This window comes from Salinisphaera orenii subsp. halophila YIM 95161, from assembly GCF_003732545.1.
Lineage (GTDB): Bacteria > Pseudomonadota > Gammaproteobacteria > Nevskiales > Salinisphaeraceae > Salinisphaera > Salinisphaera orenii_A.
In genome coordinates, this window is sequence record NZ_AYKF01000121.1 from 56,122 (window position 1) to 109,986 (window position 53,865).

At 69.3% G+C, this 53,865-nt stretch carries 43 protein-coding genes (1 of these 43 only partly in view); 18 read left to right on the forward strand and 25 right to left on the reverse strand.

Features of this window, described 5'->3' with window-relative positions:
* From SAHL_RS15105 to SAHL_RS15125, 5 genes are all read right to left on the reverse strand, one after another.
* Positions 1 to 621, reverse strand: partial view of a sarcosine oxidase subunit beta family protein gene (locus SAHL_RS15105; RefSeq protein WP_123592246.1) — the 5' end (the start) only. It extends 630 nt beyond the left edge of the window; the window shows 621 of its 1,251 coding nt (coding positions 1–621); its start codon is at positions 619 to 621; the stop codon falls past the left edge of the window.
* Between the two features lie 111 nt (positions 622 to 732).
* Positions 733 to 2,106 carry an L-serine ammonia-lyase gene (locus SAHL_RS15110; RefSeq protein WP_123592247.1) on the reverse strand — a complete coding sequence of 458 codons (1,374 nt, stop codon included), beginning with the start codon at positions 2,104 to 2,106 and terminating at the stop codon, positions 733 to 735.
* Between the two features lie 153 nt (positions 2,107 to 2,259).
* Positions 2,260 to 3,207: a tetrahydrofolate dehydrogenase/cyclohydrolase catalytic domain-containing protein gene (locus SAHL_RS15115; RefSeq protein ID WP_123592248.1), complete on the reverse strand. Its 948-nt coding sequence runs from the start codon at positions 3,205 to 3,207 to the stop codon at positions 2,260 to 2,262.
* Positions 3,208 to 3,218: 11 nt separating this feature from the next.
* Positions 3,219 to 5,834, reverse strand: coding sequence for a GcvT family protein (locus tag SAHL_RS15120; protein WP_123592249.1), 2,616 nt, complete (start codon positions 5,832 to 5,834; stop codon positions 3,219 to 3,221).
* A gap of 47 nt (positions 5,835 to 5,881) precedes the next feature.
* Positions 5,882 to 6,862: a methylenetetrahydrofolate reductase gene (locus SAHL_RS15125; protein ID WP_123592250.1), complete on the reverse strand. Its 981-nt coding sequence runs from the start codon at positions 6,860 to 6,862 to the stop codon at positions 5,882 to 5,884.
* Positions 6,863 to 7,319: 457 nt separating this feature from the next.
* Between SAHL_RS15125 and SAHL_RS15130 the strand changes: the two genes are divergently transcribed.
* On the forward strand, positions 7,320 to 8,639 hold the full coding sequence (locus tag SAHL_RS15130; RefSeq protein ID WP_221177990.1) for a glycine cleavage T C-terminal barrel domain-containing protein: 1,320 nt from the start codon (positions 7,320 to 7,322) through the stop codon (positions 8,637 to 8,639).
* Between the two features lie 172 nt (positions 8,640 to 8,811).
* On the opposite strand, the gene SAHL_RS15135 is transcribed toward SAHL_RS15130, so the two are convergent.
* Entirely contained in the window at positions 8,812 to 10,056 is a 1,245-nt protein-coding gene (locus SAHL_RS15135) for a pyridoxal phosphate-dependent aminotransferase (RefSeq protein WP_123592251.1), read from the reverse strand.
* A 200-nt stretch (positions 10,057 to 10,256) separates the two neighbouring features.
* Between SAHL_RS15135 and SAHL_RS15140 the strand changes: the two genes are divergently transcribed.
* The 4 genes from SAHL_RS15140 to SAHL_RS15155 all read left to right on the forward strand — a co-directional run bounded on the left by SAHL_RS15140 (position 10,257) and on the right by SAHL_RS15155 (position 15,321).
* Complete coding sequence (locus SAHL_RS15140; RefSeq protein WP_123592288.1) at positions 10,257 to 11,258, forward strand: D-2-hydroxyacid dehydrogenase; 1,002 nt, start codon at positions 10,257 to 10,259, stop codon at positions 11,256 to 11,258.
* A 94-nt stretch (positions 11,259 to 11,352) separates the two neighbouring features.
* Positions 11,353 to 12,804: an NAD-dependent succinate-semialdehyde dehydrogenase gene (locus tag SAHL_RS15145; protein ID WP_123592252.1), complete on the forward strand. Its 1,452-nt coding sequence runs from the start codon at positions 11,353 to 11,355 to the stop codon at positions 12,802 to 12,804.
* Between the two features lie 203 nt (positions 12,805 to 13,007).
* Positions 13,008 to 14,027, forward strand: a complete 1,020-nt coding sequence (locus SAHL_RS15150; RefSeq protein ID WP_123592253.1) for a histone deacetylase family protein — start codon at positions 13,008 to 13,010, stop codon at positions 14,025 to 14,027.
* A gap of 535 nt (positions 14,028 to 14,562) precedes the next feature.
* Positions 14,563 to 15,321 (forward strand): SDR family NAD(P)-dependent oxidoreductase, encoded by a 759-nt coding sequence (locus SAHL_RS15155; protein ID WP_123592254.1) that lies wholly within the window; start codon positions 14,563 to 14,565, stop codon positions 15,319 to 15,321.
* Between the two features lie 114 nt (positions 15,322 to 15,435).
* Here the strand turns inward: SAHL_RS15155 and purU are convergent, their stop codons facing one another.
* Positions 15,436 to 16,293: a formyltetrahydrofolate deformylase gene (gene purU, locus SAHL_RS15160; protein ID WP_123592255.1), complete on the reverse strand. Its 858-nt coding sequence runs from the start codon at positions 16,291 to 16,293 to the stop codon at positions 15,436 to 15,438.
* Positions 16,294 to 16,408: 115 nt separating this feature from the next.
* On the opposite strand from purU, the gene dinB reads away from it, so the two are divergent.
* Positions 16,409 to 17,482, forward strand: a complete 1,074-nt coding sequence (dinB, locus tag SAHL_RS15165; RefSeq protein WP_123592256.1) for a DNA polymerase IV — start codon at positions 16,409 to 16,411, stop codon at positions 17,480 to 17,482.
* A 365-nt stretch (positions 17,483 to 17,847) separates the two neighbouring features.
* Here the strand turns inward: dinB and SAHL_RS17610 are convergent, their stop codons facing one another.
* Entirely contained in the window at positions 17,848 to 18,252 is a 405-nt protein-coding gene (locus SAHL_RS17610) for a hypothetical protein (protein ID WP_148045582.1), read from the reverse strand.
* Here SAHL_RS17610 and SAHL_RS15175 point away from each other — a divergent pair.
* On the forward strand, positions 18,251 to 18,991 hold the full coding sequence (locus tag SAHL_RS15175) for a glutathione S-transferase (RefSeq protein WP_123592258.1): 741 nt from the start codon (positions 18,251 to 18,253) through the stop codon (positions 18,989 to 18,991). The genes SAHL_RS17610 and SAHL_RS15175 overlap by 2 nt on opposite strands.
* A complete protein-coding gene (locus SAHL_RS15180) occupies positions 18,981 to 19,637 on the forward strand; it encodes a thiopurine S-methyltransferase (protein WP_123592259.1) in 657 nt (218 codons plus the stop codon). The genes SAHL_RS15175 and SAHL_RS15180 overlap by 11 nt, the downstream gene beginning before the upstream one ends.
* A gap of 100 nt (positions 19,638 to 19,737) precedes the next feature.
* Here the strand turns inward: SAHL_RS15180 and SAHL_RS15185 are convergent, their stop codons facing one another.
* Both SAHL_RS15185 and SAHL_RS15190 read right to left on the reverse strand, forming a co-directional pair.
* On the reverse strand, positions 19,738 to 20,496 hold the full coding sequence (locus SAHL_RS15185) for a TSUP family transporter (protein ID WP_123592260.1): 759 nt from the start codon (positions 20,494 to 20,496) through the stop codon (positions 19,738 to 19,740).
* A gap of 56 nt (positions 20,497 to 20,552) precedes the next feature.
* Positions 20,553 to 20,873, reverse strand: coding sequence for a hypothetical protein (locus SAHL_RS15190; protein ID WP_123592261.1), 321 nt, complete (start codon positions 20,871 to 20,873; stop codon positions 20,553 to 20,555).
* Between the two features lie 159 nt (positions 20,874 to 21,032).
* Here SAHL_RS15190 and SAHL_RS15195 point away from each other — a divergent pair, with 159 nt between their 5' ends.
* On the forward strand, positions 21,033 to 21,521 hold the full coding sequence (locus SAHL_RS15195) for a DUF4442 domain-containing protein (RefSeq protein ID WP_123592262.1): 489 nt from the start codon (positions 21,033 to 21,035) through the stop codon (positions 21,519 to 21,521).
* Positions 21,522 to 21,740: 219 nt separating this feature from the next.
* Here SAHL_RS15195 and SAHL_RS15200 read toward each other — a convergent pair whose 3' ends face one another.
* Positions 21,741 to 24,038 carry a putative bifunctional diguanylate cyclase/phosphodiesterase gene (locus SAHL_RS15200; RefSeq protein WP_221177992.1) on the reverse strand — a complete coding sequence of 766 codons (2,298 nt, stop codon included), beginning with the start codon at positions 24,036 to 24,038 and terminating at the stop codon, positions 21,741 to 21,743.
* Between the two features lie 360 nt (positions 24,039 to 24,398).
* On the opposite strand from SAHL_RS15200, the gene SAHL_RS15205 reads away from it, so the two are divergent.
* The gene (locus SAHL_RS15205) at positions 24,399 to 25,373 is read left to right on the forward strand and encodes a DnaJ C-terminal domain-containing protein (RefSeq protein ID WP_123592290.1); all 975 of its coding nucleotides are present in this window, start codon (positions 24,399 to 24,401) and stop codon (positions 25,371 to 25,373) included.
* Between the two features lie 2 nt (positions 25,374 to 25,375).
* Positions 25,376 to 25,696: a chaperone modulator CbpM gene (locus SAHL_RS15210; protein ID WP_123592263.1), complete on the forward strand. Its 321-nt coding sequence runs from the start codon at positions 25,376 to 25,378 to the stop codon at positions 25,694 to 25,696.
* Between the two features lie 578 nt (positions 25,697 to 26,274).
* Here the strand turns inward: SAHL_RS15210 and SAHL_RS15215 are convergent.
* Both SAHL_RS15215 and SAHL_RS15220 read right to left on the reverse strand, forming a co-directional pair.
* Positions 26,275 to 27,960 (reverse strand): AMP-binding protein, encoded by a 1,686-nt coding sequence (locus SAHL_RS15215; RefSeq protein WP_123592264.1) that lies wholly within the window; start codon positions 27,958 to 27,960, stop codon positions 26,275 to 26,277.
* A gap of 828 nt (positions 27,961 to 28,788) precedes the next feature.
* Positions 28,789 to 30,480 (reverse strand): NAD-dependent malic enzyme, encoded by a 1,692-nt coding sequence (locus SAHL_RS15220; RefSeq protein WP_123592265.1) that lies wholly within the window; start codon positions 30,478 to 30,480, stop codon positions 28,789 to 28,791.
* Between the two features lie 111 nt (positions 30,481 to 30,591).
* Between SAHL_RS15220 and SAHL_RS15225 the strand changes: the two genes are divergently transcribed.
* From SAHL_RS15225 to SAHL_RS15235, 3 genes are all read left to right on the forward strand, one after another.
* Positions 30,592 to 30,981: a rhodanese-like domain-containing protein gene (locus SAHL_RS15225; protein ID WP_123592266.1), complete on the forward strand. Its 390-nt coding sequence runs from the start codon at positions 30,592 to 30,594 to the stop codon at positions 30,979 to 30,981.
* A gap of 31 nt (positions 30,982 to 31,012) precedes the next feature.
* Entirely contained in the window at positions 31,013 to 32,029 is a 1,017-nt protein-coding gene (locus SAHL_RS15230) for a zinc-binding alcohol dehydrogenase family protein (RefSeq protein ID WP_123592267.1), read from the forward strand.
* Between the two features lie 75 nt (positions 32,030 to 32,104).
* A complete protein-coding gene (locus tag SAHL_RS15235) occupies positions 32,105 to 33,880 on the forward strand; it encodes an SLC13 family permease (RefSeq protein ID WP_123592268.1) in 1,776 nt (591 codons plus the stop codon).
* A gap of 317 nt (positions 33,881 to 34,197) precedes the next feature.
* On the opposite strand, the gene SAHL_RS15240 is transcribed toward SAHL_RS15235, so the two are convergent.
* Together SAHL_RS15240 and ybiO are read right to left on the reverse strand one after the other, a co-directional pair.
* Positions 34,198 to 34,641, reverse strand: a complete 444-nt coding sequence (locus SAHL_RS15240; RefSeq protein WP_221177993.1) for an NUDIX hydrolase — start codon at positions 34,639 to 34,641, stop codon at positions 34,198 to 34,200.
* 593 nt (positions 34,642 to 35,234) lie between these two features.
* A complete protein-coding gene (ybiO, locus tag SAHL_RS15245) occupies positions 35,235 to 37,640 on the reverse strand; it encodes a mechanosensitive channel protein (RefSeq protein ID WP_123592269.1) in 2,406 nt (801 codons plus the stop codon).
* A gap of 107 nt (positions 37,641 to 37,747) precedes the next feature.
* Between ybiO and SAHL_RS17615 the strand changes: the two genes are divergently transcribed.
* On the forward strand, positions 37,748 to 38,263 hold the full coding sequence (locus tag SAHL_RS17615; protein ID WP_148045583.1) for a hypothetical protein: 516 nt from the start codon (positions 37,748 to 37,750) through the stop codon (positions 38,261 to 38,263).
* 621 nt (positions 38,264 to 38,884) lie between these two features.
* Here SAHL_RS17615 and SAHL_RS15255 read toward each other — a convergent pair.
* The 5 genes from SAHL_RS15255 to SAHL_RS15275 form a co-directional block, all read right to left on the reverse strand.
* The gene (locus tag SAHL_RS15255) at positions 38,885 to 40,147 is read right to left on the reverse strand and encodes an aspartate aminotransferase family protein (RefSeq protein ID WP_123592271.1); all 1,263 of its coding nucleotides are present in this window, start codon (positions 40,145 to 40,147) and stop codon (positions 38,885 to 38,887) included.
* Positions 40,148 to 40,247: 100 nt separating this feature from the next.
* Positions 40,248 to 41,396, reverse strand: coding sequence for an isocitrate/isopropylmalate dehydrogenase family protein (locus tag SAHL_RS15260; protein WP_123592272.1), 1,149 nt, complete (start codon positions 41,394 to 41,396; stop codon positions 40,248 to 40,250).
* A 16-nt stretch (positions 41,397 to 41,412) separates the two neighbouring features.
* Positions 41,413 to 41,874 (reverse strand): tRNA adenosine(34) deaminase TadA, encoded by a 462-nt coding sequence (gene tadA, locus SAHL_RS15265; protein ID WP_123592292.1) that lies wholly within the window; start codon positions 41,872 to 41,874, stop codon positions 41,413 to 41,415.
* 127 nt (positions 41,875 to 42,001) lie between these two features.
* Positions 42,002 to 44,014 (reverse strand): TRAP transporter permease, encoded by a 2,013-nt coding sequence (locus tag SAHL_RS15270; RefSeq protein WP_123592273.1) that lies wholly within the window; start codon positions 44,012 to 44,014, stop codon positions 42,002 to 42,004.
* 97 nt (positions 44,015 to 44,111) lie between these two features.
* Entirely contained in the window at positions 44,112 to 45,110 is a 999-nt protein-coding gene (locus SAHL_RS15275) for a TAXI family TRAP transporter solute-binding subunit (RefSeq protein WP_123592274.1), read from the reverse strand.
* A gap of 268 nt (positions 45,111 to 45,378) precedes the next feature.
* Between SAHL_RS15275 and SAHL_RS15280 the strand changes: the two genes are divergently transcribed.
* A complete protein-coding gene (locus tag SAHL_RS15280; protein WP_123592275.1) occupies positions 45,379 to 46,173 on the forward strand; it encodes an SDR family NAD(P)-dependent oxidoreductase in 795 nt (264 codons plus the stop codon).
* A 400-nt stretch (positions 46,174 to 46,573) separates the two neighbouring features.
* Positions 46,574 to 47,890 (forward strand): DUF2252 domain-containing protein, encoded by a 1,317-nt coding sequence (locus SAHL_RS15285; RefSeq protein ID WP_123592276.1) that lies wholly within the window; start codon positions 46,574 to 46,576, stop codon positions 47,888 to 47,890.
* A gap of 380 nt (positions 47,891 to 48,270) precedes the next feature.
* Here SAHL_RS15285 and SAHL_RS15290 read toward each other — a convergent pair whose 3' ends face one another.
* Positions 48,271 to 49,329, reverse strand: a complete 1,059-nt coding sequence (locus SAHL_RS15290; protein ID WP_123592277.1) for an alpha/beta hydrolase — start codon at positions 49,327 to 49,329, stop codon at positions 48,271 to 48,273.
* A 395-nt stretch (positions 49,330 to 49,724) separates the two neighbouring features.
* Positions 49,725 to 50,909: a magnesium transporter gene (locus tag SAHL_RS15295; protein WP_123592293.1), complete on the reverse strand. Its 1,185-nt coding sequence runs from the start codon at positions 50,907 to 50,909 to the stop codon at positions 49,725 to 49,727.
* Between the two features lie 200 nt (positions 50,910 to 51,109).
* On the opposite strand from SAHL_RS15295, the gene bhcB reads away from it, so the two are divergent.
* A complete protein-coding gene (gene bhcB / locus SAHL_RS15300; RefSeq protein WP_123592294.1) occupies positions 51,110 to 52,054 on the forward strand; it encodes a beta-hydroxyaspartate dehydratase BhcB in 945 nt (314 codons plus the stop codon).
* Positions 52,055 to 52,090: 36 nt separating this feature from the next.
* Here the strand turns inward: bhcB and SAHL_RS15305 are convergent, their stop codons facing one another.
* From SAHL_RS15305 to SAHL_RS15315, 3 genes are all read right to left on the reverse strand, one after another.
* Entirely contained in the window at positions 52,091 to 52,336 is a 246-nt protein-coding gene (locus SAHL_RS15305) for a hypothetical protein (RefSeq protein ID WP_123592278.1), read from the reverse strand.
* Complete coding sequence (locus SAHL_RS15310) at positions 52,333 to 52,602, reverse strand: DksA/TraR family C4-type zinc finger protein (protein ID WP_123592279.1); 270 nt, start codon at positions 52,600 to 52,602, stop codon at positions 52,333 to 52,335. The genes SAHL_RS15305 and SAHL_RS15310 overlap by 4 nt, the downstream gene beginning before the upstream one ends.
* A gap of 313 nt (positions 52,603 to 52,915) precedes the next feature.
* Positions 52,916 to 53,422, reverse strand: coding sequence for a retropepsin-like aspartic protease family protein (locus SAHL_RS15315; RefSeq protein ID WP_123592280.1), 507 nt, complete (start codon positions 53,420 to 53,422; stop codon positions 52,916 to 52,918).
* Positions 53,423 to 53,865: the final 443 nt, after the last annotated feature.

A 53,865-nucleotide genomic window follows, 5' to 3' on the forward strand; every position in this document is an offset into this window, starting at 1 on the left:
CTCGCAGTTCTGGATGATGTCGACGCCGCGGGCATCCGCAGCCCGCGCCAGGCCCCAGGCCACGCCGTCGTGGCGGGCGACGCCCGCGCGGCGCTGCAGCGAGGCGCCCAGGATCGGATAGCGCGCGTCCGGCGAGGTATTGATCGCCGGCACCATGGCCTTGATCTGCTCCGGCGTGACGAACTCGGCGTCGATGCCGTTGAGACGGTTCGCGTTGACCCGCCGCCAGGTATCGCGCACGTCCTGGAGCGTATGCGCGAGGTTGAACACGCCGCGCTGCGAAAACATCACGTTGTAGTTGATGTCCCGGGTCAGCCCCTCCCACAGCCGGAGCGACTTGTCGTACAGCCAGGCGGCCTCGTCCCAGAGATAATTGGAGCGCACGATCGTCGTGTTGCGGCCGGTGTTGCCGCCGCCGAGCCAGCCCTTCTCCAGCACGGCGACGTTGGTGAGGCCGTGGTTCTTCGCCAGGTAATAGGCCGTGGCCAGACCGTGCCCGCCGCCGCCGACCACGATGGCGTCATAACGCGGTTTCGGCTCCGGCGATCGCCAGGCCTGCTGCCAGTTCTCGTGGTGCGAGAGCGCGTTGCGCACGAGACTGAGGATGGAATAGCGGTTCATGACGTTCTCCGTCTGCAACTGCGGGCCCGCGCGAGCCGACGCCGCGGCGTCTCGGCCGAACGCGCCCGAATCGCCGCTACAGTCGATGCGGTGGTGTGACGGCGGCGCATCTCAGCACTCGATCACGTTGACGGCGAGACCGCCGCGGGCGGTCTCCTTGTAGCGGCTGCTCATGTCCGCGCCGGTGTCGCGCATGGTCCGGATGACCTTGTCCAGCGACACGCAGTGGCGGCCGTCGCCGCGCAGGGCCATGCGGGCGGCGTTGATGGCCTTGATCGCGCCCATGGCGTTGCGTTCGATGCAGGGCACCTGCACCAGCCCGCCAACCGGGTCGCAGGTCAGCCCCAGGTTGTGCTCCATGCCGATCTCGGCGGCGTTCTCGACCTGCGCCGGGCTGCCGCCCAGCCGCTCGGCTAGCGCACCGGCGGCCATGGAGCAGGCCACGCCGACCTCGCCCTGACAGCCGACCTCGGCGCCCGAGATCGAGGCGTTCTGCTTGTAGAGCGCGCCGATGGCTCCGGCGGTCAGCAGAAAGCGCACGATGCCGTCGTCGTTCGCGCCGTCGATGAAGCGGACGTAGTAGTGCAGCACCGCCGGAACGATCCCCGCGGCCCCGTTGGTGGGCGCGGTCACCACCCGGCCGCCGGCGGCGTTTTCCTCGTTGACCGCCAGCGCGTACAGATTGACCCAGTCCAGCGTCGCGAGGCCGTCCACCGCCGCATCTTCAGCGCGCAGCGAGAGGTCCCGGTACAGTCCCGGCGCGCGGCGGCGCACCCGCAGCGGCCCGGGCAGCTCGCCCGGCGTGACCAGACCGTGGGCGACGCAGTCGGCCATGGCCCGCCAGATCGCCAGCAGCCCGGCGCGCACCTCGGTCTCGTCGCGCAGCGCGGATTCGTTGGCCAGCATCACATCGCTGATGTCCGCCGATTGCGCCGTGCACAGCGAGAGCAGGCCGTCGGCGCTGTCGAACGCATACGGCACGCCCCCGGCGGCGGCCGGCTCGGGCTCGGCGGCGCCGGCCTCGACCACGAAACCGCCGCCGACCGAATACCAGGTCCGCTCGCACAACAGCGCCCCGTCGCCGTCCCGGGCGGTCAGGCGCAGGCCGTTCGGATGCGCCGGCAGGCTTTCATCCGGGTTGAAGATCACATCGCACGCGGCGTCGAAGTCGATGCGGTGACCGCCGGCCAGCGTCAGGACGCGGTCCGCCCGGACGGCGGCGATGCGCGCGTCGACCGTGTCCGGATCGACGCTCTCGGGCCGCTCGCCGGCCAGACCCAGCATCACCGCTCGATCGCTGCCGTGACCCCGACCGGTCGCGCCCAGCGAGCCGAACAGCTCCGCGGTGACACGTGCCACATCGGCGCGCGGCGGCGCCGCACTCAGGCCCTCGGCAAAGGTGAGCGCCGCCCGCATCGGGCCGACCGTGTGCGAACTGGAGGGCCCGATGCCGATGCGGAAGAGCTCGAATACGCTGATGGACATGATCGGTGATTCCTTGAACGACCGGTGGCCCGACGGCACCCGAGCCGAACCCTGTGAATAGAGGCTAACGGCCCTGGCGGCCGCGACTTGTGCTGTAACGACACGGGCTTGCCCATGAACGACCCAGCCCCGGGCGCAGCCGCGAACAGCGGCCTACACCGCCAGCCCGGCCACCAGCGCGGCAGCCGGTGAGGACGGCGCGAGCGGGGCCCTGGCGGTCGGCCTCTCGGCCTGTCCCCGTGCCAGCGCGAACGCCGCCTCGAGAACGCGGACGTGGGCCAGCGGCGCGATGTCGCCGACAAGACTCGCCATGGCACCGGCACGGCGCGCGGCCGCGGGCTGCACGTCGCCGACGACACGCAGCCGCCCCGACAGGCCGTCGCCGCCGCGCGTCTGTCCCAGATCGATCACCACCGCCCCGCTCCGGATCCAGCGCTCGGGCACCATCTTCGGGCGATCGAGAGCGGCGATCACGATATCCGCGGCGCGACACAGCGCCGGCAGGCCACGCGTCAGCGGGTGCGCCAGGGTCGCGGTGCAGCCGTCGCGCAGCAGCGGCTCGGCGATGGCCGGCCCCGGCCCGTGCGTGGCACCGATCACTACAGCGCGCCTGCCGAAGGCGCCCGCGGGCAGAACCGCCCCGAGCCAGACCCGACAAGCCGCCGCCGCTCCGGGCGGCAGGCGGCTGTCGCCGTCGGCGGCGTACGCCGGCCCGTCGCCCGCGGCCCGGGCCAGATCCTTGTCCGGCGGCAACGCCGCGCGTACCGCCGCCGGGTCAATGTGATCGGGCAGCGCGGTGCCAATCAGAATGGCGTGCACATCGGCGTTCGCGCCCAGGGCCGCGATCCGCTCCAGCAGTTCGGGCTCGCCGATCTCGCCCGGCAGATCATCGACGCTGACCCGCAGGCCAACGCGCTGCGCCCGGTGCTGCAGCGCGGCGGTCCGCGCCCGATCGGCGGCGGTGCTGCCGATATCGAGTACGGCCAGACACGGCGTCTCCCCGGGATGATCGGCGAGCGCCCGCTGCAGACGGGCCGCGCGAGCTGCGGCCAGCACCCGACTCTCCTGGGGATGGGGCCGGCAATCGTTGACGAAGGACATGGCGATTCTCCTCAGGCGCTTTCCAGGGCGGGTTCCGCCGGCGCGGGATGCGCCGGCGCGGACGGGGATTTCAGGCGTTCGTTGTGCGGGTCGTAGAGCGCGCGGCAGCCGACCGCATCGACCCGGATCGGATACTGTTCGCCGAAGTACTCGAGCCGCAGCTCCTGGCCGATGCAGGCGTAGGCGGCGGGCAGATAGGCGAGCGCGATGTTGGCGCCGACCGAGGGCCCGTAGGCCAGACTGGCGGCATAGGAGCGCCGCCCCAGCGTATCCACCGGCACCTCGCCGCTCTCCGGATCGATGAGCGGCCACTGGCCGACCGGGTAACGGGCCACGCCCTCGGCGTCGACGTTGTCCAGCAGCGTCAGCGTGCACAGATAGGCGGGCTGGCACTCGCGCCCGCGCTGTTCCAGATAGGCGGCCCGGCCGTGGAAGTCCGCGCTCTTGACCTTCGGCCGGGCGAGACCGGCCTCGCACAGGTTGTAGTCGGTCAGCAGATCCACGTTCTGCAGCCGCAGGCTCTTCTCGAGCCGTCGCGAGTTGGCGTAGGTCTCGATGCCGACCGGGGTCACACCGGCCTCGAACAGCAGATCCCAGACCGCCAGCCCGTAGGAGAACGGCATGTACAGCTCCCAGCCGTACTCGCCGACATAGGAGATTCGAAACGCCCATACCGGCATGCCGCGCAGGCGGATCTCGCGCGCGCTCGCGAACGGCAGGCGGTCGTCGTCCAGCAGCCGCGGGTCGTCGACGAGCGCGGCGAGCGTGGCATGGGCGTTCGGCCCCCAGAGGCCGAGCGTGGCGAGCGTGTCGGTGCGGTCGTCGATGGCCACACGCGCCCCGCGATCCTCGCGCATCCGCTGTATCCAGACCCGGTCGCGATGGCCGGTGTCGCCGCCGCAGATCACGCGGTAGGCCTCAGTCGCCAATCGCACGACGGTGAGATCGGACCGCACGCCGCCGTGGGCGTCGAGAAAATGCGTATACACGCCCTTGCCGATCGGCGTGGAGCCGCCCACCCGGGCGACCGACAGATACTCGAGCAAGGCCTCCGCATCCGGCCCGGAGACATCGAAGATGGCGAAATGGGACAGGTTGATCATGCCCACGTCGTCGGCGAGCTTGAGGTGCTCGGCGTTGGACACGCGCCAGAAATGCCGGGCATCCCACTCGGCGGCGCGTTCGGGCACGCGATCGCCGTAGGTCTCGAGCAGATGCGCGTTGGCGGCATAGCCGTGCGCGCGCTCCCAGCCGGCGGCCTCCATGAAGTGTCCGCCGAGTTCGCGCTCGCGCGGCCAGAACGGACTGCGGCGCAGGTCGCGCCCGCTGGCGTAGGGCTCGCGCGGATGAACGGCCGGATCGTAGACTTTGCGGGCGGTCTCGCGGGCGCGGCCGAAGACATGGGCCGGCGTCTTCTGCACCGGATAGAAGCGGGCGATATCGATGCCGCAGGGATCGACCGCCGGCCGGCCGTGGGTCATCCAGTCCGCCAGGACCTTGCCCATGCCGGGCCCGTCCTTGACCCAGACGGCCTCTCCGAACCAGAGCCCGCGCGTCTCCGGCGACTCGCCCAGCAGCGAGCCGCCGTCGGCCGAGATCGACATGAGCCCGTTGAACGAGGCCTTCTCGTCCCAGCCGAGCTCGCCCAGGATCGGCGTCATCTCGATCGCGCGCTCGTAGCCGCTCATCACCTGTTCGATATCGAGATCGCGCATCGAGGGCGACATCCGCGCGGCATCCGGCTCGGCGATGTCGGCGGGCTGCACCAGCCGCGGCTCGGTGGGTTCGTAGTAGCCCCATTCCAGCTTGCCGCCCTCGGCGGTGGCCGGGTCGCCGGTATCGCGCATATAGGACGAGTTGCCCTGATCGCGGAACAGCGGATACCCGATCTCGCGGCCGGTCCCGGCGAAGGTGTCGAAGGGCCCGAAGAACATCAGCGGATGCTCGAACGGCATCAGCGGCAGCGCGGCACCGGCCATGGCGGCCAGCGGCGGCCCCCAGATGCCCGCCGACAGCACCACGACGTCGGTGCGGATATAGCCCCGGCGGGTCTCGACGCCGCAGACCCGGCCGTTGCGGACGTCGATATCCAGCGCCGGCGTGTGGCCGAAGGTCTGCAGCCGGCCGCTGGCCACGGCACGCTCGATCAGCACGCCGGCGACGCGCTGGGAGCGCGGCACCACCAGCCCCGCGTCCGGGTCCCACATCGCGCCCTGGATCAGGTCCTGCTCCAGCAGCGGGAACCGTCGCTTGGCTTCCGCCGGGCCGATCAGCGAGACGTTGGTACCGAAGGCCTTGCCCGAGCCGACCTTGCGCTCGAGCTCGGCCATCCGCGCGTCGTCGCCCACACGGGCGACCTCCAGGCCGCCGACCCGGCTGTAATGGCCGAGCGACTCGTAGAACTGCCGGCTGTAGACCGTGGTGTAGCACGACATGCGGTCGTGCGAGGTCATGTAGCAGAAGTCGGAGGCGTGCGAGGTGGAGCTGATGTCCGACGGCACCGCCGACTTGTCCAGCCCGACGATGTTCGACCAGCCCTGTTCGATCAGGTGATGGGCGACCGAGGCGCCGACGATGCCGCCCTGGCCGACGATCACCACATCCGCTTGTTCGGGTAACTTAGACATGCTCGATCTCCTGAGCCTGAAGATGCGGTCCGAATGATTCCGGCGCGCTAGGCGCGACCGTCGGGCGCGGCCGATGACGGCGAACCCGAGACACCGACGTCGCCGGCGGTGGAGGCGAGCGTCGACAGGCGCTTTCGGCGCCAGGCTTCGGTGCTGTCGACCTGATTGAACGTGTTGATATGCAAGCCGGCGACGTTCAGCTCCGGCGCCGCCAGCAGGGGCGCCAGGTCATCCAGCAGCGCGTCCGGCGTGAATTGCGAGGGGCCCGTCAACCGTCCCCACATGCGCTTGTTGCCGCGCAGAAAGCGTGTCGAGTCGCCCAGACCGATGCGCAGCGCGATGCCCAGCAGCCGGCGCCGCTCGATCACCCCGGGAATGCCGACATGCATCGGCAGACCGACCCCGCGGCCACGCGCGCCCTGCAGCCAGTCGCGGATCCGTGCCGCATCGAAACACAGCTGCGTGACCATGTGACCGGCGAGGAAGCACTTGGCGTCCAGCGCCTCGTCCAGCGTCTCGGCCGCGATGAGGGCGTGCCCCTCCGGATAGCAGGGCACCCCGACGCTGCGCAGGCCGGGCGCGATCTCGGCCAGTGCCTCGATCAGCCGGCATCCGTGATCGAACGGCCCGGCGACATGATCGCCGTCGCCGCCGACGACGAAGACGTCCCGTACCCCCGCCTCGGTCAGCCGGCTCATGCCGGTCTCGAGATGGCTGCGGCTGGAAAAACGCCGGGCCGCGAGATGCGGCACGGCCACATGCCCGAGGGCCGCGACCTGCGCCGCCAGTTCGACGGTCGCATCGATCCCGCGGGTCGGCGAGCAGGTCACGGTCACGACCGCATGGGCCGGCAGCGCCCGCGCGGCCTCGAGCGCGCCGCGCATGGGAATGATCTCGTATCGCGGTCGCCGTAGCGCCCGGCTCAGGGCCTGCTCGGCCGTCATGACCCGGCGCGCTTCGTCGGCGGTGCCACCGGGGGCTGACGCCCCCGCCGGTTCGCGGCGCTTTTCGTTGCAGAACGGTGTCACGGCGACGCGCCTCCTCGAGCGATTCCAAGCCGCCGCGAGCGGGCCCCGGATCGGGCTCGCTCACGGTTCGTACGCCAGCCAAATTACGCGGGCCTCGGGCGCGGCAAAGGCCTGATCGCGACCACCACGATCGAAAATGCGTCATCGCCGGATCGCGTCGACGGCGCCTCGCCCCCTTGCGGACGACGCTCGACGGCGGCCATGTCGGCCGCGCGGCGCCGCCGCCCGGAATCGGCCCGCATGTCGCGGTGAACTAATCCGATGTCGTGCCTGCAACGCTCGCGCCGGGCGGCCCCGGGTAGCTTGGATTCGCAATGGCATCGGCGAGGTCGTCTCGTCGGCCCGCTGTGGTCGGTGCGCCCGATCGATTCGCGCTAACGCGGCGATCCCGCCATGTCGCCCCGGTCCGCTTGCAAGAACGGCGGCCTGCGTCTCAGACCTTTCAGGAGAAAAATCCATGCACTCCGCGAACAACATGAATCATCAGCAGAACATCGATCAGCGTGACCGCCATGTGCCGGTCAACCTGCGTCAGAGCGGCGACCCGGGCATCCAGATGCTCATGTCGACGCGGGTGCGCAAGTCGCCCTACTGGCATCTGTCGGTCGAGGCCGGCTGCTGGCGCGCGACCGTCTACAACCGCATGTATCACCCGCGCGGCTATGTGCGCCCCGAGGACGGCGGCGCCATGATCGAGTACCGCGCGCTGATCAACGACGTCACCCTGTGGAACGTCGCGGTCGAGCGTCCGATCCGGGTCAAGGGGCCGGACGCCGAGGCGTTCTGTGACTACGTTTGCACACGCGACGTGACGCGCGTCGCCCCGATGCGCGGCCGCTACGTCGTGCTCTGCGACGCCGAGGGCCACGTGCTCAACGATCCGGTGATGCTGCGCCTGTCCTACGACGAATTCTGGTTCACGATCAGTGACTCCGATCTCGCCTACTGGTTCAAGGGTGTGAACATCGCCCGGGATTTCGACGTGACGATCGACGAGATCGACGTCTCGCCGCTGCAGATTCAGGGCCCGAAATCCGAGGCGCTGATGATCGACCTCGTCGGCGAAGGCGTGCGCGAGATTCCCTATTACGGCCTGATGGCCGGGATCATCGACGGCGTCGACGTGATCGTCTCGCAGACCGGCTTCACCGGGGAGAAGGGCTACGAGGTCTACGCCTACGATTCGACAGTCAATGCGGAGACGGTCTGGAACGCCATTCTGCGCGCCGGCGAGCCGCACGATCTGATGGTCATCGCCCCGGCGCATCACCGCCGGATCGCCGCCGGCATCCTGTCCTACGGCCAGGACATGGACCACGAAACCAACCCGTTCCAGTGCAACCTCGGCCACATGGTCCCGCGCAAGAAACAGGCGGACTACATCGGCAAGGCCGCACTGGAGCAGACCCGCGAGCAGATCAAAGCCGGCACACCGCCGTTCACGCATCAGCTTGTCGGCCTCAGACTCGGCGGCAAACCGGTCGAGGACTATGCCGCCGACTTCTGGCTTCTGGCCCGGGACGCCGACAGCGAACCGTGCGGTTACATCACCTCGCCGTGGTATTGCCCGGAACTCGACATCAATATCGCCATGGGCTACGTGCCGGTGGAGGATGCGGCGCTCGGCACCGACTTCGTCGCCTGGCTACCGGAGGTCTACCAGCCGATGCCGGGCTATCCGGTCGCAGCCGAAGTCGTCGACATGCCCTTTCGCGAGTCGGTGAACAAGAGCTCGCGCGAGCAGGCGAAGGCGCACGGACGCGACTACGCCTATTGAATCACCTGACCCGATCCGACCCGCCCGCGACATCGCGGGCGGGTTCGACCGCGACCGGGCGGCGTCTCGGCTGCCGTGCCGGGGTCACAGCGGCGGCGCCGGGTGCCCGAGACTCACTGAAACAAGCACGCCGCCGCCATGAATCCCAGCCCCGCCGGCGGCCTGCCCGGAATCAGCTGTAGCCGGCGAGCTCGGGCTGGCGTTCCATCCAGGGCTGCATGCGCGCGAAGGCTTCCTCGATCTTCTCCATGGAGGTGGAGTAGCTGATCCGCAGCAGATCCGAGGAGTGCTCGCCGAAGGCATCGCCCGGAATCACGCAGACGCCGGTCTCCTCCAGCATGCGCATGGCCAGCTTGCCGGCGTCCACACCGTGCGGCAGCGACGGCGCGATGTAGAACGCGCCCTGCGGCCAGTAACCGGTCAGCCCGGGCGTGTCGGCAACCAGATCCACGACCCGGTCACGCCGGCGCGAGTACTCGCGCACCATGCTGTCGACGCAGCTCTGGTCGCCCAGCAGCGCGGCCACGCCCGCCCACTGCGCCGGCGTGCTCGCCACCGTGGTGGTGAACATGTGATAGCGGCGCAGGGTGCGGATGGTGTTCTGGTCGGCCACGATCCAGCCCACCCGCAGGCCGGGCATGGCGTAGGTCTTGGAAAAACTCGAGACCACCGCCACGCCGTCCAGATCCGTGGCGCAGGAGAGCACGCTCGGGTAGTCGATGTCGTCGAGAATCAGCCGGTCGTAGACCTCGTCCGACAGGATCTCGACGCCGCGATAGGCCGCTTCCTGGCAGAGCCATTCGATGGTCTCGCGCGGATAGACCGTACCGGTCGGATTGCTCGGCGAATTGAGCACGATCGCGTGCGTGTTCGGCCCGATCATGTTGATGATGCGCTCGGGGTCGATCTGGTGGCCTTCGCTGGCCTTGGTCGGCACCGTGCGCACCTGGCCGCCGTTCATGCGGATCAGCGGCGCATAAAGCAGGAAGGTCGGGTCGGCGATGATGAACTCGCGCCCGGGCGCGGCCATCGCGGTGATCAGCAGATAGATGCCCTCGGTCGCCCCGGTGGTGACCAGGAAGTTGTCCTCCGAGAGCGTGCTGCGATACTGGTCGTTGTAGTAGTCCTTGAGCGCGGTCAGCAGTTCCGGCAGGCCCGCATCCATGGTGTAGCCGGTCTGGCCGGCCTCCAGCGCGTGAATATGCGCGTCGATGATATGGCGCGGGGTACCGAAGTCCGGCTGGCCGATCGACAGATGCACCACATCGTCGAGTTCGGCAGCGCGGTTGACCATGCGGCGGATGCCCGAGATCGGAATCGCGTGCATGGCCGGATTCCAGACCAGACGATCGCGGACGTAGCGATCCTCCGGATCCGAAGCCAGTACCTGCGTGTCGTTGTCCAGATTCGCGACCATGCCCACCTCTTGCGCGCCGACGGATGGCGGCCCCGCCAACCGGACCGCTAGCCGCGAGCGTAGGCTGGTCCTGCGAGCCCGGTCAAGACAAGTTTTGACGGGCCTCCCGCCGGTATTGACGCTTTGCGAAGGCTCTGGGTAACGTGCCGTATGAATCGATACCGCGCGCACCCCCGTGACCACGCCCTGCGGGGATGCACATGACCGCCTCGAACACGCCACCAGCCGATGCGCATCCGCGCATCACCGTTCTCGGCGGCAGCGCCGAGGGGCCGGCCGGGCTGGACCGGCTCGCCGGGCTCGGCGACATCCGGATCGCCACCGACGAGGCGAGCCTGCGCGACGCCCTGCCCGGCACCGAGATCCTGCTGGTCACCGACTTCCGCACCGACGCCCTCGAGGCCGCCTGGCCGGCCGCGGACCGCCTGCAATGGGTGCACGCGGCCAGCGCCGGTGTCGATCAACTGATGTTCGATGCGCTGATCGAATCGGACATACCGGTGACCAACGCGCAGGGCATCTTCGATCGCAGCATCGCCGAATACGTGCTCGGCGCGATCCTCATGTTCGCCAAGGACACCCGCAACAACATCCGCTATCAGCAGGAGCGGCGCTGGGTGCACCGGGACACCGAAACGGTGGCCGGCAAGCGGGTCCTGGTCGCCGGCGCCGGCTCCATCGGCCGCCGGATCGGCGCGCTGTGCCGGGCCGTCGACATGCACGTGACCGGCATCGCGCGGCGCGCGCGCGAGGCCGACGACGTCTTCGAAGCGATCCACGCCGCCGATGACCTCGACACCCATCTGGCCGAGGCCGACTACGTGGTGGTGGCCGCGCCGCTGACCGAGGCGACCGAGAACTGGTTCGACGCCGGCCGCTTCCGCGCCATGGCCGGGCACGCCCGCTTCATCAACATCGGCCGCGGTCCGATCGTGGTCACCGAAGATCTTGTCGCGGCGCTGAACGACGGCGAGATCGCCGGCGCGGCCCTGGACGTCTTCGAGCAGGAACCGCTGCCGGCCGATCACCCGCTCTGGGGCATGGACAACGTGCTGATGTCGGCCCACATGGCGGGCGATTTCATCGGCTGGCGCGAGGCCTTGATCGATCAGTTCATCGACAACCTCGCGCGCTGGCAGGCCGGCGAACCGCTGTTCAACCGCGTCAGCAAGAAACACGGCTACGCACCCGGCGGCGGCTGACGCCTTTGAAATCCCGCACTCCGCCCCGATGACTGATACACAGGCGCGCGCGACCGCGCCGTCGACTGCCGAACAAACAGGACCGAGGACGCTCATGATCGAATCGTATCTTCTGAAGAATCTCTCCGGGTATATCGACGGCCAGTGGGTCGAGGCGGATTCGGGCGCCACCCTCGAGGTGGCGAACCCGGCCAACGGCAAGACCCTGGCCGAGGTCCCGAAGATGGGCAGCGCGGAGACCCAGCGCGCGATCGCCGCCGCCAAGCGGGCGCTGGCCGAGCCCCGGGACATCGCCACCCGGCGCGAATGGATGGAGGACATCCGGGACGCCCTGGTCGACGAGAAGGAGGAGATCGGCCGCATTCTCTGCCTGGAGCACGGCAAGCCGTGGAAGGAGGCCCAAGGCGAAGTCGAGTACGCCGCGGGCTTTTTCGACTACTGCGCCAAGCACATGGACGTGCTCGAGCCGACGGAGCTGCCGGAGAAGGCCAAGGACTGCACCTGGACGGTCCACCACCGGCCGGTCGGCGTGGTCGGGCTGATCACCCCCTGGAACTTCCCCATCGGCATGATCGCCAAGAAGATCGCCCCGGCGCTGGCCGCCGACTGCCCGAGCGTGATCAAGCCGGCCGGCGAGACGCCGCTGACCATGATCGCGATGTTCCAGCTGCTGCACGAGCGCCTGGACCTGCCGAAGGGCATGGTGAATCTGGTGATGGGCTCCTCCAGCGAGATCGGCGGCGAGCTGTGCAGCTCCACCGACGTGCCCATGCTCTCGTTCACCGGCTCGACCGAGGTCGGCAAGCTGCTCATCGACCAGACCAAGGATCAGGTCAAGAAGCTGGGTCTCGAACTCGGCGGTAACGCGCCGTTCATCGTCTTCGACGATGCGGATCTCGATCTCGCGGCCACGCAGCTCATCGGCAACAAGTTCCGCGGCGGCGGCCAGACCTGCGTCTGCGCCAATCGCATTTACGTGCAGTCCGGTGTGTACCGGGAATTCACCGACAAGGTGGTCGAGAAGGTCAAGGCGCTCAAGGTCGGCGACGGCATGGACGACAACATCGATGTCGGCCCGCTGATCAACAAGGCCGGCTTCGAGAAGGTGCAGAATCACGTCGCGGACGCGCTGTCCAAAGGCGCCGAACTGGTCGCCGGCAAGCATCCGGACGAGCTCGACGCCGACAAGAATCTGTTCTACACGCCCACCGTGATCACCGGCGTGACCCACGACATGGCCTGCTGCAGGGAAGAGACCTTCGGCCCGCTGGTGCCGATGATCGCGTTCGACAACGAGGACGACGCGGTCACGCTCGGCAACACCACGGAGTTCGGGCTGGCCTCCTATGTGTTCACCAACGACGCCAAGCGCGCCGAGAAGACCATCCGCGGCCTGCACTTCGGCCACTGCGGCTGGAACACCGGCACCGGCCCGGCGCCGCATGCGCCCTTCGGCGGCATGAAGCAGTCCGGCATCGGCCGCGAGGGCGGCGATGAAGGCATGCTGGAATTCGTCGAGGCCCAGACGGTGCCGCGCGGCAAGTAGCCCGGTCGCACCACGCGCAGTCGACGGATCGAGGCCGGCGAAGAAATCCTCGCCGGCCTTTTCATGGCTGCCCGTCAAACCGACGCGCAGCCATGGCCGCCGGCCATTGCAGCGCCCGGCCCGGCCGGCGTATGTTGCGGGTCGGACTCCCCGCCCAACCCGTGCGGGCCGCCCCATCTCCCAGAGCAACCGGAACCGACGCAGTGAAAGCCTACTTCGACTCGACCCAGAACGCGCACGTACCCAAGAGCTATCTGACCCGCGGCCAGATGCGCGCGCCCCAGGAGATCCCGGCGCGCACCCCGCCTCTGCTGGCCGCGCTGGAAGGCCTGGACATCGAGATCGGCACCCCGACGGATCACGGCATGGCGCCGATCTCGAAGATTCACGACCTCGGTTATCTGCGCTTCCTCGAGTCCGCACACCGGCGCTGGATGGCGATCCCGGACGACTGGGGCAACGAGGTGATGTCCAACATCTTCGTGCGCTCACCGAATCCCCTCAAGGGCATTCTCGCCGAATCGGCGCGCTACCAGGCCGACGGCAGCTGCCCGATCGGCGAGGACACCTGGGCGGCGGCCTATGCCTCGGCTCAGACCGCGCTCACCGCGGCGGACGACATCCTCGCCGGCGCGGACGCCGCCTACGGCCTGTGCCGCCCGCCGGGCCATCACGCCCGCCGCGACGGCGCCGGCGGCTTCTGCTATCTCAACAATGCCGCGATCGCCGCCGAGGCGCTGCGCGAGAAGTTCCCGCGCGTGGCCGTTCTCGACCCGGACATGCATCACGGTCAAGGCATCCAGGAGATCTTCTGGGAGCGCGACGACGTGCTCTACATCTCCATCCACGGCGATCCGACCAACTTCTACCCGGTGGTCACCGGCCACGAAGACGAGCGCGGCGCAGGCGCCGGCTACGGCTACAACATCAACCTGCCGATGCCGCACGGCTCGCCGGAGCAGGCCTTTTTCGACAAGCTCGACGAGGCGATCGCCGCCATCCGGCTGTTCGACGCCGACGTTCTCGTGCTGCCGCTGGGTTTCGATATCTACAAGGATGACCCGCAGGCCAAGGTCGCGGTCTCCAGCGAAGGCTTCGGGCGCATGGGCCTCGCCATGGCCGGACTCGACATGCCGGTCTGCGTGATCCAGGAAGGCGGCTACGACGTCGACAGCCTGGAGACCAACGCCACGCAGTTCTTCAGCGGCCTGCTCGGGCGATAAGCGCGGCAGGACGCCGTCCGACAGATCCGTGCCGGCACCGCCGGGCGCGGACAGGCGACCACCGGTCCGGCGGTGTCGATCTGTCGCTCGTCGCGGGCTGCGGGCTCCGGGCTCCGGGCTCCGGCAGCGTCCGGCAGGAATGGCGCGCGAAAACCGGCGTCCGGGGCCATCTCCTAGGCCGGGGATTCCCTGATCGGACATACCGGCGCCGATGGCCGCAGCCGGCACCGCCCCACGGTACCGCGAGCCGCCGCCGGGCCACGCGCGCGCCGGCAGGCCCGATACGACCGCCTCGGGAGGCGTCGCCTTCACGCCAAGACCGCGCCGAGACCCGACGCTCGGCCGTGGTCGACGAGCGGCCCGTCGGCGCGCCGAAACGAGGCGTCCCGCAGGACACGACGGTTGGGGCCCGAGGCGACACGCGGCGATCGCTGTGGCCGATCGCCCTTGAACTCACGCCCATCGCCCGCAACGCCGGTGCACGGGCAGCGCCGCACGCGGCTGCATGCCTCACCCAGCCACCCGGAGGGTATCCATGCCGGACAAGATCGCTTTCATCACCGGCGCCAACCGCGGCCTCGGCCGCAGCATGGCGCACCACCTGGCCGCGGCCGGCGTCGGCGTGATCGGCACCTACCGCAGCCATCGCGACGAGGCCGACGCCGTGGTACGCGAGATCGTCGAGGCCGGCGGCCGCGCCGCGATGCTCGAACTCGACGTCGGCGACAGCACCGCTTTCGCCGGTTTCACCGAGCGCCTCGCGGCCACGCTGGCGGACACGTTCGATCGCGCCGACCTGGACTTCGTCGTGCACAACGCCGGCGATGGCATCCTCGCGCCCTACGAGGACACCAGCGCCGACGATCTGGACGCGCTCTACCGGGCCCACTTCAAGGGCCCGTTCCTGCTCAGTCAGCAGCTGCTGCCGCTGATCGCCCGCGGCGGGCGCATCCTGAACGTCTCCACGGCGGCAACACGCTTCGTGCTGGACAACCACTGTGCCTATTCGGCCATGAAGAGCGCGCTGGAGGTGACCACCCGCTACATGGCCAAGGAACTCGGCGATCGCGGCATCACCGTCAACGCGATCGCGCCGGGCGCGGTGGAGACCGATTTCGCCGGCGGTGCGGTACGCGACGACCCCGAGCTGAACGCGCATTTCCGCGCGATCACGCCGCTGGGACGCACCGCCGGGCCGGACGACATCGGCGCGGCGGTGGCCGGCCTGCTCTCCAGCGATTTCGCCTGGCTCAACGGCGAACGGATCGAGTTGACCGGCGGGCAGTCGCTTTGATGCCGCCGGCGGGGCGCGCAGCGGTCGGGCCGGGCCGCGGCTGGTGGTCGCGCCACCGCCGGCAATCCCGCCTGCACCCGGCGACTCGCTGAGGCCGCCCCACCGTGCGGGCGATCAAAGCACCACGGTCCGGCGCCCGTTGACCAGCACACGATCCTCGAGATGGTCGCGCAGGCCGCGGGCCAGCACAGCCTTTTCGACGTCCTTGCCGTAACGCACGAGGTCGCCGACCGAATCGCCGTGGCCAACCCGGACGACATCCTGGTCGATGATCGGGCCCTGGTCGAGTTCGGCCGTGACGTAATGACAGGTCGCCCCGACCTGCTTCACGCCGCGTGTCCAGGCCTGCCGATAGGGCGACGCCCCCACGAAGCTCGGCAGGAAACTGTGGTGGATGTTGATGATGCGGCCGGCGAAACGCTCGCACAGCGCCGGCGGCAGAATCTGCATGAAGCGCGCCAGCACCATCGTCTCGCCCCCGGATTCCAGAAATAGCCGCTCGATCTCGGCCCAGGCCTCGGCCTTGTCGTCGCTGCCCATCGGGACGTGGTGATAGGGAATGCCGTGCCACTCCACCAGCCCGCGGGCATCGTCGTGGTTGGAGATGACGCAGGGAATCTCGATGTCGAGCTCGCCGGACTCCCAGCGTTCCAGCAGATCGTAGAGACAGTGCTTCTGACGCGAGACCAGAATCACCACGCGCTTGCGCACCGCACTGTCGCTGATCCGCCAGTCCATCTCGCATTCGTCGGCGATGGTCGCGAACCGACGGCGCAGCTCGGCGAGCCCGCAGGCCACGGAATCCGCGCGGACCTCGACACGCATGAAGAAACGGTTGTCGTCCTCCTCCGCATGCTGACTGGAACGCAGGATCCAGCCGCCGAGTTCGGCGAAGAAGCCGGCCACTCGGGCCACGATGCCGACGCGGTCGGGGCAGGAAAAACAAAGGGTGTAGTGCTGGGTATGGTTCATGGCCTCGTGTCTGGCGACGTTGAAAAATCGACCCGCATGGTAGCGCGAGCCGCCGCGGCGCGCCGCGACACCTGGCCAGGTCCTACAATGAGGCTCGAATCCGGACGGGTGACCCATGACCCGAGCAGTACGCAAGATCGTTCACGTCGACATGGACGCCTTCTATGCGTCGGTGGAGCAGCGCGATGCGCCCGAGCTACGCGGCCAGCCGGTGGTGGTGGCCAAGCGCGGCGCGCGTTCGGTGGTGACCGCGGCCAGCTACGAAGCCCGCGTGTTCGGCGTGCACTCGGCCATGCCCGCCCTGCGCGCCGAGCGGCTGTGCCCGCAGGCGGTGTTCGTCGATCCGGACTTCGCCCGCTATCGCGCCGTCTCGCAGCAGATTCGCGAGATCTTCCACCGCTATACCGAGCTGGTGGAACCGCTGTCGCTGGACGAAGCGTATCTGGATGTGACCCGCCCGCGTATCCCCTCGCCTTCGGCGACCGAGACCGCGCGCGCGATTCGCGATGCCATCCGCGCCGAAACCGGCCTGACCGCCTCGGCCGGGATCGCCCCCAACAAGTTTCTGGCCAAAATCGCCTCGGACTGGCGCAAGCCGGACGGCCAGTTCGTGCTGCCGCCGCATCGGGTCGAGGCATTTCTCACGGCCCTGGACATCGGCCGGATCCCGGGCGTGGGGCCCAAGATGAAGGCGCGGCTGACGGCCATGGACGTCCACACCGTCGGCGATCTACGCGCGCTCGGCGCGCCCGAGCTGCGCGAGCGTTTCGGACGCTGGGGCCAGCGGCTGCACGAGCTCGGGCGCGGCGTGGACGAGCGCCCGGTGCAGCCGCGCCGGCCGTCGGTCCAGGTCTCCAGCGAGGACACCCTGCGCGAGGATCTGCCGCTGGACGCGCTTACACCGCACATCGAACGCCTGGCCGCCAAGGCCTGGGCCCAGCAGGAGAAAAAACGCCCGCGGGTCGCGCGTACGGTGGTGCTCAAGCTCAAGACCGCGGACTTTCGGATTCTCACCCGCAGCTACACGCCCCCCACACCCCCGGCCTCGGCCGACGAGGTCGCGGCCATCGCCGGGGCCCTGCGCGGCCGTGTCGATCAGGCCGTGGCCAGCCGCTATCGCTTGGTCGGCGTGGGCCTGTCGGGCTTCGTCGACGGCCGCGGGACGGCGGTCCAGCCGAGCCTGCTATAGGGCCTGTTGATGTTTCGTACGCGCGCCGCACTGGAGACCGCGCATCGTGTGCGGCAAGACTCGCAACGCCGTAGCGCGCGATGTGCGGCCCAACCCTTCGGGACAACCGCTGTCTTGATTATGTGCCAAGTTCAACTAGCGCTGATGCGTGCGGGCAGTGCGTCAATTAACTGCGGGTGCCCATCTGCTGGCGATCTGAAGCGCACGACGGGCCGCAACACGTCGCGCGGCGGTCGCCAGCTAAGTCTCGTACATAATCAGGAACGCTGTTGTGCGGCAACCCAGCGCTGCCGACGCTGTCGCTTTCGGCGGCACGGGCTTCGGCCCGCCGCCGAGTGTCTCCGAGCCGCAGTGCCGGCAGGGCGTTATATGAGCGCAACGCGTGCGCCCGAGCCGGATCGTGACCCGGCAATACTCGGCCGAAGCCGAGCAACCAAATCAGGATAGCGGGCGGCAAGGCGCGCGGACGCCTTGCGATCGACCGGCACGCCGAGCACGCCGGGACGAACGACGATCGACGCGGCGGTTGGCTCGCCCGCTTCGCGGCGGCAGCCATGGTGCGCACCGCGGCCCGACTCGAACCGCTCGCGGGCGCCCGGGATCTGCTCCTCCATCGGCATCCGTCGAATCCAGATCGGGGCGGAGAGGCGGCCAACATGCCGCACACGCATCGGCGCGAGCGCTGCGGGCCGGCCGGTGTCGCACCGGGCGTTGACCGGGCGCACCGCGTCTGCTCCGATGCCGGGATTCCATCCATCGGTTCCGACCATGCGCTACGAGTTGTTCTACTGGCCCGGCATCCCCGGCCGCGGCGAATTCGTGCGCCTCGCCCTCGAGGACGCGGGCGCCGACTATGTCGACGTGGGCCAGGCGCGCGGCGCGGAGGCGGTCGCCGAAGGGCTCGAGGCCGGCCCGCGGCCGCCGTTCGCGCCGCCCTATCTGCGCGCCGAGGGCATCGAGGTCTCGCACGTCGCCAACATACTGCTGTTTCTCGGGCCACGGCTGGGACTGGCGCCGGCCGACGGGGCCCTGCACCGGTTCGAGCACGGGCTGCAGCTCACGCTGACCGATTTCACCGCCGAGATTCACGACACCCATCATCCCCTCGGACCGACGCTCTACTACGCGGACCAGAAGGCCGAAGCCGCCCGCCGCGCCGCAGTGTTCCGCAGCGCCCGTCTGCCGACATTCCTGGGCTATTTCGAGACCGTGCTCGCAGCCAATCCGGACGGCGGCCACTGGCTGGTCGGGGACGCCTGCAGCACCGCGGATCTGTCGCTTTTCCACGTGGTGACCGGCCTGCGCTACGCCTTTCCACGGGCCGTCGACGCGGCGACAGTCGATACGCCCCGCGTGCTGGCACTGGTGGAACGCGTGGCTGCGCGACCGCGACTGGCCGCCTATCTCGCATCCGATCGCCGCGCAGCGTTCAACGAGCACGGCATCTTCCGCCACTATCCGGAGCTGGACGGCGGCATCACCGAAGGAGACGACCGAGATGGACCGTGATTTCTGGCTCGAACGCTGGGCGCACCAGCAGATCGGCTTTCATCAGCCCGAGGGCCACCCGGCGCTGGCCGCACACTGGGGCACGCTCGGTCTGGAGCGCGGCACGCGGGTGTTGGTGCCGCTGTCGGGCAAGAGCGTCGACATGGCCTGGCTGGCGGCACAGGGCCACGACGTGACCGGCGTGGAGCTCAGCGAAATGGCCGCCCGCGCCTTTTTCGATGAGCGGGATCTCGCAGCCGAGCGTACCCGCGCCGGCGCGTTCGATCGCCATGCCGCCGGCGGCGTCGAGATCCTGGTCGGCGATTTCTTCGACCTGTCCGCCGCCGCCCTGGTGAGCTACGATGCCGTCTACGACCGCGCGGCGCTGATCGCCCTGCCCCCTGCGACCCGGCAGCGTTACGCCGAGCATCTGCTGGCCGGCCTGCATGCCGGGACCGGGCTGCTGCTGATCACCCTGGACTACGATCAACGACTGATGGACGGACCGCCGTTCGCGGTTTCGGACGACGAGGTGCAGAGACTGTTCGGCGAGCGCTGTCGAATCACCTGTCTGGACGAACGGCGCGGTCCGGCCGAGAGCGCGCACCTGCGCGAGCGCGGGCTCGACGAGGTCGCCGAGCGAGTCTACCGGCTCGTGCGCCGCTGACGACGCCCGCTCGGTGGCGCCGCGCTCAGCCGCTCGCCGCCGCAATAGCGTAGCGCCGGGCGCGCGAGCGACCAGGCCGGTGGTCGTCACCGTACGACGACTAGAACAGGCCGCGCACGACCAGACTGACGCCCATGGCTGCGAGCATGGCGAACACGACCGCGCGCAGCCGGCGCTCGGGCAGCCGGTCGCGGACACACTGCCCGAACATCTGACCCGCGGCAGAGGGCGCGATACAGACGAGTGTGGCGATCAGCTCGGCCCGGCCGTAGACACCGAGCGCCGACAGCCCGGTCGACAGCAGGGTCGAGGCCAGCAGGAACATCACGCAGATGACGAGCGCGAACTGCTCTCGCGGCATCCGACAGGCGACGAAGACCGGAATCGAAGGGAAACTCACGAACGACGTCATGCCGGCGAGCAGCCCCGAGAGCGCGCCGGAAGCCAACTGCGCCCGCAGCCGAAGCGGCGTCGCGATGCGCGGCTGCCAGCCCGTCAGCTGGACGGCAACGAAGATCAGTATCAGCGCCCCAACCAGCACCAGCAGCCGCTCGTGGCCCGCACTCGAGAGCACGGCGAGCCCCGCGATCATGCAGACGGCGAGCGTAGCGTAGAACGGGAGATAGGCGCGCGCGGCCGCCAGAGCCCGCCGATTCTGTATCAACTGAACGACGTTGGCCGCCATCATCGGGGCGATCGAGATCGCGATCGCCGTGGGTACGGGCAGAAGAAAACTGGCCAGCGGGATGGTCACCATCGGCTGACCGAAGGCCGCCGCACCCTTGACGAAGCCCCCGAGCAGATAGACCACGATCAGGGCGGCGAGTACGGCCGGTGCGAGTGGACTCAGTTCCGGCATGGCGCTCCGATGACCGGTCGGCCCGGCCGGCAAAGCGCCGCATTATAGCCGCGGCGTCAGTCGTTGCGACGCGCCGCGTCCAGCCGCTGCTTCAGCCCCCGCCCGGCCAGCCCGAGCCCGCCGCAGATCAGCAGTGCGACCATCACATAGACCCATGGGGGCAGGTCGCGCCCGACCGCGAGCACGTACAGATAGGGCGCGGTGTAGCACAGCGCCCAGAGAAAGACGAGCAGCGCGAGCGGCTTCTGGCGACGGATGTGATGGAACAGCCAACCGCTGATCAGCAGGAACGGCACCGTGGTCACCAGATAGATGAACACGAACAGCAGCGGATTGACGTGGTGGGTCTCGGCGACCCCGTTGAGATAGTCGATCATCGTGATGGTTCCGGCAAAACGGTGGTCGCGCTGTCGCGCGGGGCGCCGTTCGACACGATACGGCCTTCCGGGCCTGGCGGATACACCCGTACGCCGATCGTTTGCCGGCGCCGCCGCGGCGGCTAGAATGCGGGTTCATTCCGCGTCATACGTCCCGCCATGCAACCCGCCCTGCTCCGCCGCTTCATGAACGTGTGGCCGCCGTTCGCCGCGAGCGGCATTCACGTCACCGATCTACGCCGCGACTGGTCATACGCGCGCGTTGAATTGCGGCTGCGGCCCTGGAACCGAAACTACATGGGCACCCAGTTCGGCGGCAATCTGTTCAAGATGTGCGACCCCTTCTGGGCGATCATGGCGATCGAGCGCCTGGGCCGCGGCCATATCGTCTGGGACGCAGCCGGCGCGATCGATTTCCTGGCCCCCGGACGCGGCACGGTCCACGCCGAGTTCGTCTTCGACGACGCCCTGCGCGACGAGATCATCGACATCACGGCCACCGGCAAGAAACATCTGCGCTGGTTCGAGAACGACATCGTCGCCGCCGACGGCACCGTCGTCGCCCGCATACGCAAGCAGCTCTACATCCGGCGCAAGCCGCCCCGTAACCGGGGCGGGCGCCGGCGCGGCGAGCGCTCGGACGCCTAGCGCGGCGATCGTCCCGGTCGAACCCGCTCTGCGAACCGCGCGGTGACAGTCCGGGCGCTCGTCGTCCGGGGACGGGAATAGCGACGATCGGCGCGCCGCGTCGTCGGCCGGCCGGGTTCCGACCGCCCCGCGAGCGCGGGACTTGCAGTCTCGGGTCCGCCCGCGCCCACCGGCGGTCGCCGCTGCCGAGGCGTCGCCGGCAGCGTCCCGCCGTCGCGATCAGCCGATGGAAAGCAGCTCGGCCAGTCGCTCCGGCGGCATGGGGCGAGCCAGCAGGAAACCCTGGGCCCGCGGGCAGCCGAGTTCGCGGATCCGGGCCAGCTGATCCTCCGTCTCGATGCCCTCGGCCGTGATCTGCAGCGACAGCGTGCGCCCCAGATCGATGATCGCGCGCACGATCGCCTGCGTGCGCTCGTAGCGCAGCATGCGTCGCACGAAGCTCCGGTCGATCTTGATCGCGTCGATCTCGTAGCGATCGATATGGGCCAGTGCCGAATAGCCGGTGCCGAAATCATCGAGTGCGATACGCACGCCCCGGCCGCGCAGCCGCGCCAGCAGGTCGGCCACGCCGTCCTCGTTCTGCAGGAACAGGGTTTCGGTGATCTCCAGCTGCAGCAGCCGCGCCGGCAGACCGGTGACGCTCAGGATCGACGCCAGCCGGTCGGGAAAATCGTGATGGCGGAGCAGGGCGACGGAGACGTTGACGCTCAGACCCAGCTCGCGCGCCTCGGTCTGCGCGTTCCAGGCCGCAACCTGGGCACAGGCGCGCTCCAGCAGACGGGCGCCGATCTCGGCGACGATCCCGATCTCCTCGGCGACCGGGACGAAGACCGAGGGCGCCACATCACCGCGTTCGGGATGTCGCCAACGGGCGAGCGCCTCCACGGCGTCGAAGCGCCCCGTCGCCGGATCGCAGATCGGCTGGTAGTCGATCGTGAACTGGTCCTCGGCCAGCGCCTGCCGGATGTCGTTCTGCAGGGCCAGCGTCTCGATCACCTCCGCCCGCATCGCATCGGTATACAGACTGTACTGGCCCAGGCCCTTGAACTTGGCGGCGTACATGGCGATATCGGCGTCGCGCAACAAGGCCTCCGGCGTATCGTGACGGCGGCCGACCGCCACGAGGCCGATGCTGGCCGACGTGAACAGCTCCTGGCCCTGGATCCGCACCGGCGAGCGCAGACACTCGAGCACGCGCTCGGCCAGAGCTACGGCGTTCGCCGTGTCGGCGGCCGAACGCTGCACGATGACGAACTCGTCGCCGCCCACACGGGCGAGAATGTCCCGGCCGGTCACACAGCGCTCCAGCCGCCGCGCGGTCTCCATGAGCAGCAGATCGCCGGCCCTGTGGCCGAGGCTGTCGTTGACCAGCTTGAAACGGTCGAGATCCATGAACAGCACATGGCCGGCCACTGCGGACTCGCCGGCGTCGTCGCGGGCGAGCAGCGACTCGAGCGCATCCATTACGTAGGCCCGGTTGCGCAGGCCGGTCAGATCGTCGTGAAAGGCCGCGTACTTGAGGCTCTCCTCGATGCGCTGGCGCTCGGCGAGCTTGGCCTGCAGCGCGATCTTCTCGGCCTGCGCGATCCGCGCCTGGTTGGCCACCGCCTCGGCCTGCTTGCGCTCGCTGACGTCGCGCTGGACCGACACCCAGTGGGTGAACCAGCCGTGTTCGTCGGCGACCGGCACGATGCTCAGCTCGACCCAGAACGGCGCCCCGTCCCGGCGATAGTTGCGCAGTTCGATTTCGATCGGCCGCCAGTGCTCGAGGGCGGCACGCAGGCGATCGAGCGCGGTGCGGTCGGTATCCGCGCCCTGGAGGATGCGCGGCGTCGCCCCCAGCACATCGGCCTCGGCGTAACCGGTGGTTCGCGTGAAGGCCGCGTTGCAATAGACGATGCGCGGCCCCGGCCGATCGATCGGCTCGGCCTCGGTGATCAGCACCGCATCGTTGGCATTCACGACCACGGACTCCAGCAGCCGCAGCCGTTCGCCGTAGGGCCCGGGCAACGGCGGCTCGGACACACCGGCCCCGCCGTCGGGGGCGGTCAGTTGCCGAGCGATCTGGACGCCGTGCGTCTCCAGGACGTAGGTCTGCGCCGCACTCAGGCCGGCACGGGCGCGGCTGTCGGCGATCAGCAGCGCACCGAGCAGGCGCCGCGCGTGATCGCGGACCGGCACGAAGACCGCGAACCGGGGCCTCGCACCCGAGCCGTCGGCGATCTCCGGCACCCTCCAGTCCGTCTGCCGCTCGGTGTCGTTGGCGATGAGCAACGCGCGCTCGACGCCGGGCTCGCGTGGCTCGGCCCAGGCCGCCGGGCGTTCCACCCCCGAGACGGCGGCCTGCGCGCCGATACGCACCGTCGGCGACAACCACTCGTCCTGCAGGCGGTACAGCACGGCCGTGGGCGCCTCGATCGAATACGCGGCACTGCGCATCAGCCGCATCAGACCCGCATCGACCGCCGGCCCCGGCCCGCCCGGGGTGTTCGCATCCTTTCGATATTCGTAACTCATGGGGACTCGTGGCGATGACGAACACGGCCGTACGCAGACGGGCCGTCGACTTGTGACGGTATCGGCCGCGAACGCTACAAACTGACGCCAGCGCGGGCACAATCTTGCGCGGACGGCGAATACGCCTGGCGCGGCCGCGGGCGCCGTCGTACCGCATGGGACGGCGTATCGGCCGATCGGATCGCGGCTGGCAACGGTCGCCTCTCGCGGGGCCGCCCGAACGGCCGCGCGCCGCGTCACCGCGCGGCGTGAGCCGCTGCCGCGGCCCGCGACAGCATATTGAGTTTCGGCAGCCGATGCCTACATTGTATGAATCGTGAACAGGCCATGGCCGGTCACTTCGACTCAACGGAAACGGGCGTGGAATACAAGGACTACTACAAGACCCTCGGCGTGAGCCGCGACGTTTCGGCGGACGAGATCAAGCGCGCCTATCGCAGGCTCGCGCGCAAGTATCATCCGGATGTCAGCAAGGAACCCGATGCCGCGGACAAGTTCCGGGCCGCCAACGAAGCCTACGAGGTGCTCAAGGACCCGGAAAAGCGTGCCGCCTACGACCGCATCGACCCCGACGAGGCGCGCGCATCGGGCGCACGCGGTGGCGGTTTTCAGCCGCCGCCGGACTGGGACCGCGGCTTCGAGTTCCACGGCGGCGGCTACACCGGCGGCGATTCCGCGGACTTCAGCGATTTCTTCGAATCGCTGTTCGGGCGCGGTTTCGCCGGCGGGCCGGGGGCGGCTGCTGGCGGCCCGCGTCAACGCGGCGGCATGCGGGGCCGGGACCACGTCGCCCGCGTCGAGATCGATCTCGAGGATGCGTTTACGGGCGCCACGCGCGACCTCACGCTGAATGCGCCCGATACCGACGCGCAGGGGCGCGTGACCCACCGGGAACGCACGCTGCGGGTGCGCATTCCCAAGGGTGTGCGCGCGGGGCAGCAGCTGCGCCTTTCCGGCCAGGGCATGCCGGGCATGGCCGGCGGCGAGGCCGGCGACCTGTACCTGGAGATCGCCTTCCGCGCGCACCCGCATTTCCGGGTCGACGGCGCCGACCTGATTCTGGACCTGCCGGTCGCCCCCTGGGAGGCCGCGCTCGGGGCCACGGTCAAGGCGCCGACACCCGCCGGGCCGGTCGATCTGCGGATACCGCCGAACTCCAACGGCGGCCGGCGCCTCCGGCTCAAGGGCCGGGGCCTGCCCGGCGCCACGCCCGGCGATCTCTACGCCGTGCTCCGTATCACCCTGCCGCCCGCCGACGACGAGGCCGCACGCGCGCTCTACGAGCGCATGGCCGACGAACTCGCGTTCAATCCGCGTGCACGTCTGGGAGTCTGAACATGTCGCGTGATACCGATACCGTCCTCACCGCCTACGTCGTCGAATCGCAGACGACGATCACGCTCGGCCACCTGTGCCGCTCCTGCGGCGTGCACGCCGAATGGGTGCAGCAGCTGGTCGCCGAGGGCGTGCTCGAACCGGCGGCCGCCGGCGAACGCGAGCGCTGGGCGTTCAGCGCCGACAGCGTGCCGCGCGTGCACACCGCCCTGCGGCTGCAGCGCGATCTCGGGCTGAACGTTTCGGGCGTGGCGCTGGCGCTGGAGCTCATGGACGAGATCCGTACGCTGCGCCGGCAGCTGGACGCCCACCAGGAGCGCTGAAGCAAAAACCCGCGGGCCGGCTCGAGCCGCTCCAACGCAGATCGCCCGTCCTCGACCGGGCGGCCGCCGCGGCCAGCCGCTCGCATCGCCGAATCCGAGACCGACCATCCGCCGCCAGGCCGATCGCCGCCCCGGCCTCGCGAGCCGGGGCACCGCCGGCCCGACAGGTCAGCTCGGCCGGACAGCGGTCGCGGGCCGCTCTGGCGCTTTCACCGGCCGGATAGCGGGACAGCACAAGACTCCGGTCGCCTTCAACGCCGCCGGTCATGCAAGAGACTCGGCCGGCACCCACCGCGCGACATGTTGCGGCCCGCCGTGCGCGTCGGGTCGCGAGCCGACGGGCACCCGTGGCCAATCGATAAACGGTCGGCCACCAATCCGGGCGGGTCGAACCTGCCACATGATCAGGTCGACGCTGCTCCGATGGACGCGGCATATACGCCATGCGCCCGTTCGCGTTCTCAACCCCGGCTTTCGTTCAGGGTTCATACCGGATCGGTGTCACGCCCCTCGCGGCTGGCCTTGCCGCCCGCAACCACCACCAACGGCCACGCCGCGGTTCCGGGCACGGGCCGCACCTAGACCGGCGCGAGCCCGAGTTCCTCGATCATCTGCTCGCGTATCCGGTATTTCTGCACCTTGCCGGTCACCGTCAGCGGGAAGCCGTCCACGAAGCGGATGTAGCGCGGGATCTTGAAGTGCGCGATCTCGCCGTCGCAGAAGGCGCGCAGGCCGGCCTCGTCCAGCGACTGGCCGGCGGCCAGCTGGACCCAGGCGCAGAGTTCCTCGCCGTAGGTGGCGTCCGGCACGCCGACGATCTGGACGTCGACGATCGCCGGGTGGCCGTAGAGGAATTCCTCGATCTCGCGCGGATAGAGGTTCTCGCCGCCGCGGATGACCATGTCCTTGAGCCGGCCGATGATGCGGCAGTAGCCGGCCTCGTCCATCACCGCCAGGTCGCCGGTGTGCATCCAGCCGTTGCGGTCGATCGCCTCGCGCGTGCGTTCGCAGTCGTCCCAGTAGCCCCGCATGACGCTGTAGCCGCGGGTGCAGTACTCGCCCGGCTCGCCGCGGGGCACCGTCTCGCCGTCCAGATCGACGACCTTGATCTCCAGATGCGGGTGCACCCGGCCGACGGTGGCCACGCGCGCCTCCAGGGCGTCGTCCACGGCGGTCTGGCAGCTCACCGGCGACGTCTCGGTCATGCCGTAGGCGATGGTGACCTCGTTCATGTGCATCTCGTCGATGACGCGCTGCATGACCGCCCGCGGACAGGGCGAGCCGGCCATGATGCCGGTGCGCAGGCTCGACAGGTCGTAATCGGCGAAATCCGGACGCTCCATTTCCGCGATGAACATCGTCGGCACGCCGTAGAGCGCGGTACAGCCCTCGGCGGCCACCGCGTCGAGCGTCGCCGCCGTTTCGAACGAGGCCGCCGGATACACCACGGCGGCGCCGTGGGTGAGCGCGGCCAGATTGCCCATCACCATGCCGAAGCAGTGATACAGCGGCACCGGCACGGCGATGCGATCGGTCTCGGTCGCGCCGATGCCCGCGCCCACCAGATAGCCGTTGTTGAGGATGTTGTGGTGGGTCAGCGTCGCGCCCTTGGGCCGGCCCGTGGTCCCGCTGGTGAACTGGATGTTGATCGGATCGCGCGGGTTGAGCTCGGCCGCGCGGCTGTCGACCCGGGCGCGCAGCGAGTCGGTGGCCTGCTCCGCCAGGGCGTCGAAGTTGAACATGCCGGGGGTCGGCGTGTCGCCCAGCCGGATCACCGTGCGCAGCTCCGGCAGGCGCCGGCTGATCAGCCGGCCGGGCGCGCACTCCTCGAGTTCCGGGGCCAGGGTCTGCAGCATCTCGATGTAATTGCTGCTGGCGTGCTGCGGCATCACCACGAGGGCGCGGCAGCCGACCTTGTTGAGCGCGTACTCGACCTCGGCCCGCCGATAGGCCGGGTTGAGGTTGACCAGGATCAGTCCAAGCTTGGCGCTGGCGTACTGGGTGATCATCCACTCGGCACAGTTGTGCGCCCAGATCCCGATGCGCTCGCCCGGTGCCAGCCCCAGCGCCAGGAACGCCGCGGCATAGGTGTCGACACGCGCCTTGAGCTCGGCGTAATTCCAGCGGATGTCCTGATGCCGGCTCACCAGCGCCGGCCGGTCCGGCCAGCATGCGGCCACCCGGTCGAACGCCTGGCCGATGGTCTCGTCGAGCAGCGGCGGCTCCGCCGCGCCCTCGGCCACGCTGAGTGCTGGCCCGGTCATGGTCTCCTCCCGGCATCCATCCGATGCCCGCGTGACGGCGTCCGTACAGCACCGTCATCTTTTTGTATTCCGTTCGATTACGCCCAACGGCCGTGGCGAACGCAAGTGCCGCCACCCTCGAGGCCGGAGAGCGCCGGACATACGCCGCCTGGCCGCACGAGTCCGGCAGCCGCCAGCGCCCGTGATTCAAGACCCGACGACCGCAACGAGCGCACGCGGCGCCGGCGCCAAGACTTTGGTCGGAGAGCACCGTTCGGCCGGAGCGCACGCGCCGGCACCGGCCTACGGGAGCGGCCGCCGAAGCGCGGCCAACGGCATGGCGACAGCACAGCGCATGTGGGGGCGCGTGCGACGCGCGCCTCGACAACCACGGTCTTCGGGTCGCGACTTGTACACCGGGCAGGACGCTGCCGTCCGAATTGGCGCGCCGGTCGCGCGTCGCCTATCGGCCGCAGCCGGAGAACGCGCCCGAGCGTGTAGAGAAGACGGGCCGGAGGCCGCGCGGGCCGCGTGATCGCCCACGGCGGCCGCGCAATCGGATCACGCAGATCACAATCCGACGCTCGCCGCCTGTGAGTGTTGAGCGCGACCCGCAGTCGCGCCGGAGAGCGTTTGCCTCGCAGGAGACCTGCCGGACGCGCCTGTCGACGTGCTGCACGCGTCCGCGGGATGCGGGAAGACGCATCAAACAGACGCCCGCCCCTTCCGACAGCGTCCGGATTCGCGTCCCGCAGCGTGCCGCGAATCAAGCCCGTAACGACTCGGGCCGACATCAGGCCCCCTGCGGGATCACGATGCGGGGCGTGTTCCCAGGGCCGTTTCGCGGGCCTAGAACGCGGCCCGCCGGTAGCGCCGATAGCGCGGATACCAGAAGTTGCGCCGCACGCTTTCGCGCACGGCCTCCTCGCTCGAGGACAGCGCGACGCCGTCGATTTGGGCCTGACGGGCCACCGCGATCGCGATCGACTGGCTGAGTTCGCGCACGTCAGCCAGGCGCGGCAGCAGCGCGCCCTCGCCGTTGACGCCGAGCGGCGAGTTCTCGGCCAGCGCCCGGGACGCGGCCATCAGCATCGTGTCGGTGATCGCCTCGGCGCGGGCGGCGAGTGCGCCGAGACCGATGCCGGGAAAGATATAGGCGTTGTTGCACTGGGCGATCGGGACGCTGCGCCCGCCGATGGACACCGGATCGAAGGGACTGCCGGTGGCCACCAGCGCCGCGCCTTCGGTCCAGGCCAGAATCTCGGCCGGCGTGGCCTCGACCCGCGAGGTGGGGTTCGACAGCGGCAGCACGATCGGCGCGCTGCAGCGCGCGTGCATGGCCTGGATGACTTCCTTGGAGAACAGCCCGCGCTGGCCGGAGACACCGACGAGCACGCTCGGATGCGCGTTGTCGATCACGGTGCGCAGCGCGTCGCCGGCGAGATCGCCGGACCAGTCGGCCACCGCGGCGCGCGGCTGGGCCAGGCGCTGCTGGAAATCGGCGAGCCCCGCCATGTCGTCGGTGATGAGGCCTTCGCGGTCGATCATCAGAATGCGGGCGCGTGCCTCGGCCTCGGACAGCCCCTGATCGGTCATCGCCACCACGATCTGTTCGGCGATGCCGCAGCCGGCCGAGCCGGCGCCCACGAACACGATCGTCTGGTCGCGCACGCGTTCGTTCTTGGCCTTGCAGGCCGCCAGCAGGGAGCCGACGCAGACCGCGGCGGTCCCCTGGATATCGTCGTTGAAGCAGCACAGCTGATCGCGATAGCGCTTGAGCAGCGGCATGGCATTGCGCTGGGCGAAGTCCTCGAACTGCAGCAGCACGTCGGGCCAGCGCCGCTTGACCGCCTGCACGAACAGATCGACGAACTCGGCATACTCGGCGTCCGAGATCCGCTCGTGGCGCCAGCCCATGTACATCGGGTCGTCCAGCAGGTCCGGATTGTTGGTGCCCACGTCCAGCACGACCGGCAACGTGTAGGCGGGACTGATGCCGCCGCAGGCCGAATACAGCGACAGCTTGCCGATCGGGATGCCCATGCCGCCGATGCCCTGATCGCCCAGACCCAGGATGCGCTCGCCGTCGGTGACCACGATCACCTTGACGTTGGGCTTGGTGGCGCTGCGGATGATGTCGTCGATGCGGTGCCGGTCCGGGTAGGACACGAACAGGCCGCGGTGGTTGCGATAGATCTCCGAGAACTGCTCGCAGGCCTGACCCACGGTCGGCGTGTAGATGATCGGCAGCATCTCCTCGAGGTGATCCTCGAGCAGGCGGAAGAACATGGTCTCGTTGTCGTCCTGGATGCCGCGCAGATAGATGTGCTTGTCGAGGTCGCTGTCGCAGGCGCTGTACTGGCGATAGGCGCGCTCGACCTGCTCCTCGATCGTCTCCACGTTCTTGGGCAGCAGCCCGATCAGATTGAACGCCACGCGCTCGTCCTCGTCGAACGCGCTGCCCTTGTTCAGCAGCGGCATCTCCAGCAGCGTCGGGCCGGCGTAGGGGATGTAGAGGGGGCGTTTGGTGCTGTCGGTCATGGGGCGGCGTCTCGATCGATCGTTGCGGCCACAGGATACCCGGGCGCGGCAACGATGACCCGCGCCCCGGCTTCGTGCTATATACGCGGATTGTCTCGCCCGGAGCTTGTCATGGCCAATACAGTCAGCGCCCGCGAACTGGTCGCCCGCGCCGAGGCGCGGGTCACCACACTCACCCCCGCCGAGGTCGCCGAGCGACGCGGTCGCCCCGGAACACTGCTGGTGGATATCCGCGACGTGCGCGAACGCGCCCGCGAGGGCTACGTCCCCGGCGCCCTTCACGTCCCGCGCGGCATGCTCGAATTCTGGGTCGATCCGGACAGCCCCTACCACAAGCGCGAACTGGGCGAGGCGGAGGCGCTGATCCTCCATTGCAACAAGGGCTGGCGATCGGCGCTGGCCGCCGCAACCCTGCAGGACATGGGCCTGACGGACGTCGCGCACATGGACGGCGGCTTCGAGCGCTGGCGCGACGAAGGCTTCGAGGTCGCAGCCGAATGAGGCCCGTGATGCTCGGCGGGCGGCCACGCGCATGAAGGCCGTCGCCCACACCGTCATCCGCGACATCGACGATCCACGTTATCTCGAGGATCTGACGCTCGAGCCGCCGACGCTCGGCGCGCATGACCTGCGCGTGCGAGTCGAGGCGGTGGCGGTCAATCCGATCGATCTCAAGGTGCACGGACGCCGACCGGCGAGCGCCGAGGCCCCGGTCATCCTGGGTTTCGACGCGGCCGGCGTGGTCGAATCCGTCGGCGCGGCAGTGGCCCGCTTCGGCGTCGGCGACCCGGTGTTCTACGCCGGCAGCGTCGCCCGCAGCGGCTGCAACGCCGAACTGCACTGCGTGGACGAGCGGCTGGTGGGCCCGAAGCCGACCACGCTGGATTTCGCCGACAGCGCGGCCCTGGCCCTGACGGGGCTGACCGCCTGGGAGCTGTTGTTCGACCTGATGGCGCTGGACGACGACGCCCACTCGCCGGCGGGCCCGGTGCTCGTGCTCGGCGGTGCCGGCGGCGTCGCCTCCATGGCCGTGCAGCTGCTGGCCGCCTTCACCGACCGCACCGTGATCGCGACCGCTTCGCAGCCCGACAGCGCCGAGCACGCCCGGGCGCTGGGCGCCCACCACGTCATCGACTATCGACAGGATTATCGCGACCAGCTCGCGGCGGCCGGCATCGACGACGTCGCGGCGATATTCTCCACGCATACCACCGCCTTCGCGTGGGAGAATTTCGCCCGCGTGATCCGCCCGTTCGGGCGGATCGGTTTCATCGACGATCCCGCCCCCCTGGACGTGAGTCTGCTCAAGGCGCGCAGCGTCGCACTCTACGGCGAGGGCATGTTCAATCGCAGCGTATTCGCCACCGACGACATGATCCGCCAGCACGAGATCCTCACCCGCATCGCCCGTGGCATCGATGGCGGACGTCTCAACGCCACCACCGGCCAGCATTTCGGGACCATCAACGCCGCCAACCTGCGGGCCGCCCATCGCCACGTCGCGGCCGGCCACGCCCGCGGCAAGGCGGTACTCTCGGGTTTCGGCTGACGTGCGGGGCCGCGTCCGACACAGGCCATCGCGGCGGCATCACCGGCCGCCCACCCCGAACCGACACGCGATCGCATGACGCTCGCAGCCGGCATCACGCTCGGCGTGCTGGTCGCCGTTCTCGGCACGCTCGCGGCCACGCGGCTGGCGGCCGATCTGGTGCTCATGGCCGGCCTCGTCACCCTGCTCGTGACCGGCGTGATCGATCCGGACCAGGCCTTCGCCGGCTTCTCGAACCCGGGGGTGATCACCATCGGCGCGCTCTATATCGTGGTCGCCGGGCTGCGTGACACCGGTGCCACCCAGCTGCTGGTCGCCAACCTGCTGCGGCGGCCGCGCTCGATCGGTCACGCCCAGCGCCAGCTCATGCTGCCGACGACGTTCATGAGCGCCTTTCTCAACAACACCCCGGTGGTGGCCGCGCTGATACCGGTGATCAACGACTGGGCGCGCAAGCACGAACTGCCGGTCTCGCGGCTGATGATGCCGCTGAGCTTCGCCGCGATTCTCGGCGGCACCTGCACCCTCATCGGTACCAGCACCAACCTGCTGATCAATGCGCTGCTGATCGAGCGGGGGGTCAGTGACGGGCTGGGCATGTTCGAGCTCGCCTGGGTCGGGGTGCCGGTCGCGATCGCCGGCATCGTGTTCATCATAGCGACCAGCCGCTGGCTGCTGCCCAACCGCGACGCCGCCATCACCGAGCTGGAGAATCCGCGCGAGTACAGCGTGGAGATGATGGTCGCCGCCGACGGCCCGCTGCCGGGCCAGACCATCGAACAGGCCGGACTGCGCCAGCTGCCGGGCATGTACCTGGCCGAGATCGAACGCGACGGCAACATCCTCGCGGCCGTGTCGCCGCGCCAGCCGCTGCAGGCCAACGACCGCCTGGTGTTCGTCGGCATCGTCGACTCGGTCGTTGACCTGCAGAAGATCCGCGGTCTGCTGCCGGCGACCCGCCAGATCTTCAAGCTTGACGCGCCGCGGCCCCAGCGCGTGCTCATCGAGGCCGTGGTCTCCGGCAGCTGTCCGCTGATCGGGCGCACGATCCGGGCGAGCGGCTTTAGGACCCAGTACAACGCCGTGGTGCTCGCCGTGGCCCGCGACGGCGAGCGTCTGAACCGCAAGATCGGCGACATCGAGCTGCGCCCGGGCGACACGCTGCTGCTGGAGGCGCGCCCCTCCTTCGTCCAGCAGCAGCGCCATTCCAAGGATTTCTTCCTCGTCAGCCAGATCGAGAACTCGAACCCGCCGGAACACCAGAAGGCCTATGCGGCGATCGGGGTGGTGGGCGTCGTCGTCGGCACGGTGGCGCTGGGATTGATCAGCATTCTGAAGGCCTCGCTGCTGGGCGCGGCCGCGATGCTGCTCATTCGCTGCACGACCCCCGACTCCGCCCGCCGCACACTCGACTGGTCGCTGCTGATCGCGATCAGCGCGGCCATCGGCATCGGCGCCGCGGTCGAGGACACGGGGCTGGCGCAGGGCTTCGCCCGGGCGCTGGTCAGCCTGGCGGGCCAGAACCCCTACGCGGTCATGGCCTCGCTGTTCGTGACCACCGTCAGCATCAGCGCGGTCGTCACCAACAACGCGGCCGCCGTCATCATGTTCCCGATCGCGATCTCACTGGCCGGCGGTTTCGACGCCTCGGCCATGCCCTACGCAATCGTGGTGATCGTCGGCGCCTCGGCCAGCTTCCTCACACCGATCGGCTATCAGACGAACCTGATGGTCTACGGGCCCGGCGGCTACCGGTTCACCGACTTCCTGCGGCTCGGCGCGCCGCTGACCGCCCTGGTCGGCGTGATGACCATCGCCATCGTCCCCTGGGTCTGGCCCTTGGGCGGATAGCGCGACCGCGAGGGCCGGACGACGCGTCGCACGTCGTCCAGCGCGCACCGAGCCCGCTCACGGCCGATGGCGGCCACCGCCCGGCGCCACGCGCATGCCGCGGCCGCCGGGCCGAGTCGACATCTATGCATCCGATCATCACGGACCGCGACGGCGCAGGCGATCGCACGGCCCCGGGGCTCTCTGCCGGAGACGGCCGCGAGAGCACGCGCGTATCGGCCCGGGCTTTTGCACAGTGGCGCTTGACAAGCCTGTGGACGAATCGTGCACGAACGCGCCGAAGCCCGCCGATACGGCGTTCACAGCGCACTGGTCACTCATTGACCAGTCGGCTTCGAGGCCGGCGCCGTCGACACGAGCGCCGGAATGACGTGATCGCGCAACAAGGGCGCCAGGAACACGTCGGGCGCGCGATCCAGCCGCAGCCAGTGCAGTGATGCGATCTCGGCGTCGGGACGGGCGGCCGCGGCGTCGATACCGCGACCGTCGAAGACATGGGCGTGGATCGCGCGGCCCGCCTCGTTCGCGGCTGGGGCGTCAAACACGCCGAGCCGGCGTAGAGCCCGAGGCGAAAGCCGGCAGCCGATCTCCTCCCGCACTTCGCGACAGGCCGCGGCGCGCGGCGTCTCACCGCGCTCGATCTTGCCACCCGGCAGCATGAAGGCAGCCGTTCCACGCTTGCGGACCACCAGCAGCGCGCCGGCGCTGTCGAACAGGCAGACCGCCGCGATCCGAAACACCGTATCGATATCCGCAGTCACGCCGAACCCCGTGGCTCGGGTCGGTGCGCCCCGCCCCGCGGTTTTTCACACAGCCTCTGGGCAACCCTGTGGACAACCGGCCGGCAAAACCCGCCAATGCCCGTAACGACGGGGCGCGCAGGCGAACTGGTCACGATCTGTTCAGCGGTCGAGCCGCCGACGAATCCCGGCTGCGGCGACATCAAACCGGCGCACGGCCGATCGGATGACCCGCGGGCGCATACAATGCCGAAAAGCCACGTCGCAGCCGCCACACGGCGGGTCATTGCGGGCCGGAGCGTGATGGCGCCCCGGCCGCACCGGCCCGCGCGCCAACGCGACCGGACGAGCGGGATGGCATCCCCCGCGCAGCGCGCGCCAGGCGGGTTTCACGCCGGCAGGACGAGACGACTTTTCCGAAACCACCGGGCATCCCGTGCACAGAACGCCGGGACAAACCTGTGGACAACCTCGGCATGAACGGCCTCGATGCCCGCCCCGCGGGCATTCCGATAGCGATCGAACAGAACTTGATCACGCCGGAATGCCGGACCGACGCGCCGACGCGCCCGCGCGGCATCGGACCGCACGGGCGCGTCGACTCCCGCAACGACTCAGCCGTCGGCCGGGGCGTCGCCGGTTTCCGAGGGCGCTGCATCGTCGCCGCGCTTGCGCGTCTTCTCCGGCGCAGACTCGCCACCCCCCGCGGGACCTTCGATCACGCGCAGGTTGGCCGCCGGCGCATTGCCGGAACGGTCCTCACCGAAGTAGACCGTCTGATGCGGGAACGGGATCTCGATGCCCGCGCGGTCGAAGTGCAGCTTGACCAGCCGGTTGAAGGCACGGCCCACGCCCCACTGGGTTCCGGGCAGCGTCTTGATCATGATGCGGATGTTGACCGAACTGTCGGCGAGCGCGGTCACGCCGGGCACCGTCATGTCCTCGAGGATATTGGGGCCGACGTCCGGATCGGCTTTGAGATCCTCGAAGGCTTCGCGCAGGTGCGCGATCGCGTTGTCGATGTCCTCGCGATAGGCGATGCCGTACTCGGTCCGGAAGTAGGCCCAGTCGCGCATGTAGTTCGACACGACGTCGGCCGAGGAGAACGGCACCACGTGGTAGGCGCCGTCGATGTCGCGGATCGACACCGAGCGGATGGTCAGCCGTTCGGCCGTGCCGGTGATGCCGCCCACCGACACCACGTCGCCGGTGTTCATCGCATTCTCGAGCTGAATGAACACACCGGTGATGATGTCCTGCACGAGCTTCTGGGCACCGAAACCGATGGCCAGGCCGAGCACGCCGGCGCCGGCGATGAGCGGGCCGATGTCCACACCGATCTGCGACAGCGCGATCATCAGCGTCATCGTGGCGATGATGATCGCCAGCGCGTTGCGGAACAGCACGAGCAGCGTCTGCTGCCGGGCGCTGGGCGCCCCGCCGCCGGTGCTGGGGCTCAGCCGGTGCTCGATCACGCTCGCGGTGATCAGCCAGATCAGCGCCGCTGCGATCAGCACGATGGCCACCCGGATCGCCACGCTGACGGTGGTCACGCCGGCATCCGAGGCCAGCCAGGCGCCGAAGTCGAACAGCCCCCAGGCGCTGGCGCTGGCGATCACCGCGGCGACGATCAGCAGAATGACGACGCGGATGATCTTGAGCGCGTTCGGGATATAGGAGTTCACCCGGGGCTCGAGCATCGGCAGCTTGTCGCGCATGTTCGACGAGAAGGTCACACGCTTGCCGATGGCCTTGGACAGCAGGCCGGAGATACCGAAGCCGATCGCCGCGGCGATCAGCGTCTGCGCGGTCGCCGAGAGCATGTACGGCAGCGCCCCGTCCGGATCGACCTGGCTGGAGACGAACAGCGTCGTGAAGTAGGCGATCGCCAGTACGATCCACAGCCGCGAGAACACGCGGTAGAGCACGGCGAAGAAGCCGACCGACGCGTTGTCGGCCATGCGCATGAGCCGCTCGGTGAACAGCCGGCGGTTCTTGAAGATGACCGACAGCGCGTAGATGTAGGCGCCGCCCATCAGCAGGAAACTGACCGCAGCGCCGAGGAAGTACGACAGCTGCACGTTGACGATTGGCACCACCACCAGCAGGCCGTAACCGATGACGCTGACGAACCAGCGCAGCCGCACGCTCCACCAGGCGGCCACGGAATCGGGAATGCGCAGCAGACGCAGGCTCTCGTAGCGGGCCGCGAACACGCCGCGGATCGCGACCTTGGCCAGTTCGATCAGCGCGAAGGCGTTGATGAAAAGCGACTCGCGCGTACCCATCGTGCCGGACTCGCCGAACACGTAGAGCCCGGCGAGATAGCCGGCCCCGCAGGCCGCCAGGACCACCAGCGCATCCACCAGTATGGCGAGCGTGATCGCGCTGCCCCGACGCACGATCACACCGATGCCGGTCTCGGCCTTCTGCGCGAAGCGGCCGATGGCGGCGAACAGCGACGCCGCCAGAAAACGCAGCACGAAGAAGGCCGCGACCGTGGATACGGCGACCAGCGCGAAGGCGATCACGGCGTTGAAGAACGCGGTCGCGTCGAACTCAGGGCCGGGGCCGGAGTCGTCGTCGATCGAACTGATCATCGACCAGGCCGCACCCAGCTTGTCGCCGATCACCTCCGCCCAGGCGGCGGTGTTCTGCGCGAACTGCCGTGCGAAAGACACGCGTTCGGCGCTCGCATCGGCCTGCGCCTCGACCGCGGTGTCGGCATCGGTCGGCGGCGGCACGAGGGCATCGGCGGTCTCGGCTTCCGTGGTCTCGGCCTGCCCCTCGGCGGCTCGACGCAGCTCGTCGACCAGCCGGTCCCGGGTCTCGTCGTTCTCGATCAGATCGGCGAGCTGGCTCAGTGGCAGCGCCTGATCGGAGGCATCGGCCGCGGCGCCGTCGGCCCCGTCATTCTGGGCCATCGCCAACGGCGCGCACAGCACCGCCAGCATGCCGAGACACAGAACCAGGATACGCAGCGTATTGCCGGGAGTTCGCGAAGCGCGCGCTCGAGTCATGATACGTCTGTCCTTGATTGGATTCGCCGAAACGCCGTCGCGGGCGCAGGCCGGGTACGGGTGGCTCCGTATGATGACGACATGTTGCGCGCGAGACAAACCGGGCCGTGAGCCGCGCCGGACGGGTCGCCAGCCGCGGGCATCCGGATTCCGGCGCCATCGATGTTTCACGCGGCATTCAGGCGCGGCGCGCGAATCTCGAGGCAGAGTCCACGACAGAGACGCCCATGACCCCCCGAATCATCCTCCTGCTCGCCGTTGTCGCCATTGGCGGCTGCGCCTACCACGACGGCGGCCGCCAAGGTGCGCGGCATGGTGGCCCGCACGCCGGCACAATCGACCACCGCGACTATCGCGACTACCACTATGACCGGCGCGCCTACCGCCATGATCGCCATGACCGCCATGACGGGCACGACCGTCGCGGGCATGAGCGCTACGAGCGACGCCGTGATGCCCGACACGACGTGCGCTTCGGCCCGGACCGGCAACCGCGGGGCCGCCACGGCGAAGGCAAGGCACGGGGCCACGAGCGCCGTGCACAACGCCACCGCGGCGATCACCGCCACGATCCGCGCCGAGATCGGCAGGCCTCGCATGAGCGCTTTGAGCGTCGCGACTGATAGGCATTGACGGCGGCGCCGCCTCGCGCCCCTGGTCAGGTGCGGCCGCCGGGCGCTCGCGCGAGCGTCGATACGACGGCGGGTGCCGCAATTCGGCACCGCCTGTCGGCACGCGCGTGATGATCGCCGCCTCGCCGCCGCTCCATCCCGGGCGATCGGCACCCAAAGCAGTCGTACAGGCCGTCTCTCCGGCTGGTCGGGCCGCGGGCGCACGGGGCTCGATCACGTCCAATGAAAGCACGAAGACCACTCGTGCACTGGCCTGCCTGTCGCGAAAGCGTCGACACCCCGAAACGTGCCGGGCTGAGTTCGGCCATCGGCGACCGTATCGCCCCGTCGCGCATTCGATGTCGATCGATCGGTGGCCGCGGCAGGCGCAAAAAAGCCGCACGACGCGGCGCCTGCGGCGATGCAAATCGGCGACTCGCCGGTCGCGGACCTCGCTTCGACTCACCGCGTGCGCGTGGCCCGCCCATCTCGAGACAGCGGCGCGTCACGACGGCTGTAGCCGCGAAGGGGCTGCCGCGCCGTTGCCGGCACAGTCACACGCCGACACAAGGACAGCGCTTTTTCCACGAAGAGCCGCCGCCGGCCGATGCGGCGGCGGCCCCGGGCGCCGGGTCAGCCGGTCGCGTCGAGCGCGTTGGCGAAGATGTCGACGGCCTCGTCGACCTGGGCAGCGGTGACCACCAGCGGCGGTAGCCAGCGCACCACCTGCTTGCCGGGCCCGCAGCGCAGCAGCAGCAGGCCGTGGGACTCGCAGATCTTGACGATCTGCTCCGCACGGTCGCCGTCGGGCACGCCGTCCTTCTGAATCTCGGCGCCCATCATCAGACCCTTGCCGCGCACGTCGCCGATGCAGGAATGCTTGTCCTTGAGGGCGTCGAGACGGTCCTTGAGATGCGCGCCCTGGGCGGCCGCGTTCTCGACCAGGCCCTCTTCCTCGATCACGTCGAGCGTGGCCAGCGCGGCCGCGCAGGCGACCGCGTTGCCGCCGTAGGTGCCGCCCTGGGAGCCGGACCAGCCCTTCTCCATGATGTGCTGGGGCGCGGCGCAAGCCGACAGCGGGAAGCCACTGGCCAGCCCCTTGGCGGTCATGACGATGTCCGGCTGGACATCGAAGTGGCTGTGGCACCAGAAGCGACCGGTACGGCCGTAGCCGGACTGGACCTCATCGATGCCGAGCAGCATGTCGTGATGGTCGCAGCGCTCACGCAGGCCGGCCATGAAGCGCGCGTTGGCGGGCACGAAGCCGCCCTCGCCCTGGATGGGCTCGATGAGCATGCCGGCAGTGTCCTTCGGCGAGCTGAGCGTCTGGAAGATGAAGTCCAGCTCGCGCAGGCAGAAGTCCGTCGCCTCCTCCTCGGACCAGCCGTAGCGGAAGGCGTTTGGGAACGGCGCGACCACCACGCCGCCCATCAGCGGCTGCAGGCCGGCGGTGTAGGCCGTGCCCGAGGTCGTCAGCGAAGCCGCGCCCATGGTGCGGCCGTGGAAGCCACCGTGGAAGACCACGATGTTCGGACGGCCGGTGGCGTGGCGCATCAGCCGCATCGCCGACTCGGCCGCCTCGGTGCCGGCGCTGGCGTAGAACAGCGCGTCGATATCGCCGGGCATCTTCTCGCCGAGCCGGGCCGAGAGCTCCTGGATCGGCTTGTGCATGATCGTGGTGTACTGGCCGTGGATCAGCTTGCCGACCTGCTCCTGCGCGGCCGCGACCACCTTCGGATGACAGTGACCGGTGCTGGTCACGCCGATGCCGGCGGTGAAGTCGAGGTGGCGACGCCCCTCGGTGTCGATGATGTAGCAGCCTTCACCGCGTTCGGCGACAACGCCGGTGGCCTGCTTGAGCAGCGGGGACAGATGGCCGGGGCGATTTGCCGTCATGAGGTTCTCCAACTGGTGTTCGTGGTCGCGCTCCGCGCGAGCCTAGCCGGGTCTCCGGCCGGTTTCAATCAAAGTCGGCGCCGGCACGCGCCGACGGGACTCAGAGTGCGCCGATCACGGCGTCGCCGATGGCGTCGGTGGCCCGGGCCTCGCCGCCGTGGGCGGCCAGATCCGCACTCACCGCGGTCCGCAGGCGCTCGGCCGCCCGCGCCGCGGCCGGATCCTCGACGCCCATCCAGTCGAGCATCATCGCCGTCGTCAGCAGCATCGCCGCGGGACCGGCGAGGTTGCGGCCCGCGATGTCGGGCGCGCTGCCGTGGGTGGGCTCGAACATGGGCGGACGCGAACGGTCGGACGGGTTGATGTTGGACGACGGCGACACGCCCATGCCGCCGTTGAGCACGGCGGCGAGGTCGGTGAGGATATCGCCGTGCAGATTGGACGCCACCACCACGTCGAACATCCACGGGTGGCTGACGAACTTCATGCAGGCCGCATCCACCAGCTCGTGGTGGGTGTCGACGTCGGGATAGTCCGCGGCGACACGGGCGAAGATCTCGGTGTACATGTCGCCCCAGTAGCGCTGGGCGTTGCGCTTGGTCACGAGACAGACCTGGCTGGCGCGGGCCTCGCGGCCGAACTCGCGCGCTCGCCCGTCACTGGCCCGATCGTCGGCCCGCACACGGGCCTGCTCGAAGGCGTGCCGGACGATGCGCTCGGTCGCCCGATGCGTGAACAGCGCGACCTGAGTGGCGATCTCGTGGGGCGTGCCGACAGCCAGCCGGCCGCCCTGATTGACGTACTCGCCCTCGCTGTTCTCGCGGATGACGAGCATATCGATATCCGCCGCCCGCGGGTCCGCCAGGTACTGGTTCGCGCCCGGCAGCGGGCGGCAGGGACGCTCGCAGCACCACTGATCGAACCCCTTGCGGATTTCCAGCAGCGGCGCCAGCGAGACCGCATCCGACAGCAGGTACCGATCCGGATCGCTGGTCGGCCCCGGGTCGCCCAGGGCACCGAGCAGAATAGCGTCGAACGCGGCCAGCTGGTCCAGATAGTCCGCGGGCGCGCTCTCGCCGTGGCGCTCGTGCCAGGCATGCGAGGGCCATTCGAAGGTCGTGCACTCGATCGCCAGTTCGTCGTCCCGCGCGGCGAGCGCCTCGAGGGCGCGCGTGGCCTGCGCCACCACTTCGGGCCCGATACCGTCGCCGGGGAGAACCGCGACGCGCCATGTCTTTTGCGTACTCATGGCGCGAGGCTACCACTCAAGCGTCCGGCTGCGCACCGCCCGACGATCCGCCACGGCGGGCGCGGAAGAAACGACGCAGCAACGCCGCGCTGTCCTCGGCGAGTACGCCGCCCCGATGGGCCACCCGATGATTGAGCCGCGGCTCGTCGAGAATCGAGAAAATCGAATGCACGCCGCCGGCGCGGAAATCGTCGGCGCCGTAGACCACCCGCGCGATGCGCGCGTGCACGATCGCGCCCGCACACATGCTGCAGGGTTCGAGCGTCGCATAGAGCGTGCAGTCGGGCAGGCGGTAATTACCGCGCCGGGCGCAGGCGTCACGCAGGGCGTCGATCTCGGCGTGCGCGGTCGCATCGCGGGCCGCGATCGGCCGGTTCCAGCCGCGGCCGAGGATGGCGTCGTCGCAGACCACCACCGCGCCCACCGGCACCTCGCCGGCCTCGCCCGCGCGGCGGGCCAGCGCCAGCGCCTCGCGCATCCAGCGCAGATCGGGCTCGTTCGGGTCGTCGGTCACGGCCGAGCGCTCTTCCGGCCGGAGGTCACCGCCCCGGCCGCATGGGCGCAGGCGGCCGTCGGGCCCGGCGCAGGGACGCCCCGGACGCGCCTCATGCGGACGCCGACGCGGTGCGGGCGGCGCGAATGTGATGCCACAGCCCCACCGCCACCAGCACACCGAGGCCGAGCCCGTCGGTCCAGCCGCCGGGCTTGATGGTCAGCAGCGCCCCGGCCAGCATCACCAGCCGTTCGTACCAGCGCATCCGGATCTCCAGATAGCCCTGGGTCGAGGCCACGAACGCGAACATCCCGACCAGCGCCGTGGCGATCACCCAGGCGGCGTTGTACCAACTGCCGATATCGATCAGTAGCAGCTGCGGGTTGAAGAAGAACATGAACGGCAGGATCGCGGTGCGCAGGTCGTAGGTGAAGCCCTGGATGCCGGTGGCGATCGGATCCGCACGCGAGATCGCCGACGCCGCGTAGGCGGCCAGGCCCACGGGCGGCGTGTCGTCCGCGAGGATGCCGAAATAGAACACGAACAGATGGATGGCAACCAGCGGCACGACCATGCCGGCCTGCTCGGCCAGGTTGGCGATCACCGGCGCCACCAGCGCCGCCATCACGATGTAGTTGGCGGTGGTCGGCAGACCGATGCCGAGGATCAGCGACGTCAGCGCCGACAGCACCAGCACGATCCAGATGTTGCCGCCCGAGAGCACGTCGAGCACCTGGGTGAGGCCGTAGCCGAGATTGGTCATCGTGACCATGCCCACGATGATGCCGGCCGCCGCGGTGGCCACGGCGATGGTGGTCATGTTGCGCGCGCCCAGCTCCAGCCCGGACACGATGGCGCGCACGCCCGTCCACAGCCCGCGGGCCAGGCCGCCGTTGCCGCGCACGCCGCGAATCGCCTCCTGCACGAGGATCAGCCCCATGAGCAGGAAGGTCGCGTTCAGGGCGCTGCGCTCCGGGGTGCGATTGACCCACATCAGCTCGTAGAGCAGAAAGGCGACCGGGATCAGATAGTGCACCCCCTTGAGGAAGGTGGCGCCGAACGGCGGCAGCTCCGACCGCGGCATGCCCTTCAGGCCGAGCTTGAGGGCCTCGAGATGCACCACGAACAGCAGCCCCAGATAGGCCAGTACCGCCGGCACCAGCGCGTGGACGATCAGCTGCGAGTAGGGCATGTCGATGAAGGTCGCCATGATGAAGGCGGCCGCGCCCATGATCGGCGGCATCAGCTGGCCGTTGACCGACGCCGCGACCTCGGTCGCCCCCGCCTTGACCGGCGGATAGCCGATCTTTTTCATCAGCGGGATCGTGAAGGTGCCGGTGGTCACGGTGTTGGCCGTGGACGACCCCGAGATCACGCCGGTGAGCAGGCTGGCGACCACCGACGCCTTGGCCGGCCCGCCGCGGAACGTGCCGAGCCCGCTGTAGGCCAGGTCGACGAAGTACTGGCCCGCCCCGGCCTTGTCCAGCAGCGCGCCGAAGAGCACGAAAAGGAACACGAACGTGGCAGAGACCTGGATCGGCGTGCCCCAGATGCCTTCGGTGGTGATGAACAGTTGCTGGACCACCTCCGGCCACTGATAGCCGTTGTGCAGATAGAGCACGTCCGGCGGCGTGAGCGGCACGATGCCGGCCGGACCGGTGATGCCGTAGAGCACGACGAGCGCCGCGATAACCGGCAGCGCGAAGCCCAGCAGCCGGGTCGAGGCGATGGCGAGGAAGACCAGCAGCGCGGAACCGACCCACACGTCGCGGGTCGACGGCAGCCCACCCTGCAGCACCACGATGGTGTAGTAATCGACCAGTATGTAGAGCGCGGCAGCGATGCTCGCGGCCGCCAGCAGCCAGTCATACCACGGAATGCGATCGCTCGCGCCGCCCTTTCGCGGATAGGCGAGAAAGGCCAGCGCAAAGCCGAAGGCGAGATGGATCGATCCGATCTTCTGCGGATTGAGCGTGCCGGTATAGCTGGCATAGAGCTGGAAGACGCTCCAGGCCACCGCGATGGCCACCAGCAGCCAGCGCTGCCAGGCCGCGCGCGGCGCGCGTCCGCCGTACTCGCCGGCTGCGACGAGCTCTTCGGCCTCCGGCCGGACTGGGTCATTCATCACGTGCCCCCGACGGAACTCCTACGCATCGAACCGAAAGAGCCCCGGCCGTAACGGTCGGGGCTCAGCGTGCGAACCGGTGTCACGCCACCGGGGCTCAGGACGGCGGCATCAGGCTGTCCTTGACCTCGATGCCCTGCTCCTCGAAGAACCGGACGGCCCCCGCATGCAGCGGAATGGACATGCCCTCCAGCGCCGATTCCAGCGTGAAGTACTTCTTCAGGTTCGGGTTCGGAATATCGTTGTAGAACGCGTCCTTGTGGTCGGCGAAGACCGTCTTCATGAACTGATAGACGACGTCTTCGGAGACATCCGACGAGGTCACCAGCGAGGCCTTCAGCGTGATCGAGGTCACGTCGTCGTCGATGCCCGGATAGGTGCCGCCCGGAATCGTGATCTCGGTATAGAACGGGTATTTCTCGTTCAGCGCCTCGATCCGCTCCGAGGGGATGGATACCAACTCGATCGGCGCGGTCTGGGCGGCTTCCGTGATCGCCGAGGCGCCGAGGCCGACGGTGTAGAACATGGCGTCGATCTGACCGTCGCGCAGCAGCCCCACCGCGCTGCCGGAACTGCCGCGAACCGGCGCCTTGAGATCATCGAGACTCATGTCGAAGGCGCCGAGGACATTCTTGACGTCCTGTTCCGTACCCGAGCCGATGTCGCCGACGTAGACGCGCTTGCCCTCGAGATCGGACAGGCTGTCGATGTCCGCGTCCTCGCGCGCCAGCACCTGAATGGTCTCCGGATAGAGCACGGCCATGCCGCGGAGATTATCGACCGCTTTGCCGTCGAAGGCCTCGACGCCGCGGCCCTTGTAGGCGTAGTAGGCGATGTTGTTCTGGCTGATGCCCATCTGCAGCTGGCCCTCGCCCACGGCCCGGCAGTTGAACACCGATGCGCCGGTCGAGCGCGCGTTGGCGCGTATGTCGATACCCGCCTCGTTGACGATCTTGGCCATGCCGACCGCGGTCGGATAATAGAGGCCGCTGGTCGAGCCCGAGCCGATGGTGACGAAGGTCTTGGCCGAGGCCAGCGGCGCGACGCCGAGCACCAGCGCGGCCGCCAGCAGGCTATGTACAAGTTTGAAACGCATCGTGAGATCCCCCGGAGTGTCGTGGGCCCGCGGCGGATGCGCCGCGAGCGATCGATTCGAGTCTAGAACAAGCACCGGAAAACCGAAACCGGCGGGCAGTCGCGCGGCTTCCGGCCGCCGGGCCGTCGCGCGGGCGCCGCGTACACGGCCAGGCAGCCACCCACCGGCCCCGCGCGGCCCGAGGCGTGGAACACCGCTTGAGGCGCGCACCTGGCGCATCACGGCATTCGACCCCATGATTGCCGGATCATCTTTCGTGGAGCATGCAATGCATATCGATCTGAACGGCAAGACCGCACTCGTGACCGGTTCCACCGGCGGCATCGGCCTGGCCATCGCCAAGGGGCTGGCGACCGCCGGGGCGACCGTGATCGTCAACGGCCGCGCACAGGAGCGCGTCGATGCCGCCCTGGCCGACCTGAAGCAGGCCGTGCCGGAGGCCGACGCCCGCGGGGCCGCCGCCGATCTGGGCAGCGCCGAGGGCTGCGACGCGCTGGTCAAGGCCGAGCCGCGCGTGGACATTCTGGTCAACAACGTCGGACTGTTCGGCCCCCACGATTTCTACGACATTCCCGACGAGGAATGGCAGCGCTTCTTCGACGTCAACGTGATGTCGGGCGTGCGCCTGTCGCGCGCCTACACGCCGGCCATGGTCGAGGCCGGCTGGGGCCGGGTGATCTTCATCTCCTCCGAATCCGGTCTGAACATCCCCGCCGACATGATCCACTACGGCTTTTCCAAGACCGCCAATCTCTCGGTCTCGCGCGGGCTCGCCAAGCGGCTGGCCGGCACCGGCGTCACCGTCAACGCCGTGCTGCCGGGCCCGACGCTGTCCGAGGGCGTGCAGTCGATGCTGGCCGACAGCCAGGCCGAGTCGGGCCGGTCGATCGAGGCGGTCGCCGCGGATTTCGTCAAGAAGGAGCGGCCGAGCTCGATCATCCAGCGCGCGGCCACGGTGGACGAGGTCGCCAACATGGTGGTCTACGCCGCCTCGCCCCAGGCCTCGGCGACGACCGGCGCGGCGCTGCGCGTGGACGGCGGCGTGGTCGACACCATCGCCTGAGGGCCGGCGAACGCCGGCGCCGCGAGCACGGGCGCCGGCGGCCGTCGCCGATCGGGCGCTTGCGGGAGGCGACGTCGATCGGCGGGGTGAGCGCCGCGACGTACGCCCCGCCGGCTCATGGCCACGCCTGCGGACCCCGCCCTGGCCGGACCCGCGGCCACGTCGGCCCGTGCGATCTCGGCGTGCCCTCGCCCCCTCACGCGACGAGCACACGCTCTCGAAACGAAAAAGCGCCGGTTCGTTCCACGGCCGTCAGACGCTCGGCTGCATGACTGGACGCACTCGCTGCATCCACCACACGATTCAAGTATCGTGATTACCGAGCCATTCCGGCAACTCGCCTGCCCACGCGCATTCGCGCACGCGCCGGAACACGCCCCATGCCACAGGACACGCTTTCATGACGTTTCATTTCATGCGGCCCGCGCGCAGCGAACTCGTGCTCGACGAGCTCCGTACCCAGAATCGCCACCTGTCCGATGCGGATCGCGAGCGCAAGTACCGCAAGATGGAACGCACGCCCTACCGCTTCTTCCGCGGCACCAACCACCTGTTCTGGCGCGACGTCTGGCAGGACTGGCGCATCTATATGTTCGGCGGCCTGCGGGACACCCAGACCTGGCTGCAGGGCGACGCCCACGTCTACAACCACGGCGCCTACGGCGATGATCGACAGGGCGTGCACTACGGCATGGACGACTTCGACGACGCGGTCATCGGCGACTATCAGTACGACCTGTGGCGCCATGCCGCGAGCATGGTGCTCGACGCCGAGGAGAACGCAGGCCTGTCCGCCGGGCAGGCCCGCCGCGCCATCCGTCATCTGCTGGGCGTGTATCTGGACACGCTGGCCGCCTACACCGCCGGCACTGGCCCGGAGGACATCCACGTCACCTACATCAACAAGCCCCTCGGGCCCTTCATGCGAAAGGTGCTCGCCAAGCGGGGTCCGAAGCGCTATCTGGCGAAGTGGACGGTGGTCGAGGACGGCGAGCGCCGCTTCAATCTGGACACGAAGAAAATGGGCGCCGTGTCCGCGGCCGAGCGCAGCCAGCTGCTCAAGGCACTGCGCGAGCAATATCCCGAGACGCTGCGCAACGGCGGCCGGGAACTGTCGCCCGCGCATCTGCGCGTCAAGGACGTCGCCCGACGTCTGAACGCCGGCACCGGCTCCCTCGGCCTGTCACGCTACTACGCCCTCATCTCAGGCGCCAGCGACCGCCTCGAGGACGACCTCATCCTCGACATCAAACAGCAAACGCCGCCGCCGGCCTACCGCGTCATGAACGCCCGCGAGAAACGCCTGTGGCGACGCAGTTTCGCTCACGAGGCCCAGCGTCACGCGCTGGCCTTCCAGGCGCTGGCCAATCACCCGGACGAATACATCGGCTGGCTGACTCTGGACGATACCGTCTACTCGGTACGCGAACGCTCGCCCTACAAGAAGGACTTCCCGACCCACAAGGTCCGCGACTTCAAGCAGTATCGGCGACTGGCGCGTCAGTGGGGCCGGATCATGGCCCGGGAACATCTCCAGGGCGCCGAGGCCCTGCGGCCGGACGATCCGGCCTATTTTTCGCGCGCGGTGCTCGACCGCTGCGACACGCGCCGCGAGTCGTTCAAGCAGATGATCGTGGACCTGGCTTTCACCTACGCCGACTGCGTGCGTCGGGACCACGCGGTGTTCGTCGCCGAACGCGCGGCCGAATCCGGCTGAATCGCGGCCATTCGACACCCCGCGCAACGCGAGCCGCGGGGCCGCCGATTCAGGCCGCCTAGACGCGGGCGGCGACGGTGGCTGTCGGGCCGCATTGCGCGAGTACAGCCTTGCCGATCCTGCTGCGCCGCGCTCGCCCGGGAGCCTGCTCGGCCCGCAGCGTGGTTGGCTCGGATTCGAGAGTCGCATCGCGCGGCACGGTTGGATACTGCACTGATCCGGACGGTCGGCGCACGTCGAACCATGCCCCGCGCTCGATAGGCCCGAGCCGCGATCCGGCATGGCCCACGCTCGTATCGCCACGTGACACGGCCGAGGCCGCGGGCCGCAACGGATCGAACGTTGCGAGGGACCGCCGGCCCCGCCCGCATCCACCGCATCTAGTCGCCGTCGAGGAACAGCTGCGTCTCCGCGTACAGCTGGGGCGCGTGCTTCTCGAGATTGAGGAAATGGGTGCCGTCGCCGATCACCACGTAACGCTTGATCGACGCACCGAGCGCCGCGTACAGCCCGCGCGCGTCGGCGTCCGTGGCCGTCGGATCGTCGTCGCCACGTATGACCAGCGTCGGCACCTCGATCTTCGAGGCGTCGTAGACCGCACGGCCGTTGAATATCTCCCACAGATCCACCAGAACGCCGTTCGGCGCCTTGATGACGTCGTCCTCGGCTTCGTCCGGCGCCATGTCGATCATGGCGTCGTACCAGCGAGAGAAGACCGCCGGATCGCGCCACGCGGCCGGATCGTCGGCGTCGATCTGTGCGGCCCAGCGCTCGTCGGCCTGCGTCCGGGTGACGGTGCGATAGGCACCGACGTCGGCCAGCTTCGACGGCGCTTCGGGATCGGCGAGTTTTTCCGTCCAGGCCGGATTGTCGTGCCGGTAGACCGGCGCATAGAGAACGAGGCGGTCGATCCGGTCACCGTGCCGGGCGGTGAACATGCCGCCAGTGACCGTGCCCCAGGACCAGCCGACGAGATCCACGCGCTCATCGCCGCTGTCCTTGCGGATGAAGTCGATGACGTCGCCCATGTCGGAGATGACGTCCTCGGCACGGGCGAACGGCGGATTGTCCTCGGCGGGCGCCTGCATCGCCGCCGGCCGCGTGGAACGGCCGTAACCGCGCTGGTCCATCGCATAGACGCGATAGCCCGCCTCGGCCAGCCGTGCCATCCAGCTGGGTCCGTCGGCCAGCGCCGTGTCGAAGGTATGGCCGGGATAGGTCGCCCCATGGACGAAAAGCACCGCCTCGCCGTTGGCCGCTGCGTCGTCCGCCGGCGCGCGTTCACGCACGTGCAGGCGTACGTCGGCGTCGCTGCTGCTCTGGACAGTATGGGTGGCCGAGGTCGTGGCCGCATGCGCGGGCGCGGCCAAGACCAGCGCCGTCATCGCAGACAACAGATATCGACGCAGATGCGGACGTCGGATAGCGATATCGGTCATGGGATCTCCCCGTGCGGACGCGCAGATCGATGCTAGCAGCACGCCGTCGTCGCGCCCATGCGACTTACGTCACACGTCCGCCGGATCGGAGCGGCCGGCCACCGGCGAGCGATGGGCGGGTAGCGCGATACCGCCAACCCTGCGAACGCAATGCCGCGCAGCGGCGAATCCGGAACCGCGCACGGCGGAGCTGGCCTGCGATCCGCGTATCCGCAGGAGCGGCGCGTCCCGCCCCACCAGGCGGCGACACCACCTGGCTTCGATACCGCCGCGGGCCCGCGTGAAGTCCCACGGCAACGCGACCTCGGCAACCGTCGGCGCGATCTCGCCCGGACGCGTGGCCCACCGGCAGCGAGGTCACGGACGATCGCGTGTCACGCCACCGCCCGCGTTCGTCACAACAGCACCCAGCTGGCCAGGAACAGCATCAGCCCCATGCCGAGAATATCGGTGAATGTGGTCAGAAAGATGCTGCTGGCCATGGCCGGATCGGCGCCGAAGCGCTTGAGCGTGAGCGGCACGACCACGCCGAAGATGCCGCTGCCGGTGCAGGCGCCGAGCATGGCGACCAGAATCACCACGCCGAGCATGACCGCGTTCGCCTCGCCCGACATCGAGGCATAGAGCCACATGGCGACACCGGCGACGATGCCGACCACGAAGCCGTTGAGCGCGCCCAGCAGAGTCTCCTTGCGCAGCAGCTTGCCCACGGGGTATTCGTCCAGCTGACCGAGCGTGAGCCCGCGCAGGGTGATCGCCAGCGCCTGACAGCCGGTATTGCCGCTCTGACCGGCGAGCACCGGCAGGAACGCCGCCAGGGCCACGATCTGCGTGATCGTATCCTCGAACATGCCGACCACGAAGGCGGCGACGAAGGCCGTGAGCAGGTTCACCTGAAGCCACGGATGACGCATGCGGAACGCGCTGAGAATCGGTGTGGTGACCTGCTCCTCGCGCGACACACCGACCTGGGCGCCGGCCTGGCCGGTGACCTCGACGACGACACGTTCGAACAGCTGCCAGCCGCGCACGCTGCCGAGCAGACGCCCCTCGTCGTCGACCACCGGGTAGACCGGATAATGCCGGGCGAGTGCGGCGCGCACCGCGGCATCGATATCGGTGCCACTCTTGAACGCGAACGGCTCGGCGACCATGATTTCCGCCAGACGCTGACCGGGCTTGGCCAGGACGATATCGCGCATGCCGACCACGCCCACCAGCCGGCCGGCGTCGACGACGAAGATGTAGGTGATCTCGGCCACCGACTCGCTGGCGACCAGGAACGCCACGGCCTCGGCCGCGGTCTGCGTCGATTCGAGAATCGCCGGGGCCGGCACCACCAGCTCGTCGATACGTGCATCGATATCCGAGGCGACGGCCTGCGTAGTGGCGCCGGCGGCCTGCTCTTTCGCGGCACCCGACAGCTGCGCGGCCACGGCCAGCGCCTCCTCGTGCGGCATCTGCGCCAGCAGCGCGCGGATCTCTTCGGGCGATCGGCCGCTGAGCGTGCGTGCCGCGTCCGCCGGCGTCTGGCCGTCGATATCCTCGCTCGGTGGCGACATCCTCGATGGGTCGTTCATGAAATCCTCGGGCAGCGCGCTGCCGGTGCATGGGCGATGAGCCATTATTAGAGCGCCCGAGTCCAGCAATTCAAGCGCGATGTGATCGCACGCAACCGACGCCCTGCCCCGGCGGGCCCGCGCGTCATAGGCAGCCCCGCATCGACGCGACGTGCGAAGGCTCGGGCAGAATGGCGCAGCAGATCACATTCGAGTTCGCAATGATCCCGCCAACGTTCGACCACGTCCGCCGCGCCCGGGAACGGATCGCGCCCTGGATCCACCATACGCCGGTCCTCACCAGCACGACCTTCGATACGATGAGCGGCGCGCGGCTGTTCTTCAAATGCGAGAACCTTCAGAAGGCCGGCGCATTCAAGTCTCGCGGCGCGGTCAACGCGGTCTTCGGGCTGAGCGATGCCGAGGCCGCGCGCGGCGTGGCCACCCACTCCAGCGGCAATCACGGCATGGCACTGGCGCGCGCGGCGGCCTGCCGCGGTATCGAGGCCACGGTGGTCATGCCCGAAACCGCACCACGAGCCAAGATCGAGGCGGTGCGCGGCTACGGCGGGCACATCGTGTTCTGCGAGGCGCGCAACGCGGCACGCCGGGAGACGCTCGACGCCGTGGTCGCCGACAGCGGCGCCAACGTCGTGCCGCCCTACGACGACGCCCGCGTGATCGCCGGCCAGGGCAGCTGCGCGGCGGAACTGCTGGAGGATGTAGCCGATCTGGACATCGTCATCGCGCCGATCGGCGGCGGCGGACTGATCAGCGGCACCGTGCTGAGCTGCCGCGCGCTGTCGCCGGCGACCCGCGTGATCGCCGCCGAACCCGCCAACGCCGACGACGCCCGGCGCTCGCTCGATGCCGGCCGACGCCTGATCGAGGACGCGCCGGACACCATCGCCGACGGCCTCAAGGCCTCACTCGGCGAGCTGACCTGGCAATTCGTTTCCCGGGAGATCGACGACATCCTGCTCGCCGAGGAAGACGAGATCGTCGCGGCCATGCGGCTGCTCTGGCAGCGCATGAAGCTCGTCGTGGAACCGTCCTGCGCGGTGCCGCTGGCGGCCATCCTGCGCCATGCCGAGGTCTTCGCCGGGCGTCGCGTCGGTGTGATCCTGACCGGCGGCAACGTCGATCTCGACCGGCTGCCCTGGTAGACGGGCGACGGTGGACGCGCGCTCACGCGCGGGCGCTCATTCCTCGACCCGGGCGCCGTCGGCGTCGGCGTCGAACGCTATCGTGTAGTCGGTGCCGGCGATGAGCGGTACGTCGGCCTCGTTGGCTTCGGCCACGTTGACGACCACTCGCCCGCCCGGCGCCCTTTGGCCGCCATGGGCCTCGGCGACGCGGCAGGCCGCGACCTCGGGGCTGTCGGCATCGATCAGGTGCTCCTCGCCGCCGATCTCGCAGACGAATCGCATCAACGGCAGATCGGTCATCGAAGCTGGCTGTCCTTGCTCGCCCGGCGGTTGAAGCCGGAACTGTCGCGCGACTCGGCGTCGGCCGCCTCCTGGCAGGCCACGCACAGGCGCACGCCCGGGATCGCCTCGCGCCGGCGCTCGGGGATCGCATCGCCGCATTCCTCGCACTCGCTCAGGCTCTCGCCGGCCTGTCCCAGCCGGCTGCGTGCCAGTTCCACGCCTTCCGCGACGGTGCTGTCGATCTGTTCCTGTACCGCGCCTTCGCGCGCCCAGCCGGTCGCCATGGTCCCGCTCCGGTTCGTTCCAGTTGTTCAGCATTACCCAAGCCGAAGCCTGTTTCAAGCGCCGCGCAGGGGCGGGCTCGGGCCCGAAGCGCGGCCCGAGCCGGTGCCGGCATTGCCGCGGCGCCCGAGGCAGCGACACGGCCGCGCGAGCGCGGCGACCGCACGGCGCGATCCGAAGCCGCTTCCCCGGGGAGCGCGTCGAGCGGTCACGTCGTTCGGCCCGGGCTTCTGCAGCCCATATCCCGGCGGCCTCGGCAGCCTTCGCCCCGGTCGCGGCCGGCGTTGCGAGCGTCGTCTGGGACCGGGCCTGCCCTCAGGCGTCACCCGGCGCCTGCAGGATCAGCCGCCCGTTCTCCTGGCGCAGATCCACATGCCGCAGGAAGGTCATGCCCAGCAGCACGAAGTCCGCGTCCATCGACGGATTGATCGAACCGCGCACGTCGCGCACGGCCAGGCCGCCGATCTCGATCCGGTCGAGCGTCGTGGCATAGGCGCGCACGGTCCCGGCCGCGGTCTGGACGCGCATACCCGGCCCGCGCCTCAGGCCGAGACGCTCGGCGATATGACCGGGCACGGCGACGTGGCTCGCGCCGGTATCCACGAGCAGCTGCACCGATTGGCCGTTGATTTCGCCGGGCACCCGATAATGGCCGCCCGGGCCGGCCTCCAGCACCAGCCGCGACGGCGCGCCGGCGCCGGTCACGAGGCCGCTGTTGGGCCGGGCGCGCCGATCGAGCAGCGTATCGAAGCCCCACCACAGCAGCAGGAGCAGCGCGAACACGGCAATCATGGGCCGCAGGGCGCGTAAGGCGTCGGACATGGAGATGCAACCGGTGGAGACCGCGCCACTCTAGCGCCTGTCACCACTTCACACGAGCCCGCGCCAAGCGCTTCCTGACAATCGACCATGGGCGGCAAGATGAGGCGTCGTGCGCGCCGCACGGTCACTCTGCGCCAGCGTGCGACAACGCGGGATGGCCGCATCTTGTTCATTTCATGGGCGCTTGGCCCGAAGGGTCGGGCCTCCCATGAACAATCGACCAGGACGCTCTGTTGCCAGTCTTGATCTTGGCACACCACGATCGGCGACTCGCGCCTTGCAGAACACGATTTGCGGTCCCCAACGCGGTGTTCGCATGAGGTGTTAACAGGCCCTACGCACTCGTGGCCTGGGCCGGGCGGCCGGTGCAGGTGCTAGCCCGGATATTGCATCAAGCCAGCGATGACCGCGGCTTGGGCGGCTAATCGCCCACCGCGTGCGGT

Coding starts and splice junctions, on each gene's coding strand:
- SAHL_RS15140 (WP_123592288.1), top strand. CDS start 10,257: ATGACCGCCTCGAACACGCCACCAGCCGATGCGCATCCGCGCATCACC.
- SAHL_RS15305 (WP_123592278.1), bottom strand. CDS start 52,336: ATGACCGATCTGCCGTTGATGCGATTCGTCTGCGAGATCGGCGGCGAG.
- SAHL_RS15130 (WP_221177990.1), top strand. CDS start 7,320: ATGCACTCCGCGAACAACATGAATCATCAGCAGAACATCGATCAGCGT.
- SAHL_RS15290 (WP_123592277.1), bottom strand. CDS start 49,329: ATGACCGATATCGCTATCCGACGTCCGCATCTGCGTCGATATCTGTTG.
- SAHL_RS15235 (WP_123592268.1), top strand. CDS start 32,105: ATGACGCTCGCAGCCGGCATCACGCTCGGCGTGCTGGTCGCCGTTCTC.
- SAHL_RS15225 (WP_123592266.1), top strand. CDS start 30,592: ATGGCCAATACAGTCAGCGCCCGCGAACTGGTCGCCCGCGCCGAGGCG.
- SAHL_RS15120 (WP_123592249.1), bottom strand. CDS start 5,834: ATGTCTAAGTTACCCGAACAAGCGGATGTGGTGATCGTCGGCCAGGGC.
- SAHL_RS15210 (WP_123592263.1), top strand. CDS start 25,376: ATGTCGCGTGATACCGATACCGTCCTCACCGCCTACGTCGTCGAATCG.
- SAHL_RS15190 (WP_123592261.1), bottom strand. CDS start 20,873: ATGATCGACTATCTCAACGGGGTCGCCGAGACCCACCACGTCAATCCG.
- SAHL_RS15175 (WP_123592258.1), top strand. CDS start 18,251: ATGCGCTACGAGTTGTTCTACTGGCCCGGCATCCCCGGCCGCGGCGAA.
- dinB (WP_123592256.1), top strand. CDS start 16,409: ATGACCCGAGCAGTACGCAAGATCGTTCACGTCGACATGGACGCCTTC.
- SAHL_RS15155 (WP_123592254.1), top strand. CDS start 14,563: ATGCCGGACAAGATCGCTTTCATCACCGGCGCCAACCGCGGCCTCGGC.
- purU (WP_123592255.1), bottom strand. CDS start 16,293: ATGAACCATACCCAGCACTACACCCTTTGTTTTTCCTGCCCCGACCGC.
- ybiO (WP_123592269.1), bottom strand. CDS start 37,640: ATGACTCGAGCGCGCGCTTCGCGAACTCCCGGCAATACGCTGCGTATC.
- SAHL_RS15110 (WP_123592247.1), bottom strand. CDS start 2,106: ATGTCCATCAGCGTATTCGAGCTCTTCCGCATCGGCATCGGGCCCTCC.
- SAHL_RS15135 (WP_123592251.1), bottom strand. CDS start 10,056: ATGGTCGCGAATCTGGACAACGACACGCAGGTACTGGCTTCGGATCCG.
- SAHL_RS15315 (WP_123592280.1), bottom strand. CDS start 53,422: ATGTCCGACGCCTTACGCGCCCTGCGGCCCATGATTGCCGTGTTCGCG.
- SAHL_RS17610 (WP_148045582.1), bottom strand. CDS start 18,252: ATGGTCGGAACCGATGGATGGAATCCCGGCATCGGAGCAGACGCGGTG.
- SAHL_RS15185 (WP_123592260.1), bottom strand. CDS start 20,496: ATGCCGGAACTGAGTCCACTCGCACCGGCCGTACTCGCCGCCCTGATC.
- SAHL_RS15285 (WP_123592276.1), top strand. CDS start 46,574: ATGACGTTTCATTTCATGCGGCCCGCGCGCAGCGAACTCGTGCTCGAC.
- SAHL_RS15145 (WP_123592252.1), top strand. CDS start 11,353: ATGATCGAATCGTATCTTCTGAAGAATCTCTCCGGGTATATCGACGGC.
- SAHL_RS15280 (WP_123592275.1), top strand. CDS start 45,379: ATGCATATCGATCTGAACGGCAAGACCGCACTCGTGACCGGTTCCACC.
- SAHL_RS15270 (WP_123592273.1), bottom strand. CDS start 44,014: ATGAATGACCCAGTCCGGCCGGAGGCCGAAGAGCTCGTCGCAGCCGGC.
- SAHL_RS15200 (WP_221177992.1), bottom strand. CDS start 24,038: ATGAGTTACGAATATCGAAAGGATGCGAACACCCCGGGCGGGCCGGGG.
- SAHL_RS15195 (WP_123592262.1), top strand. CDS start 21,033: ATGCAACCCGCCCTGCTCCGCCGCTTCATGAACGTGTGGCCGCCGTTC.
- SAHL_RS15275 (WP_123592274.1), bottom strand. CDS start 45,110: ATGCGTTTCAAACTTGTACATAGCCTGCTGGCGGCCGCGCTGGTGCTC.
- SAHL_RS15180 (WP_123592259.1), top strand. CDS start 18,981: ATGGACCGTGATTTCTGGCTCGAACGCTGGGCGCACCAGCAGATCGGC.
- SAHL_RS15260 (WP_123592272.1), bottom strand. CDS start 41,396: ATGAGTACGCAAAAGACATGGCGCGTCGCGGTTCTCCCCGGCGACGGT.
- SAHL_RS15230 (WP_123592267.1), top strand. CDS start 31,013: ATGAAGGCCGTCGCCCACACCGTCATCCGCGACATCGACGATCCACGT.
- tadA (WP_123592292.1), bottom strand. CDS start 41,874: ATGCGCGAGGCGCTGGCGCTGGCCCGCCGCGCGGGCGAGGCCGGCGAG.
- SAHL_RS15310 (WP_123592279.1), bottom strand. CDS start 52,602: ATGGCGACCGGCTGGGCGCGCGAAGGCGCGGTACAGGAACAGATCGAC.
- SAHL_RS15215 (WP_123592264.1), bottom strand. CDS start 27,960: ATGACCGGGCCAGCACTCAGCGTGGCCGAGGGCGCGGCGGAGCCGCCG.
- SAHL_RS15295 (WP_123592293.1), bottom strand. CDS start 50,909: ATGAACGACCCATCGAGGATGTCGCCACCGAGCGAGGATATCGACGGC.
- SAHL_RS15115 (WP_123592248.1), bottom strand. CDS start 3,207: ATGTCCTTCGTCAACGATTGCCGGCCCCATCCCCAGGAGAGTCGGGTG.
- SAHL_RS15255 (WP_123592271.1), bottom strand. CDS start 40,147: ATGACGGCAAATCGCCCCGGCCATCTGTCCCCGCTGCTCAAGCAGGCC.
- SAHL_RS15220 (WP_123592265.1), bottom strand. CDS start 30,480: ATGACCGACAGCACCAAACGCCCCCTCTACATCCCCTACGCCGGCCCG.
- bhcB (WP_123592294.1), top strand. CDS start 51,110: ATGATCCCGCCAACGTTCGACCACGTCCGCCGCGCCCGGGAACGGATC.